The sequence below is a fragment of the Polynucleobacter bastaniensis genome (genome assembly GCF_018882205.1).
GTDB lineage: Bacteria > Pseudomonadota > Gammaproteobacteria > Burkholderiales > Burkholderiaceae > Polynucleobacter > Polynucleobacter bastaniensis.
In genome coordinates, this window is the sequence record NZ_JACVOU010000001.1 from 113957 (window position 1) to 169786 (window position 55830).

A 55830-nucleotide genomic window follows, 5' to 3' on the forward strand; every position below is an offset into this window, starting at 1 on the left:
AAAATAAGGACTCAAAACAAATCGGGGCTCAACGCCCCGATTTTTATTTCCCTACATCCAGTAAACAGCGATGTACAGACCAAGCCAAACGACGTCAACAAAGTGCCAATACCAAGCGGCACCCTCAAACGCAAAATGATTTTCAGCAGTAAAGTCGCCGCGGATCATACGACGAAGAACAATCGCCAACATCAAGCCGCCAAGGAATACGTGGAAGCCATGGAAACCAGTCAACATAAAGAAGGTTGAGCCATAAACGCCTGAAGTTAGCTTCAAGTTCAAGGCATGATATGCATGGTAGTACTCATACATCTGAAAGCCCAAGAAGATCATGCCAAGGCCAACGGTAGCAGCCAAGCCGTTGATCGCTTTCTTCATGTGGTTTTCACGCAGCGCATGATGAGCATAAGTTACGGTCACACCAGAAGACAAGAGCAATAGAGTATTAATGGTTGGAATAGGCCATGGACCCATAGTCGTAAATTTCTCTACTAAACCAGCAGGACCATCATTAGGCCAAACAGCCTGGAAATTCGGCCAAAGTAATTTGCTTTCCACATCACCCATCCATGGCATCGCAATATTGCGCGCGTAGAACAATGCAGAAAAGAAAGCGGCAAAGAACATGATCTCGGAGAAGATGAACCAGGCCATAGACCAACGATAAGAAATATCGACGTTCACGCCATTCTTACCGGAGTTGGATTCGGCAATAGTGTCTCCAAACCAGTTGTAGAGAACAAACAAAACCCAGAGTACGCCTACCGCAGTAACCGGGCCGCCCCAAGCAGCGTGGTTTACCCAACCAGACATACCAGCAGTGAAGGCGAGTAAACCCAGAGCAGCTGCAGCCGGATGACCTGATAGTCCAGGAACGAAATAGTAAGGGGTTGAATTGGATGACATCTGATTCTCTCTATTCAATCAAAAAATAATCAATGGGACACAACTGCTTTAACTATCAAAAGGAGTATGGCCATAAAAATCAAGGCGCCTAAAACTCCCGCAATAACAATGTGGACAAAACTTAATGAAGCTACATCTTCCTGCAAGCCTGATTTTTTACGCACTCCAAAAAAGGCCCACAGCACCGCGATCATAGATTGCATAAATGAACTTTTCTTACTCATGTTGCTGATTTTGATTTAGGTGTTGTTGAGCCAGCTGGCTGCTGGCCAACCCCCAATTCAAAGAAGGTATATGACAAGGTAATAGTTTTGACATCAGCAGGTAGGCCTGCATCAATGACAAATACCACCGGCATCTTCTTCATCTCATGCGCAGTCATAGTTTGCTGCTGAAAACAAAAACACTCTAATTTAGTAAAGAACTCCATAGCACTTTTTGGCGCATAACTTGGAATAGCTTGAGCTTCAACAGGGCGGTTTAAATTATTGGTGACCTCGTAAACGATCTCCGTCATTTCGCCTGGATGTACTTCCAAGTAGTTCTTCACAGGGCGAAACGTAAAAGGACCGCGGCTATTAGAGTCAAACTCAATAGTCACCTTACGAGAATAGTCGACCTGAGTATTACCAACCTTATTTGCACTGTAGGCACGGATACCATAGTCGTTCTTGCTGGTGACCACATTAATACCAGTCACCTCACACAAGGCTTTATACATTGGCACTAGTGCATAACCAAAACCAAACATCATGACTGAAGCTATTAATAACTTCAGCAAGATTTGGCGGTTAAGGGAGGCAATAGCAGACATGAGTATTCAAAGGGTTTTAACCCAATAAGCCTCGTTTAATCAGGATGCCCAGAAAGAACACTAGAGCAACAGTTAAAAGAATAAAGCCCAATCTGCGATTACTGGCAGATTGGGATTTGTGCGTCGCTACTTTAGATTCCTGCAGCATTTAGCTCTGCAGTAGTTGGAGGCGTTTCAAATGTATGGTGTGGTGCTGGTGACGGCACTGTCCACTCCAAACCTTTAGCACCATCCCATGGCTTCATTGAAGCTTTTTCGCCTTTGGCGTTATAGGCCGGCAACACAACAAACACCAAGAAGTAAACCTGAGATAAACCAAATCCGAGTGCGCCAATGGATGCGATCGTATTAAAGTCAGCAAACTGGGTTGGGTAGTCAGCGTAACGACGTGGCATACCCGCCAAGCCCAGGAAGTGCATTGGGAAGAAAGTGACATTAAAGAAAATCATGGAAGTCCAGAAGTGGATCTTGCCGCGAGTTTCATTGGCCGTGTAGCCAGTCCACTTTGGACACCAGTAGTAAAAACCAGCAAACATCGCAAATAAGGAACCGGCTACCAAAACATAGTGGAAGTGCGCAACAACGTAATAGGTATCTTGCAAGCCAATATCAATTGGCGCCAATGCCAAGATCAAGCCAGTAAATCCACCCATAGTAAATACAAATATAAATCCAACTGACCACAACATCGGGGTTTCAAAGGTCATGGAACCTTTCCACATGGTTGCTACCCAGTTGAAAATCTTTACTCCTGTTGGAACTGCAATCAACATCGTGGCATACATAAAGAACAGCTGGCCAGTTACCGGCATGCCAGTTGCAAACATATGGTGAGCCCAAACAATGAATGACAAGATCGCAATGGATGCAGTTGCGTAAACCATGGAGCTATAACCAAACAAAGTTTTTCTAGAGAAGGCGGGAATGATTTCGCTCACGATTCCGAATGCTGGAAGAATCATGATGTAAACCTCTGGATGCCCAAAGAACCAGAAAATGTGCTGGAACATAACTGGATCACCGCCACCAGCTGCATTGAAGAAAGAAGTGCCGAAGTGACGATCTGTCAAAACCATAGTGATCGCACCTGCCAGTACTGGCATAACGGCGATCAACAAGTATGCAGTGATCAACCATGTCCAACAGAACATAGGCATCTTCATCAAAGTCAAGCCAGGAGCGCGCATGTTCAAAATGGTCACGATGATGTTAATCGAACCCATGATTGAAGAAGCACCCAATAAGTGGAGTGCAAAGATGGCCATATCTAAACCTGGGCCCATCTGTGATGTCAGTGGAGCATATAAAGTCCAACCACCAGCAGGGGCACCACCAGGAGCTAAGAATGAACCAAACAATAAACAAGCAGCCACTGGCAAAATCCAGAAGCTAAAGTTATTCATGCGAGCAAAAGCCATATCGGATGCGCCGATTTGCAAAGGAATCATCCAGTTTGCAAAGCCAACGAAGGCCGGCATGATGGCGCCGAACACCATTACCAAACCGTGCATAGTGGTTAACTGGTTAAAGAACTCCGGGCGCAAAAATTGCAAACCTGGTTGGAACAACTCCAAACGAATACCAAGTGCCATCACACCACCAGCCAGTAAGCTGATAAACGAGAAGATCAGATACATCGTGCCGATATCTTTGTGGTTAGTTGCAAACAACCAACGGCGCCAGCCATGTGGCGTATGGTCATCATGCGCATGGTCGTGTGCGTGATCGTGGGTAGTTGAAATAGTGCTCATGGATTACTCCGGTTTAGTTTGATCTGTATAAATTCTTAAAAAATTACTTGCCAGCTCGCGCAGAGACAATATCTTGGGTCTGAATTACTTCGCCCGTTTTATTACCCCATGCATTACGGGTATAGGTCATTACTGCAGCAATATCGCCATCAGAAATCACGCCAGCCCACTTTGGCATTGCGCCCTTACCATTAATAAGAATGTTATATTGAGCTGCTTTTGGTCCAAGCACCATCTTGCTGCCATCTAGTGCTGGGAAGGCGCCAGCGCCTTTGCCGTTTGGCTGATGACATGCTGCGCAGTTAGATGCGTAAACCTTGGCGCCACGCTCTTTCTGCTCATCCATGGTGTACACCTTTGATGGGTCATCAGATGTTGCGCCCATTTCTTTTTTCTTCTCATCTACCCACTTGGTGTAATCCTCTTGGGAAACGACCCTCACTACGATCGGCATAAAAGCATGCTGTGCGCCACATAGCTCTGAACATTGACCACGGTAAGTACCGATTTTTTCTGCACGGAACCAAGTGTCACGAACAAAACCAGGGATAGCATCCTGCTTCACGCCAAATGCTGGAACCGCCCACGCATGGATCACATCATTTGCAGTAGTAATAATGCGAATCTTTTTGCCAACTGGCACTACCATCTCATTGTCCACTTCCATCAAATACGTATTTGATTTTGGCGCAAGATTGTTGATAGATTCACGGGAAGTAGCCAAGGTAGACAAGAAACTAATTCCTTCGCCCTCGCCTTTGATGTAGTCGTAACCCCACTTCCACTGATAACCAGTAGTCTTAATAGTGACATCAGAATTGGTAGTGTCTTTCATTGCTACGACTGTCTTAGTTGCCGGCAATGCCATACCAATAACAATAATCAAAGGAATGATTGTCCAAATAATTTCAACAGTAGTGCTTTCGTGGAAAGAAGCAGACTTAGCACCCAGAGATTTACGGTGCTTCAAGATGGAATAAAACATCACGCCAAATACGCCTACAAAAATGAGCGCGCAGATGACCAACATCATCCAATGCAACCAATGAATCTCTGCCATGATTTTTGTGGCTGGGGCAGTGAAATTCAGCTGATTTACTGCTGGACCACCCTGCATATCTTCAGCCGCACGTGCAAATGCAGTGCCAAAAGCTGCTACCAAATAGAGCGGTGCCCTAGTGACTTTTCCAAATAAATTCATCTTATTCTCTGTTTATTGTCATGAGCTTCTGTATAAAAACACCCTCAGAAAGCCCAAAAAAAACGGTATCAAGCAATTCAACTAGACGTAATTATAGGGTTAATTGGGCTCAAGAACAAACAGGGTCTACTATGCCTCGCTCAATCTTGGTAATGGTTTAAAAGATAGTGAACACTTACACTTAAGCAGGATCATTCCTAGTCTTGCGCCCTATTTGATTTAAACCAATATAAGCGACATCATCTTGCGCCTTGGCGAGGTTCTTACCCAAAGCCCAGGCGTGCCCATAAACCACCTCTAAGGTCAGTTTTTGAGGTAATTGAGTAGCTATGGTGCTATTTTGATAGTCGGAACCAAGCAAATTGAGTGCTCTTGCGTCTGACAGAAGGACGCTGTCAGAGTCATAGTCCAAACCCAAAAACTCCATATCCATTACTGGGTCAGAAAAACGCTCGCCCAGCAAAGCATCTCCCATATCGTGCATATCCCAAGGGCTAGCTAAGTTTTGAATGGGTAATTCTTGCGCCAAGATTTCAGCTCTGAGCTCTTTGGCAGTATCTGGACCCAGATAGCTAAATATGAGTAGCCCACCTTCTTTGAGTACTCGGCGGCACTCCTGCAAAAAATGCTTAGGGTCGGCTAAATCCTGAATCAAGAGAACGCTCACTACTAAATCTACAGAATTACTAGGAAGGTTAATGTGGCCTGTTTTCTTGTAGTTATCTAGGGAAATGAGGGATGCCGATTTCATCCTTGAATTCCAAAAACGAGTCGCCCTCAATTTAAATAAATTAAAACCCGATAGCTCGCATTCTGGCGCACTGTGAAAACGAATTCCTGGAAAGCGTTTTGTCAGAAAAGAACTATGAACTCCAGGAAAATCTGGAATCAGCAAAATGTCTTTTGGTTCTAATTTCACAATGTCTAATTTTTGCAACATGCGCGTTGCAATTTCATCCTGAAGCCATCTGATTGATTGGGTCATTGACTCAGTATACTCAGCGACCCATGCGTCCAATAGAGAATATTTTCCAAGCAATTTGTTCTCACCTACTACCGAGCGCGTGTATTGTTTGCGGCACATTTCAACGATGTGCTCTCTGCCTTGATTGCTTGGTCCAATTGGAATCAGATCAGTTATCTAATTACGAATGTTGTCAGCAATGCGGCCTTACTCTTGAAGTGAGTGAGCTGACAGAAAAACGCTGCCGAGAGTGCATCACTAATCCACCTTACTTTGATAAAACTCTCTGTCTCGATCGCTATGAGGGTAGATTGCAATCTGCATTGCATCTGCTTAAATATCAGCGACGTCTTGCTTGTGCTCATGGGCTGGCAGCAGCATGGAATCAACTGATGAGTCCGAGCTTACATAATGTACGAGCAGACTATTTACTACCTGTGCCACTGAGCCTAGAAAAATTGTCTTCTCGCGGCTTTAATCAAAGCTGGGAATTAGCCAGGCGGATTGATTGTGACAAGCACATCTATAAAAACCCACACATCTTAAAACGCCATCACCATACCGATCATCAGGCTAAGGAGAATCGCGCTAATCGTCAAATTGCTATTCAAAATATGTTCCATATCAACCCTCAGTTTCAAGGGCAACTAGAATCTGCTTCAGTCATTGTGTTTGACGATGTCATGACTAGTGGTGCAACCTTAAATGAAATCGCTCGCGTATTAAAGGACAATGGGGCATCTCATGTTATTAATTGGGTTCTTTTACGAACGCTGTACACAGTCACCCGAAGTTAATGCAAAGATCAACACATGTTTAATATCGTTTTATTCGAACCAGAAATTCCACCCAACACGGGCAATATCATTCGCCTGTGCGCAAACACGGGTGCAAAGCTTCATCTCATCGAGCCGCTTGGCTTCCCCATGGAGGATGCCAAACTGCGCAGGGCTGGCCTAGACTATCACGAGTTCGCTAAAGTAAAAGTTCATCAAAACTGGGCGCAATTTTTGGCTAATGCACAACCTCAGCCTGAGCGTCTTTTTGCCTTGACCACAAAAGGGTCTGGCAAGTTTCATGCTGGCAAATATTTACCCGAAGATTATTTTGTTTTTGGTTCAGAAACTAAAGGCATCACCGAAGAAGTGAGAAGCTCAATTCCGATCCCCAACCAAATGCGCTTAGCAATGCAAGATAGCAGTCGCAGCTTAAATCTCTCGAATACGGTGGCGATTGTAGTTTATGAAGCTTGGCGCCAAAACGGTTTACTCGGCGGAAGTTAAGTACTTAAACTTCGAGCTTGGGATTGCGCCCCATCAGTTTTTTAACTGCTTCATGTGGCGATAGTTTTCCAGCTAAGACTTCGCCCATCATGGTGGTAATGGGCATCTCAACACCCAAACGCGTAGCGAGAATGCTGACAGCAGAGGCACATAAGACACCCTCTGCAACATGTCCTAAGCTATCCAAAATTTCAGGTAATGGTTTTCCTGCTGCAAGCGCTAAGCCAACACGACGATTGCGAGAGAGGTCTCCAGTAGCCGTCAAAATCAAATCACCTACGCCAGTTAAGCCCATACAGGTCTCTGGTCTACCACCAGCCGCTTTTACTAAACGCATCATTTCTGCAAGGCCACGAGTTAATACCGCAGCGCGTGCATTTAAACCCAGATCTAAGCCATCACCAATACCAGCTGCAATCGCTAAAACGTTTTTAATAGCACCCCCTAGTTCGACACCAACCAAATCATCACTGGAGTAGATGCGCATATTGCCATGGTGAAAGGCGCCCTGAACAATGTGACACAAAGTGTTGGATTTGCTAGCGATAGTTAATGCGCAAGGCATGCCATCACCAACCTCTTGCGCAAAACTGGGTCCCGATAGAGCGCCATAAGAATGGACTAGACCATGGCTATGTAGTTGATCTTCGCGTGCCACTACTTGGTGCGGCAATAAGGTAGTGCTAGGCTCTAAGCCTTTACATAACCAAACAATATTGAGCGGATGTTTTGCGAGGTGCAATACCTGTGCCACTGTTTCTGATAAACCAGACATCGGAGTAGCAATAACTAAAAGATCATTTTCAGAAAGGCGTGCAATTGCCCGCTCAAAACTCACTTCTAATTGCAGGTCCTTAGGTAAGGCAACACCAGGCAAATAGCCTGTGTTTGCACCTGACTGCTGCATACCTTCAATTTGCTCAACGCTTCGAGACCAAAGACTAACGTCGCCTGGCTGAAGATAACGTGCAGCTTGCGCTGCCATAGCTGTGCCCCATGAACCAGCTCCAAGCAGCGTCACTTTCATGATCTGTGGGCTTTAAAAATTAGCTTAGTGAGGAAGAATGATTTTGCTTTCATCGGCTGAGCTACTTTCCGTTGCAGCTCCTTGCGCAGCCTGCATCAGGCGATGCTCGTACATGCCGTGGAAATTAATCTCATTCAAATGAATTGGCTGGAAACCAGCACGGCTAATAGTGTCGGCAATATTTGAGCGCAGATAAGGATACAAAATGGTTGGGCAAGCAATGCCTAACATGGGATCAATTTGCTCGGCAGGGATATTATTAAATTCAAAAATACCCGCTTGTTTTGCCTCAACCAAGAAGAGCGCTTTGCTCTCTACTTTGGCGGTTACTGTTGCAATCAAGGCAACCTCAAAAATTTCATCGCCTAGGCGGGTGACTGCAACGTCGACCTCAACTTCAACTTGAGGCTCAGCCGCAACCAATAAAATTTGCGGTGCATGCGGTTGCTCTAGAGATAAATCCTTGAGATAGATTCTTTGAATACGAAAACCAGGCTCTTTTGAAGTATCGGCTGCATCTGGAGCGGAAGTAGTTTGTTCAGTCATGGAAACTTTCTGAGTAAATTTTTAAGCTAGCAGTGGATCAAGTTGGCCGGCGCGATCTAAAGCAACTAGGTCGTCATAACCGCCAATATGAGTCTCACCAATGTAAATTTGTGGCACTGTACGACGACCAGTACGGGTCATCATGATCTCGCGCTGCGCAGGATCCCGATCAATCAGAATCTTCTCTAAATTAGCAACGCCCTTCTTGTGCAGAAGCTTTTCTGCCATAACGCAATAAGGGCAAACTTGAGTGCTGTACATCGTGACTGGGGGCATATCTAAGACTCGCTGAATTATTTAACTAATGGCAAGGCTGCGGCTTGCCAGCCTTGAACGCCGCCATCTAGGACTGCAACCTCTGGGAACCCCAACTTATTGAGTGCTGGGACCAGCTTGCGAGCATTCGCACCAGACTCACAAACCAAAATAATGGGATTGTTACGATCTAATTTGAGCTTATCTATTCCAGATGGAATTTGCTCAACCAAAATATGCTTTGAACCTGGTAGGTGGCCAATCTTAAAATCGGATGCTGGACGTAAGTCCAAAACTGCTGCTTTACGACGATTGATCCAAATAGTTGCTTCTGTAGGCGATAAGCCTTTTCCGCTAATAAGCGTAGATAATGTAGGGAAGAAGAGCGCTGCGCCCGTAACCAGCAGGAGGGCAATAAGCGCCAAATTATCAATTTGTGTAAGAAAGTTCATCACCGGATTATAGAATGGCTCTATGAAACAACTTGTCCTTATTCGTCATGGCGAATCCGCCTGGAACCTTGAAAACCGATTTACTGGCTGGGCGGACGTTGACTTAACCCCTAAAGGTACTGAACAGGCCCTTGCTGCAGGTGAAAATCTCCGTAAAGCTGGCTATGAGTTTGATGTGGCCTATACCTCAGTACTCAGAAGAGCGATCCGTACCCTGTGGCACGTTCAGGACGCTATGGACCTCATGTGGTTGCCAGTGGTACATAGCTGGAGACTGAACGAGCGTCACTATGGCGCCCTTACAGGCCTCAATAAAGCTGAAACTGCCCAACAATACGGAGATGCCCAAGTTCATATTTGGCGTCGCTCCTTCGATATACGGCCACCGCTCCTAGAAAAAGATGATGAGCGTAATCCGCAAAATGATCCGCGTTACGCAAAACTGAGTGATTCTGATATTCCCCTGGGGGAGTGCCTTAAAGACAACGTCGAGCGCGTATTACCCCTTTGGAATGAATCGATCGCCCCCGCCCTTAAAGCCGGCAAGCGGGTATTGCTCGTCGCACACGGTAATAGTATTCGCTCTTTAATTAAGTATCTCGACCAGGTTTCTGATAAAGACATCATGGAAATTAATGTTCCTAATGGCATCCCGCTGGTTTACGAGCTCGATGACAATCTCAAACCTACTCAGCATTTTTATTTGAATTAAGGTAAAACTGAAATATGCGCGTATTTTTCAAGAACTTTGCCCTAGTCTCTGTCGGCCTCATCGCCGGGGTTGCAGCCACCATCCAGCTTTCAGCTACAGCTCAACAGGGCACGACACTACCTTTAGATGAGCTGCGGACACTATCGAATGTCTTTGCGCAAATCAAGCGTGAGTATGTTGAGCCAATTGAAGATAAACAACTGCTAACCGATGCAGTCAAGGGCATGGTGAGCAGTCTTGATCCTCACTCCACCTATCTGGATAAAAAAGACTTCTCTGAAATGCAAGAACAAACCAGTGGCAAGTTTGCTGGTCTTGGTATTGAAATTACCTCAGAGGATGGCGTCGTCAAAGTACTCAATCCGATTGAAGATAGCCCTGCAGCACGTGCTGGCTTGCAAGCTGGTGACCTCATTACGCGCTTAGACGACAAACCAGTTCGTGGTATGTCGCTAGATAAGGCTGTGCGCACCATGCGTGGTACTCCAGGCACAAAAATTACCTTGACCGTCTTTCGTAAAAGCGAAGAGCGCAGCTTTCCGGTAACCATTACCCGCGCTGAAATTAAAGTTCAATCGGTCAAAGCCAAAATTTTGGATAACAACGTTGCTTGGGTCAGAGTGACGAGCTTTCAAGAGCGCACCATTCCCGATCTTGCCAAGAAATTAACTGAGCTTGCAAATCAAGATCCCAAAATGAAGGGTATCATTCTTGACCTCAGAAACAATGGCGGCGGCTTATTACAAGGCGCAGTCGGTGTTGCTGCTGCTTTCTTACCAGTAGATGCTGTCATCGTTTCGACTAAAGGTCAGACTGCCGACTCTAAGCAGGTGTTTAATGCAACACCGGCGATGTATCGCCTCAGTGAGCCTAGAGATCCCTTAGCTGGCGTACCAGCCATGTATAAAAAGCTACCAATGGTAGTTTTGGTAAATGCTTATTCAGCATCAGCCTCTGAGATTGTGGCTGGCGCATTGCAAGATTACAAACGTGCAACTATTATTGGTAAAACGACTTTCGGTAAAGGCTCTGTACAAACAGTTCGTCCGTTAACCAATGATTCAGCATTGAAAATCACTACGGCGTATTACTACACACCAAGTGGTAAATCAATTCAAGCGTATGGCATCAAACCTGATATCGCAGTAGATCAAAATAAAGATGGTGATCCCGATGATGTATTGATCACTCGCGAGATCGACAGCGAGAAGCATTTGCGCAACAAGCAATCTTCAGAAGAAAAGCTAGCCTCTGAACGAGAAAAACGTCGGCTAGAAGAGTTACAACGCATTGAAGAAAAAAATGCCAAGAAGACTCCTGAAGAGAAAGAGAAAGAAAAATCGAAGAAGCCCGTCGAGCTAGGCGGTGCAGATGACTTCATGCTTACTCAGGCAGTCGCATTTATCAATGGTGAGCCTGTGAAACGCTCCGCCTCTAAGCTAGAGTAAGTTCTCGCATTAAGAATATATATGAACGATGAGCAGCTGCTTCGCTACTCGCGGCACTTACTACTAGAAGAAATTGATGTTGCAGGCCAAGAAAAGTTGCTTGGCTCGCACGTCTTGGTTATTGGTGCCGGCGGATTAGGAAGTGCTGCCGCGCCTTACTTAGCTGCAGCTGGCGTCGGAAAAATCACGCTAATTGATCATGACCAAGTCGAGCTCACTAATTTGCAGCGCCAAATCATGCATACCCAGAATTCGATTGGCAAGACTAAAGTGGAGTCTGGAAGGCAATTTTTACAAAGCCTAAATTCCGCCCTCACGATTAACGCAATCGCAGCAAAGGCTTCAGAAGATTTACTCAATACACTCTTGCCGGAAGTGGATCTTGTTTTAGATTGCACGGATAACTTTGCTACCCGCCAGCTAGTCAATCAAGCCTGTTTTATTCACAAGATTCCACTGGTCTCTGGATCTGCACTCAAATTTGATGGTCAACTCAGTGTCTTTGATTTTCGTAAAGAAACCTCACCCTGCTATGCCTGCCTTTTTTCTCCGGAAGAACAATTTGAAGAAGTCAGTTGTGCCAGCATGGGCATCTTTTCCCCACTCGTTGGCATTATTGGCTCAATGCAAGCGGCGCAAGCTCTGCAGGTATTGATTGGCTTTGGTCAGCCTCTCGTTGGAAGAATGTTGTTGTGGAATGCCATGAATACTCAGATTGATGAGATTCGTGTTGCTCGTAATCCCGCCTGTAAAGTATGCAGCTCCCAACACCAGAAAAATTAAGAGAGCAAATATTCCAATGCTTTGGCCTGCTCTTCGGGCTCATATGCACGAAGAACCCTAGGGGCACGCGCTTTTAATAGCCCTACATTTGCTTTTAATATCTCACGCTTGACCAACAATAACTGACTGAAGTGCATTGAGAAATCCGTCAGACCGAGTGCAAGCAATAGCTTCGTAAATGCAGGATCGCCGGCCATCTCGCCACAAACAGCAACAGGCACATCAGCGCGCTTAGCTTGATCAATGATGTTGAATAGCAAATTCAAAATAGCTGGATGCAAAGGATCATATAGGTGTGCCACTGCATGATCTGCGCGATCAATTGCCAAGGTGTACTGAATTAAGTCGTTAGTACCAACTGAAAGAAAATCGAATCGATTGATAAATAGTGGCAGCATCAAGGCGGCTGCAGGGACTTCAATCATTGCGCCAACTTGAATATTGGGATTAAATGCCTGGCCACGCTGATGTAATTGCTGCTTAGCTTTTTCAATCAATCCAAATGTTTCATCGATTTCCTTGGCATGAGCCAGCATTGGAATCATGATGCGCGCCTGACCATGAGCCGATGCGCGTAAGATTGCTCTGAGTTGCGTTAAAAAGATTTCTGGTTCTGTCAAAGACCAACGAATCGCTCGCAAGCCAAGTGGTGAGGTACCTGTTTGAGAGGTATCACCACCTCCACCCAAGGCCTTATCAGCGCCAACGTCAATGGTTCTAATATTGACGGGTAGACCATGCATTAAATCAACTATGCGACGATATTCTTCATACTGCCGCTCTTCATCAGGTAAGGCTTGCTTGCGATCCATGAATAAAAATTCGGAGCGGAATAAGCCAACGCCTACGGCACCTAACTTCACTGCCTGAATAGCATCTTCGGGCAATTCAATATTGGCGGATAACTCAATCTCGACACGATCAGCTGTTTCTGTCTTGGAATGCTTTAACTGCTTAAGCTTACGGGCCTCTTTTAAGGCTTGAGCTTGTAGTTTTCGATACTCGGCAAGAAGTTGTTCATCGGGCGCAACCACGACAACCCCATGTTCTCCATCCAATATCAGCCAATCACCATGACGAATCATTTCACTGGCATGTCGTACACCCACTACTGCCGGAATTTCCATACTGCGCGCAACAATAGCGGTATGAGAGGTCTTACCACCAAGATCGGTTACAAACCCCGTAAAAGCGTGATCTTTAAAACGCAGCATGTCATGAGGAGCAATGTCGTGGGCAACAATAATCGACTCAACACCGATATCGCTTGCAGGCAAAAATTCAGCATCATTTAAAGGATCTTTTTGCTGAGCATTCAAGGCCTTAATAACGCGCTCTGCCACCTGACGAATATCGTTAGCACGCTCTTTTAAATAGGTATCCTCAATATCTGCAAATTGCTCTAAAAGGTCATTTAACTCAGTTGTTAAAGCCCATGCTGCATTTAACCGTTGGGTACGAATTAATTTAATGGGCTTTTCAGTTAAGGCAGGGTCAGCCAAGATCATGCCGTGAACATCTAAGAATGCAGCCATTTCTTGTGGCGCGTCTTTAGGTAGGCCTTGACGTAATTGCGTCAACTCCTGGCGCACCTGCTCAAAAGCATCTAATAATTTTTGAGCCTCATCTTCTTCGTTGCCAGCTTCAACTAAGTAATGACTAACCTCTAATGCAGCACGCGATATCAGTACGGCCTTCCCAATGGCAATGCCCTTGGAGACTGCTATTCCGTGCAAAGCAAAAGTCATCCTTATTCGCCCTCACCAAATCGATCATTGATCAATGCAGTTAAAGCCTGCATCGCCTCATCTTCTTTTTCCCCAACAGTTTCTAAAGTCACCGTACTTCCAATACCAGCGGCCAGCATCATGACACCCATAATGCTCTTGGCATTGATTTGGCGACCATTGCGAGACAAGAAGATTTCACAGGGAAACTCAGCAGCAAGCTGCGATAGCTTGGCTGATGCTCGAGCATGCAAACCCAACTTATTAATAATTTCGATTTCAGTAACCGGCATAACGAATCCTATTTTTCTGTAGTGGCTTGTGGGGCTTTAGTACCTAAACGCAAAATGCCATTTTGACCACCTTGAAGCGCTTTTTGAGCCAGCTCTTCTAGGCCCTCGCCACGATGGGAAATACATCGCATTAGCATGGGTAAATTGAGCCCCGCTAAAACAATAACAGGGGCATTCAAACCCGAAAGTGGGCCCAGAGCTTCAAGCTTAGACGCCACATTGGCTGGCGTAGCACCCATCACATCAGTCAAAATTAAAACGCCCAGACCCGTATTGACTCCGTAGGCTGCTTTTAAGACCCGATCGAAACTGACTTTGATATCTTCGTAGGGCGGAACGTCGACAGCCCTCACTCTCTCAGGCGCCACACCAAAAGCATGCTCAGCAAATCCAAGCATCGCACTTGCTACCGGGGTGTGGGCAACTATGACGATTCCAACCATGTTTATGCCATTGCCTTTTCAAGCGCCGTTAACCAAAATTTGGGTACATCAAATCCACTTTGCTCAGTAATTTCTACAAAACAGGTTGGACTAGTCACATTAATTTCTGTGACGTATGCCCCAATTAAATCTAATCCTACCAAGAATAAGCCTCGGGCATTCAAAATGGGAGCCAAGCGCTCCGCAACTTTTCTCTCAGCATCCGTTAGTGGCATTGCCACTCCCTTACCCCCTGCAGCTAAATTGCCTCGGATTTCACTACCCTGCGGAATGCGAGCTAATGAGAATGGAGCTACCTCACCACCGATCAGGAGCACCCGTTTATCGCCCTGCGCAATCTCTGGCAAGAATCTCTGCACCATCAAAGTACGTGCGCCATTTTCACCTAAGGTCTCAACAATGCTGGCAAGATTTAAAGCATCAGACCCAACACGAAATACACCCATACCACCCATACCATCTAGGGGCTTAATCACAATGTCTTGATGCTCTTGATGAAATACCTCAATCGCACTGAGTTCACGTGTTACTAAAGTTGGTGGAATAAGTTCCGGAAACTCAGTGATGGAGATCTTTTCGGAATGATCCCGAATAGCAGTTGGATTGTTGAATACTTTCGCGCCCTGTCGAACCGCAGCAGACAGTAGCCAGGTGGTATTGAGATACTCAATATCAAATGGTGGGTCAGTGCGCATCATGACTGCGTGAAAGCTATTTAATGGGCGATCTTCTACAGCGCCCAGTTCAAACCATGCGGTACCGCTTGGTTTGATGTCGAGAGACTGGCAGTCTGCCACGACAAAATCTTTTCTCCAAAGGATGTTGCGACTTTCGCAAAACCAAAGTTGATGCCCTGCTTCTTGCGCAACTCGCATCATTGCTAAGGTGGAATCTTTACTAACCTTAAAAGACTCCAAAGGATCCGCAATGAAAAGCAGGTTCATGTCAGTATCCGAATAAATTAAGCAGCTTCAGCATTAGGATCAGAGCGCTCTAGCTCTAAAGAGGCTGCCAGCAAGGCTAGACGAGCGACGACACCGTATAGATAAAACCGATTTGGCGGTGCGCTACCAGGCTTTGCACCTAAGTCTGGAATAGAGTTTTGTTCAAATGCCAAAGGAACAAAATGCATGCCTGGAGCATTCAAATTCTCATCAGGGCCGCGGTCAGTATGCACTCGATAGAAGCCACCAATCACGTAGCGATCGATCATGTACACCACTGGCTCTGCAACAGCTTCATTGACCTTCTCAAAGGTATAGACGCCTTCTTGAATCAAAACGTCACTTACCTCAAGACCTTCCTTTACAACACTCATCTTGTTGCGATCTTTGCGGTTCAGGTCTTTGAGCTGCGAAGGATCATTCACCACCATGATGCCCATACCATATGTTCCAGCATCCGCTTTGACAACAACGTAGGGTTTTTCTTTAATCCCGTACTCACGGTATTTCTTAGCAGTCTTCTTGAGAACTTTTTCGACAGCCGCTTGCAATTCTTCTTCGCCCTTGCGCTCATGAAAGTTCACATTAGAGCAACTTGCAAAATAAGGATTGATCATCCAGGGATCAATATCAACCACCTTCGCAAACTTCTTAGCAACCTCATCGTAAGCAGCGAAGTGTTTCGACTTACGGCGGACGTGCCACCCAGCATGCAAACCTGGCAAGAGATACTGCTCATGCAGGCTTTCTAAGATTGTAGGAATGCCTGCCGATAAATCATTGTTGAGCAAAATTGAGCAAGGATCAAAATCTTTTAAACCAAGACGTTGCTTCTTCAAGCCTAAACGAGATAAAGGCTCCATCAAAAGACGATTACCATCAGGCAAGTCAATCCAAGTTGGCTTTTTAATTTCATCAGACAAAGTGCCTAAACGCACATTAAGACCTGCTTGACGCAAGATCGAAGATAAACGCGCAATATTCTGTAAATAAAAAGTATTACGAGTGTGTCGCTCAGGTATCAATAGTAAATTTTTTGCCTCGGGGCAAATCTTCTCGATTGCCGCCATTGCTGCCTGAACTGCTAAAGGTAACATTTGCGGCGAGAGGTTGTTAAAACCACCTGGGAAGAGGTTGGTATCAACTGGCGCAAGCTTAAAGCCCGCATTACGTAGGTCAACTGAACAGCAGAACGGCGGAGTATGTTCTTGCCACTCAAGCCTGAACCAGCGCTCAATCGTTGGAGTTGCTTCTAATACCTTCGACTCAAGATCGAGAAGGGGGCCGTTTAGGGCAGTGATGAGATGTGGGACCATTTCACCATTGTAAGATTTTTTAAAAGAAAGACGCGGAATCCAAGGATTCCGCGCTTAAAAACCGGGCAGCTAACTAAAGCCGCCCAGTGAGGGGTAAAACAGCTGATTAAGACTCGTAAGCGGACTCACCGTGGGAACTGATATCCAAACCTTCGCGCTCTTCATCTTCCTTAACGCGCAGGCCAACCACGATATCAACCAATTTGAAGGCGATATAAGAAACCACGCCAGACCAAATTAGAGTAACGATGACGCCTTGGCTCTGAATCCACAATTGGCTAGCAATGGAGTAGTCAGGGGCTGCAGCATTCGCTACATAATCCCAAATACCTGTTCCACCTAAAGCTGGGTCTGCGAACACGCCAGTTAACAAAGCGCCCAAGATGCCGCCAACGCCGTGCACACCGAATACGTCCAAGCTGTCATCTGAACCCAATAGCTTCTTGAGACCAGAAACACCCCACAAGCAGATCACACCAGCAGCAGCACCAATTACGAGGGCACCCATTGGTCCAACAAAACCAGCAGCAGGAGTAATTGCAACTAAACCTGCTACGCAACCAGATGCACCACCCAACATAGAAGGCTTACCTTTGAGAACCCACTCAGCAACTGACCAGCTCAATACTGCTGCAGCGGTTGCCAATAATGTGTTTACGAAGGCCAAGGCTGCACTGCCGTTTGCTTCGAGAGCAGAGCCAGCATTGAAACCAAACCAACCGAACCACAAGAGTGAAGCACCAATCATCACAAACACTAGGTTGTGCGGCTTCATTGCCTCTTTGCCGTAACCCAAACGTTTGCCGATGACGAATGAACCTACCAAACCTGCGATCGCAGCATTGATATGAACAACGGTACCGCCAGCAAAGTCGAGAACACCCTTCTGCCACAACCAACCAGCGCGAGCTGTTATTGCTTCAAGTGATGCAGCGTCTTTGATGTCATCGGGACCAGGCCAGAACCAAACCATATGAGCGATTGGTAAGTAGCTGAAAGTAAACCACAGAACCATAAACAACACGATTGCAGAAAACTTAGCACGCTCAGCAAATGAACCAATGATCAAGCAGCAAGTAATAGTTGCAAACGCAGCTTGGAAGGCCATAAATACATACTCAGGAATCACAATGCCTTTACTAAATGTTGCGGCAACTGAATCTGGAGTCATACCAGCTAAGAACAAACGATCGAGTCCACCAATGAATGCACCACCTTCAGTAAATGCGAAGCTGTATCCATAGAGGGACCACAACACGGTGATCAACGCAAACACAAACATACACTGTACGAGTACAGAAAGAATATTTTTGCTACGTGTTAAACCGCCGTAGAACAAAGCCAAACCTGGCAATGTCATCAAGATTACTAGTGCGGTACATACTAATATCCAAGCTGTATCACCTTTGTTCGGAACTAATGCAGGAGCAGCAGCAACTGCAGCTGCAGCGGCAGCGGCAACAGGCTTAGCCTCATCAGCAAAAGCTGGCGAAGCTACCATGACACTGCTTGCTCCAAAAGCCAAAGCCATTGCGCTTGCAGCTAGGAGTCGTTTCATCCAAGTTAACATTTTGAACCTCTCTTTAAAGTGCTGACGCGCCGGTTTCACCGGTACGAATGCGAATGACGTGTTCAACTGGGGAGACAAAAATCTTGCCATCACCAATTTTTCCAGTACGGGCAGATTTTTCAATTGCTTCAATCGCTCGCTCCAAGATGCCATCTTCAACAGCAGCTTCAATTTTTACTTTCGGTAAAAAGTCGACTACATACTCAGCACCGCGATACAACTCGGTGTGACCTTTTTGACGGCCAAAGCCTTTAACTTCAGTGACGGTGATGCCCGAAACTCCCACTTCCGAGAGAGCTTCGCGCACTTCGTCAAGCTTGAAGGGCTTGATGATTGCGGTAATTAATTTCATGTGTTTCTCCGTTCAGAGGAAAGAATTAGAAAGTTTTTGTTAGTGAAACTACAGCACCAGATCGGCCAAGATTGTTTCCCGAAGGGCTGCTATAGGAATATCCGCCCCTAAAGGATGGGGCATTGGTTGTTACATAGGCAGCAGACCCAGATAAACCACCACCAAAATCTTTTGTCACTCCAAGTTTATAGTCAGTGTAAGAGTACAGATTGCTATTGCTTGAACCTCTAGCAACGCACCCACCAGTGTAGTAAGTTGCACAATTTGAGCCAGTTGAAATAGCATTACCAGCAACATATTGGTAGCCAACGTGTCCATTAAGAGACAAGCCCCAAATGCCGGTGTCATAGTTCATAGTTAGATCTGGATAATAAGATCCGGATGAATTCACCATACCAAATAAAGTAGAAACGGAATAGGAAACTTTTGCAAAACCGGATAAAGGTCCAAAAGTAAAGTTCTGGGCCGCATAGATTTCAGTTGTGTTTGGGTTGGCAGTTGCGCCACCGGTATTTGGAATTCCAGACGTTGGATAGTAGTACTGCAATACACCAAGATCTGAAGCAAATCCTTCGCCAATAAACTCTTTCTTAAAGCCTGCGTAGAAATCCATTTCTACTTGCGATGAAACTTGACCAAAACTGCTGGTTGTATTCCTCCCCGTATATCCGCCATTGTTCCCGTACATATCACTAATCCAGCTAATTGAGCTATTCCAGTTACCAATGTATAGGCCACTTTCATGTGCATAATCAAATCCGCCCTGAATAGCTGGCTTGAAATTTGACTGACTGATCCCTCGATAGCGATAGTCATTTACAACAGTTACGTTTGCAGTAATCGGGCTGGCTTCTGGAGCCTCTGGTGCAGCTGCAGGAGCTGACTGAGCAAACGCTGCGGTTGCGAATAAGCCAGAAGCTGCAAGAGCGATGGCTGTCTTTTGAATCGTTTTCATATGAAACTCCTTAGTGGACATAAAAAAGGGATGAGTTCTTTATTGCATGGTGTGATCATGACGGTTGGGAAGATCACGTATTTGTCACAATTCACCTAAATAAGGCTTATGCCCAACTTTGGTGCTTACATAAGCCCCATTTTCGTTCATTCTGGTGCATATGCGGCTTTTTTTAGTTGGTTTCGCCTGTTTTTAGACCAACAACATAAAATAGATTCTGTATCTTTTAAGCAAATTTCAATAGAACGGTGGGCAGTACTATGCAAAAACCAGGCGAAATCCTAGAACAAATCCAGCGCATTGCTAGTGATATGCAAAACAAGGTTGGGGATGCTATTCGCAATTCACCAGCGCAAGAGATTGAAAAGAATGTACGCGCCATGATGAATCAAGGTTTTCAGAAAATGGACTTAGTTACTCGCGAAGAGTTTGAGTTGCAATCTAAAGTATTGGCCAAGACTAGAGAAAAGTTAGAGGCTCTCGAAGCTAAAGTAGCCGCCCTAGAAAAGTCTTAAGCAGTATCTTGTTTCATCTGGAAATTATTCCGGATGAAACTCATCAAAGAAGTTTGAGTACGCCTCTTCAGAAAAAAATGTTTTGGCATTCACTCGCGCTGGTGCAATATGTAAAACTGAGATTTGATAAATCCAAACTCCATTATCTGATGCCATTCTGGTGATCCAACGAACCCGCATTGCTTGCTCTAACCTGCCAGAAGATTTAAATTCTAGAAAATAATCTTTAGTAGCTGCGCGCTGTTTATTTGCAGTCAGATAAAGAGCGTCAGCACTAACAGCACTTTTCAAGTTCACATTTGCATGACTAAATAAATTACCTTGCACCTGCTCCAATAAATTAGGCGCTAAGCTAGCTTGTTCTTTACTCAAACGAATCGCACTCACCGAATAAATATCATCATCAATCTTTACCGCTTCTAAAGTTTGTGGAATTTCTTGGTTTTGATATGGCAGTCGTCGCTCAATCTTTTCAGGCATACCCGGAAAGAGGGTGCTGTAAGCCTCTTGTGGAGACTGCACAGTCCGCCAATCTAATTTAGGACTACATGCAGAAAGTAAAAATGCAAGCGCCAGAACTACACAAAACTTTTGGAGCATGGCCTTAGATAACACCTGCACTGTGTGCTTGTTCGTCAGCATGGTAACTAGAGCGCACCATCGCGCCCACGGCAGCGTGTGAGAAGCCCATGGCATATGCCTCTTCCTCGAATTGCTTAAACACATCTGGATGAACATAGCGCTGCACTGGAAGGTGATGACCTGACGGCGCTAAGTACTGACCAATCGTCAACATATCGATATTGTGCTCACGCATATCACGCATCACCGCCAAGATCTCTTCATCCGTTTCGCCCAAGCCCACCATCAAACCACTCTTGGTTGGAATATGGGGAAAGCGTTCTTTAAAGTCTTTTAACAACTTTAACGAGTGTGCATAGTCTGCGCCAGGACGCGCCTGCTTATACAAACGCGGCACGGTTTCTAAATTGTGATTCATCACATCAGGTAGACCTTTTGGAGCATGCTCAGAAAAAATATCCAAAGCCTTATCTAAACGGCCACGGAAATCCGGCACTAAAACTTCAATACGTGTATTCGGGGAGAGATCGCGTGACTGAGAAATACAGTCCACATAATGCATTGCGCCACCGTCACGTAAATCATCGCGATCTACGCTAGTGATCACCACATAATTTAATTTCAGAGCAGCAATCGTACGCGCTAAATTACCCGGCTCTTTTGTATCTAATGGATCTGGTCTGCCATGGCCCACGTCACAAAATGGGCAACGACGTGTGCATTTATCACCCATGACCATGAAGGTAGCCGTGCCTTTACCAAAGCACTCACCAATATTAGGACAACTTGCTTCCTCGCAAACTGTGACTAACTCATTTTCTCGGAGAATCTTTTTAATCTCTGAGAAGCGGGAATTTCCGGAAGCGGCTTTTACTCGAATCCAATCGGGCTTTTTGAGCACTTGCTCCAAGGGGATAATCTTGATCGGAATACGTGCAGTCTTCTCGCTCGATTTCTGCTTACGGGAGGCATCGTAGTTGAGATCCTGGCGACTATTAATAGTGGCGGTGGTATCGAGTTCCGGCTTATTGGTGGTCATGATGAAATCAGTTGCTTTTGCAAATGCCCTAAAAGGGTTTGGCTAATAATGTCTATATTGTCCTTGATCCCAAGGGTTTGCATATCTATCGTCCTTAAGCCCTCATACCCACATGGGTGAATGCGGGCAAAAGCGGCTAAATCGGTAGATACATTGAGGGCAAGTCCATGATAAGAGCATCCCTTAGAGACCTTGAGTCCCAGGGCGGCAATCTTGGCACCTCGATACTCAATCTGTATTGAACTCTCCTGCGCAATATAAATACCAGGTGCGCCAGCATGTCTTTCTGCCTGAATACTAAAATCTGCCAAGGTATCTATCAAGGCCTGCTCGATTCGGGAGACAAGCTCTTTTACAAAAATACCTAGACGTCTTAGATCGAGCATTAAATACACCACGATTTGTCCAGGTCCGTGATACGTGATCTCACCACCACGATCAACCTGTACTAATGGAATGTCGTTGCTAGGGGAATGTAAATTTCCAGCATCTCCCGCTAAGCCCAAAGTAAAGACTGGTGGATGCTCAAGAATCCAAATTTCATCTGGGGTGTCACTATCTCGTCGTTGCGTGAAATCCCGCATCGCTTGATAGGTTGACTCGTAGTCAGCTAACCCTAGATGTTTTACCAAAAAGCTCATGCCAATAATTTAGAGGACAACACTAACCAAAGGGTGCGTAGATAAAGTGCGATACAACTCATCTAGCTGCTCTCGGCTAGTAGCAGTGATTGGCAATGTAATGCCTAGATAATTTCCATCTTTGGAAGGTCGCTGCTCAACCTTACTCTCATCAAAGGTAGGATCAAATTGACGAGCAATGTGCAAGATGGCAGGTAGGTATTCAGGATTAGCTTTACCCATTACCTTGATCGGAAACTCGGATGGGTATTCAATAAGAGATTTTTTATCTTCAGTCATATACTTTTATCTCTCTAAATTATCTATTTACTTTATTGATTGCGATGATCGGGCATACCCAACCAGGCGCTAGTAATGATGTTACGTATGCAATGTAAACGTCGATGGAAAAAATGATCAGCACCCGGCACCACTTGTACCGTTAACTCTTGGGGACGCGCCCAATCTAAAACATCGATCAAGGGAATGGTTTCATCCACTTCGCCATGAATCAAAATCGTATCAGCAGGCACAGCTGCTAAGACCCATTTGCCAGCCGCACTACCCACCATGACGAGCCGCTCAGCTGGGCGCCCCAGCTCTGCCAAGCGCTGTACCAAATGGGTTCCAACAAAACTACCAAATGAAAATCCAGAAACCACTAAAGGCAAAGTATTGGCAGTCTGTACCCATGCCTGTTGCGCAGTGGCCTCAAAATGACTCCAGCTAGAAGGAGAGCGCATCCAATCAGTGACATGTAGCAAGTCTTCCATTTCACCAACGCCGTCATCATGCACACCGGCAGTAGCGCCTACTCCGCGAAAATTAGGGCGCACGCTCACGTAACCCAATTGATTAAAAGCGCGTGCCATGGTTTGCGCCACTTTGTTATCCATCGTTCCACCCATCAGTGGGTGTGGATGCGCAACCAAAGCCAGACCTCTCACCAAAAAAGCAGGATTATTTTTTAATTCATCTGGCAGATCAATCGATATTTCTATTTGACCTACAACACCATCAATATGAATTATTTTGGTACGGCTATTCATGAAAGAACTTTCTGAAATCTTTTAAGCTAACTGCAGACGCTCTACAGGGCGCCCTTGTATTAAGTGCGACTGGATAATTTCTTCGATATCTTCAGTATCAATAAATGTGTACCAAATTCCCTCTGGATAAATCACCGCCACCGGGCCATCAGCACAACGATCTAAACACCCCGCTTTATTAATGCGGATATTTCCTGGGCCAGATAGGCCTAACTCTTTGATACGCTTTTTTGCGTAATCAAAAAGAGCAAAAGCATTATGACGATCACAACAATCTTCGCCGTTACTGCGCTGGTTTAGGCAGAAAAAAACATGGTGTTTAAAACTCATATGTCATCTCAATTAAGGTTTTAAATTAAAGGTGGTTATATTTCGGAGTACCCAAAATAATGCTAATGGCAACCATGCCACTGAAACCCATTGCATTAATTCATTAAAGTGTAATAGCCGACCTTGATACCAATGTCGTAATGTCAGAATGAAATACGGGTTATCTGGCAGGAGATTAATTACCAAGGTGGCAGCAACTAAACAGGCGATTGCAAGCCAAGCTTTGCTGGACGTAGAAAACTGGAGAGTGCATCTGAGCAATAAACTACCCAGCACCATTCCCCAAATAGCTCCTGCGGTGAGCCACAACAAACCAAATTCTGCCCCGAACTGCAGTGCAGTAAAGGCAATCTTCACTACAACAGTAAAGCAAAGCAGACTATTTAGGATGTTCCACTGGGGCGCTTTTGCACGCATCCCCAAAGATAGTAAGAGTCCGGTACCGAGCCAACATACAGCTGTAATGATGGATTCTTGAATGACATGATTGACCACCGTTGTACCCCAGTCAACGGAGGAAAAAATGGCATGTCCCCATACCCCCGTACCTAACCAAGAGCTCTGGGGATAGATCTGAGCCCAGGGAAACAGTAAAAATAAGGCGCAAGCAGCCCAGTTCACACCAAACCATTGGTCAAAGCGACGACGTATTACGCTCCCAGAGAGCCACTGGGGGCCTAATGGAATGGCTAACAAACCACCCATCAAACCGCCCAATACATTAGCCCACCAATCCATTTGACTCGGAATGCGAGTGGGCAACCAAGTTTGCAGCGACTCCACACTAAAAGCCAATCCTGCACTAAAGCTCAGGGCGATGCTTAGGGCAACAAAATTGCGCCATCGTGGGTAACTGGCAAACACCAGCAGAAACCCCAAGGGAATGTAGGCCAAGACATTGACTGACACATCAAAGAGCGTAATAAAGCGGGGTAAAGGGGCATCCAACCATGCCCATGGGGCGATCCCATTATCAAAACTAAAATCAAAGGGATTCAGGCTGACATAAGTGATTAAAAGCGCATAGCTCAAGCTAATGGCCCGAGCCAAAGGCATTGCCTGGAGAGGCCAAACAAACTTGCGAGGACGCTGATCTTCGTGTTGCATTCCCTTATTCTAGGTCAGCTAGCCTAGATCTTTCTACAATAGAAAAATGAGTCCGAATTGCATTCTTGAACGCGTTGCCACCACCAAGTCGACTAATGATGATTTATTGGCTCGTTGGCGTGCCGGTGAATTAATTGATCCCGTAGCTCGTATTGCCCACTATCAGACCTCCGGCAAGGGCAGGGCTGGCAGAGTTTGGCTTTCCAACCCCGGAGATACGCTGTGCTTCTCCTTGGCCTACCCATTCAATAAACGCCCTCATGAACTGAGCGGACTTAGTCTAGTCATTGGACTAGCAGTTATTGCCGGCATTGCTGGAACTTTAGGAATCAATGAAACCACTCTTCATCAACAAGGTCTTAGACTGAAGTGGCCCAACGATTTACTGCTGAACAATGCCAAGCTTGGCGGCATCCTCATTGAAGGTGGACAAAGCAATCCAAGCTCACCCACTTGGATGGTGATCGGCCTGGGCCTGAACTTACGAAATGCGGAAGTCATTTCACAAAACTTAGAAAATCAAACCTCTTTTACTGCTGCCGCTTTGGATCAACTGCTGCCTCATCACGCACCGATTCCCGATACGGAGTTCATTTGGCTCAAGCTGATTGAGGCATTTGAAAGACATTTGATCCAATTTGAACAGCATGGGTTTAGCTACTTTAAAAACTCCTGGTCGCACTGGGATGCCTTTAACGGTCAGCATGTTTCTATATCAGGCGCGGGCAAAGAACCTATCATTGGAGTCTCTTCCGGAGTGGATGACTCTGGCGCCCTGATTCTTCATGAGCATGACAAATCTATCGCCATTCATGCAGGCGATGTTTCTTTGCGAGTTCAATCATGAGTCTGTATTTGGTATTTGATCTTGGCAATACTCGACTCAAGTGGGCCGCAGTCGAATCTACACAAAACATTGCAGACCGCAATAAAAAACTGTGGGCACACTCTGGGTCGATCAGCACTAAATCTTTCCAGTCAACCGAACTACGGGCTGAGCTGTCTGACTATATTTCTAAAACCTTACCCAAGCCAGATGCTATTGCCTTTTGCTGCGTAGCAGGCGATGCTGCTATTGAAAATCTACGCAGCCTCTTTCCGCAATGGCAAGATCTTGAGTGGCAACAATTTACGGGCAGTAGTCCTTATGAAGGCTTAAGAACGCTCTACCAAGACCCCAGCAAATTGGGCGCAGATCGATGGGCTGCACTGATTGGCGCAAGAGCTCTTTCTAGTACCAACACGCTAGTGATCAACGCTGGGACGGCTACTACCATTGACTTGCTGGGTGGCAATGGCGTCCATTATGGTGGCTGGATCTTGCCAGGCTTAAGTCTGATGCAAGAAAGCCTACAACAAAATACAGCCCAACTTCCATTACCAGTTCGTGCTAGTAAGCCTGAAGCTCAAGCGAGCTTTGGCAGCACTACAGATGAGGCGATTATGGGCGGTTGTGATGCGGCGCAGATGGGTGCAATCCTGCGCGCAGCCTACTTAGCTAAAAGGATGAATCATCCAGTTGAGCGAATTTGGCTTGATGGGGGCAATGCCCAAATTTTGGCAAATGAAATTAAACAATTTCCAGAGTTGGCAGTGCTGCCAGTAGAGCCGATTGAAGGTTTGGTGCTACGTGGGCTTTGGGCTTGGCTCTTACAAAACTTGAAGGCCACCGAGTAAGTCAACTAGTGCGGATCTTGCCCAATAGCGTTGTTGTGGAGCGCTCGTATAAAAATGGGATCGCTACAGCTACACCACCCCAAGTTTTCACGAGGCGGGTCTCCTCCAGGGAATTGATTTCATAATCCCCACCCTTGACGTAAATATCGGGATGAATCTTGGCAATCAGATTCACTGGGGTCTGTTCTGTAAATAACACTACCAAGTCGACACTCTCAAGTGCTGCCAATAAAGCCTGGCGATCAGCCTCGGTATTAATAGGTCTGTCATCACCCTTACCCAGCATTTTGACCGAGGCATCTGAATTCACCCCCACTACCAGGCTAGCACCCAAGGCTCTGGCTTGAGCTAGATAGCTGGCATGCCCTCGATGCAGAATATCGAAGACGCCATTCGTAAAGACCAAGGGTCTGGGAAGCGCCGCAATCAGAGCCTCCAGCTCCGTTGGAGAGCAGACTTTAGACTCGAAAGAAGGTAGGGATAATGAGCTCATAGCGCCATATTAATGGCATTGGGCTAGATTCAACGATATTTGCCAGAATGTCTTAGACTTGGGCATCCCCGTCCCACTCAAAGGCTCAAGATGATTCGCTATATGCCACGCTACTTACTGGCACTACTTTTCTTGCTGACAGCAATGCCGTTTGCTAAGGCAGCTCCACCTGCCGGCAGCTGCAGCCCCCTTTTATCTCACACCTTTCCAAGATTGCAGGATGAGGCGCCTCAAAGCCTTTGCCAATACCAAGGTAAAGTCATTCTCGTTGTGAATACAGCCAGTTTTTGTGGCTTTACGAGCCAATACGAAGGTCTAGAGAAGTTGTATGCCAAATATAAAGACCGTGGCTTGGTTGTATTGGGATTTCCATCAAACGATTTTGGCCAACAAGAGCCAGGTAGCAATAAAGACATCGCTGACTTCTGTAAAAATACCTATGACGTGAAATTCCCCATGTTTGCTAAGAGCTCAGTTAGTGGTAGTAATCCAAACCCACTATTTAAAATGCTCATTGCTAAAACTGGAACAACACCGAAGTGGAATTTTTATAAGTACCTGATTGATCGAAATGGTAATGTAGTCGACTCGTTTGGCAGCATGACAAAACCAACAAGTAGCAGTATTACTGGTGAAATAGAGAAACTTCTTGGAGAAAAAATTTAGTGGGTAAGAAAAAAGTTGCCATCATTGGCGCTGGTATATCTGGCTTAGGATGTGCATATGCATTAAGGCAGCACCCAGATTTAGAGATCACCGTATTTGAAGGTGGCAGCCATATTGGCGGTCACAGCAATACTGTAGATCTCACACTAGAAACTCCTCATGGCCAGATAACCCATGGAGTTGATACTGGATTTTTGGTATTTAATCGAAAAACCTATCCTCGCTTAGTTCGTCTATTTGAAGAAATTGCCGTTCCGATTGCGCCATCAGAAATGTCCTTTTCAGTATCCATTGATGCGGGTAGAAAAACAGGTCACAGTAAAAAAATTGAATGGGCTGGTAACGATCTCAACTCCTTCTTTGGTCAAAGATCTAATTTATTCTCCTTGTCATTCTGGAGAATGGCTTACGACATCTTGCGCTTTAATCGTCTCGCCACTCGACTGGCAGAGGAACAAATCACTGCCAAACTTGAGTACTCAGAACCAGATGAGCGCATTAAAGATTTTTTAGATCGCAATTGTTTTAGCGCCAGCTTTAAAGAAAATTATTTCCTGCCAATGATTGGTGCTATCTGGTCATGCTCTGTTGAGCAGATGCTAGAGTTTCCGATTCAGACTATGGTCCGTTTCTGTCATAACCATGGTCTGCTACAAATCCAAAATCGCCCGCAATGGCTTACCGTTAAAGGCGGATCCCGAGAATACGTAAAGCTTTTAGTAGCAGCTCTAGAGAAACATCAAGTCAAATTTGTTCGTGAATCCGTTTCTCGAGTCAACGCGAGAAAATCGGAAGACTCTCTAGTTGAAGTGATTACACCCTCTGGGCTACACCAATTTGATGAAGTGGTAATGGCATGTCATAGCGATCAAGCCTTAGAGTTGGTGCATGGCATTGGGCAAGACGCGCGCACTATTTTGGCCTCGGTTCCTTACCAGAAGAATCGCGCAATTTTGCATACCGATATCAATTTCTTGCCCGCTACTGAACGCTGCTGGGCAGCTTGGAACTACACCGCAAAATCTGGTGCATCACTGACTGCTCAACAACACGTGAGTGTGAATTATTTAATCAACCGCCTACAACCCCTACCCAAAGCATTCGAGGGCACACAAATTATTGTGAGCCTGAATCCACTGACAGATCCTAATCCAAAATTGGTGCATAAAGAAATCCATTACTCGCATCCTGTTTTTGATATGCGCGCTGTGCAGGCACAAAAGGAGCTACCTTTAATTCAGGGGAACTCTTCAATCTGGTATTGCGGAGCATGGACAGGATTTGGCTTTCATGAAGACGGTTTGCGCTCAGGCGAATTGGTGGCAATGGATCTGATGGAGAGCATTTCTCATCTAGTTAACTCTAGGTCCATTAAAGATTCCCAGTAAATGAATTTGCCAACGATTAATTTTGGAGCGGTAAAGCATCGGCGCTTTCGTCCTGCTATTAATGCGTTTGGCTATGGTGTATTTACTTTATCTATTCCAATGCGTGCGCGCAGGAGTAATCCAACATTACTCAGTCAGCATGGGCTCAAAGATAAGCGATTTGGACTTTTTTCCTTTTTTGACCAAGACCATGGATTAGGCGATGAGAACAGCCTGTCCTGGATCGAATCGATCCTTAAAGAAAATCACGTTCATCATGATGATGGTGAAATTTGGTTGCATACTTTTCCGCGAGTTCTCGGCTATGTCTTTAATCCGGTCAGTTTTTGGATCTGCACCCAAGCCAACGGTCAAGTACGAGCGGTACTGGCTGAAGTAAATAATACCTTTGGCGAACGACACTGCTATCTACTCCATCATGACTCTGGTAAAGCGCTGCAATCCGGAGAGACGCTGGTGAGTGATAAGGTATTCCATGTCTCGCCCTTTTGTGATGTTCGAGGGGAGTACCACTTTCGCTTTTTGTTTCCTCAAGATAGCAATTCAAAGCGGAATATTGTTTGCCGGATTGAGCTGCACGAGGACGGTGCTCCATTAATCAATACCAGCATCAGCGGCCTTACTCAACCATTAACTAAAAGTGCCCTCTATCTTGCCTTTCTACGCTACCCCCTCATGAGTTTGGGTGTCATTGGCCGAATTCACTGGCAGGCATTGAAATTATGGCTAAAAGGTGTACCCTTTCACTCAAAACCTAAACCACCAGAACTTGAAGTTACTCGATGAATCGCCCCGGTCAAACACTGCTATCCCGCCTCACCTTCTCTCGCCCTGAAAGGCGAAAATCCAAACCTCAACAAGGTGATGCAAGCACAGCAGCCCTATTGGGTCTTTTGGCGAAATTGCGCAGTGGGCACCTAGTGCTCACCTTTCCTAATAATGAAGTAAGAGAATTTGGCAATAGCTCAGACCAACTACATGCAGAAATTCAAGTTTTAGATTGGTCTGTATTTAAGCAAGTGTTATCTCATGGTGATATCGGCTTTGCCGAAAGCTATATCCGAGGCGAATGGAATACTCCCGATCTCAAGGCCGTTCTAGAGCTAGCCATTCGTAATCGCACTATTTTAGATAAAGCAATTTATGGCAGCTGGTTTGGATCCATAGCCTATCGCCTGAGGCATTGGTTTAGAGACAACTCTAAATCTGGAAGCCGTAAAAATATTCATGCGCACTATGACCTAGGCAATGCCTTTTACACGCTTTGGCTAGACCCCACGATGAGCTACTCGAGTGCATGGTTTGCTGAGGGTGACAAGCAATCACTCATGGATGCCCAGCGCGCAAAAATCAAACGTATCTTAGACTCCATCCAGACTAAAGAGGACGATCAAATCTTAGAAATAGGCTGTGGTTGGGGCGGCTTCATGGAAGAAGCCTTACGTAATGGTAATCAAGTCACTGGCCTGACCTTGTCGACGGAACAAAAAGCGTTTGCAGACTCTCGACTTCAAAAGATCTCTACAGAAGTAAGCAATGCAAAGCAATTCGAAGTTCGGCTGCAAGACTATCGGGACTGTAAAGAGCAATTTGATGGCATTGCCTCTGTTGAAATGTTTGAAGCAGTTGGTGAGAACCATTGGACCGAATACTTTCAAACAATTGCAAAACGACTCAAAGCGGGTGGACGGGCTTGCATCCAAACTATCGTGATCGCAGATGATTTATTTGATCGCTACCGCCAGAGTACCGACTTTATTCAGCAATATGTTTTTCCAGGAGGCATGCTCCCCTCCCCTTCTAAATTTAAGGCTGCCGCAACTAATGCAGGTTTAGAGCTTGAGGCAGAGTTTGCCTTTGGTGCCGACTATGCCAAAACCTTATGTCTATGGCGCGATAGCTTTAATCATAAGATTGAAGAAATTTATCGACTTGGTTTCGATGAGGCATTTATTCGGCTCTGGAATTTCTATCTCATGTATTGCGCCGCAGGTTTTTCTGAAAAGAGTATTGATGTGGTGCAATACACCCTCAAACATAAAGATATTATTCACTCAAGTGATGCACTACGCCCATGAAACAAAAAGGAATAGATTCTTTTGTAGATCAACGGATTTGGGTCATTGGGGCATCTAGCGGTATTGGCGAGGCCTGCACAAACGCTTTTATTAAGGCTGGTGCAAAAGTCGCACTCTCTAGCCGTCGTACTGCGCGGCTAGATACTCTCGCACAATCTGCGGAGCCAGGACAGGCTCTAGTGCTTCCATTAGATGTTACCCATCAAGAGCAGCTCGACTCTGCCTACCGCAGCATCCTAGAAGCTTGGGGTGGCTTAGATCTACTGTTGTTTGTATCGGGTGTTTATACCCCATTACGTGCTGATAATTTTGAATTTGAGATTGCGCAGAAAACAATTGATGCCAATCTACTCGGTCCCATGCGGGCCGTTAGTATTGTGATGCCCGATATGCTCAAAGCGCATGCTGGTCATATTGCCATCGTAGGTAGCGTAGCGGGATATAGCGGACTACCTAAAGCTTTGGCGTATGGGCCAAGCAAAGCAGGGATTATTAATTTCTGTGAAACCCTGTATTACGACTTACTGCCACAGGGCGTGAGCGTACACATGATCTCACCGGGATTTGTTGCAACAGAGGCTACCGCACAGAATGATTTTGAGATGCCAGCGCTGATCACTGCCGATGAGGCCGCACAAGAAATTATCGCCGGACTTCAGGCTGGTGAGTTTGATATTCACTTCCCTAAGCGGTTTTCAGGATTCTTAAAATTCCTCAGAATCCTACCCTACCCACTTTACTTCTGGATTATCCGACGCTTCGTCAAAATCTAAGACCCTGGATTACTTGTACTTATCCTTGCGGATTTTTTGCTCCAAGTGATCCATTACAGCAATCGCTTTTGCCTTGGTTCCAGCAATGGATGGGGATGTAACGTAGCGACCCTGCATCACAATTGTTGGCACACCATCAATGCGATAAGCATCAGCCATCTGTCTTGCGGCACGAGCTTTTGATACGACGGCAAACGAGCGATAGGTAGCTAAGAAAGTATTACGATCGATGCCTTGTGAGGCAACCCAATCAGCGATCTCATTTTCTGTCATGAGGCGCTTGTTTTCTTTGTGCATGGCATACATGACTTTGTCATTCATCCCCTCGCCCTTACCCATAGACTCTAAGGCATAGAAGAGCTGGCTATGCGGCATGAAATCATCTCGGAAAGCAACGGGCACTTTACGGAATGTCACATCCTTAGCTTGGCGCTTAAGCCATGCATTGAGCTCTGGTTCAAAGTCATAACAATGCGGGCAGCCATACCAAAAGAACTCGATAACCTCGACCTTTCCTTTGGCCTCAACTGGCTGAGGGGTAGGCAGAATACGATAATCAAATCCCTCTTCAATCTTAGGGCTTTGTGCAGTCGCCAGACCTGAAAAAGAAAATGCCAAGCCAAGAATAGCGGCAGATAAAAAGGATCTTTTAGATTTAGATAATGTAATCATGATTTGCTAGATTTAATGACACTCGGTTTAATACCCATACTATTAAGCTTATCACGCACGGGGTTACTTTCTTCAACACTGTTGTATGGGCCAACACGCACACGCCAAAGTGTATTGCCCTCACTGCCAATCTCACTTAATTGAGATTGAATACCCTGAATCGCTAAACTCGCTTTTTGCGCATCTGCATCAGCACGCTTATTAAAAGCGCCTACTTGTAGAAAGTAAATAGCATCTGATTTTGCAGCAGGAGCTACATCTACTGGCTTTTTAGCATTAGCCAAATCAGCAATTGCATCTGGCGCACTCGCTGTGGGTGAAGTAGCCTTGCCTTGTAGTGGTTTGTTCAAATCTAGAGCCTCTGCTGGGGTAGTGACTTCCCCTTCCGCCGGCGCTGATCCCGACTTAATGGTTAAAGGAAGATTGGGAGCTCTAACTCCAGGGCGCTCTTGCGGTGTATTTTTCGAAAGGTAAAAGGCAATCACAAAAGCAACGCCGAGGCCAACACCAAGCCCTAAGATGAAGCCAAGAATAGTGCCGCCATACTCCGGACTCGAAGACCGAGTCTTTGGAGTGAAGCTGGTGTGTTGATTATTATTTTTCATCGTATCCCCATCCTTCTTTTTACTTCTTGAGCACTAGCAATTGGCATAGCTTACATCTTAGCGGGTGCTGATACACCTAATACTTTTAATCCATTTTCAAGCACTTGGCGCGTCGCCAACAGCAATGCAAGGCGTGCTAATTTCAATGCAGGGTCATCCACTAAAACACGATCCGCGTTATAGAAGGTATGAAAGTCGCCCGCTAAATCACGTAAATAAAAGGCTAAGGCATGTGGCGCCAAATTTGCAGCTGCATCAGTCAGCATTTCTGGATATTCAGCCAAGCGACGTAATAAATGATCCGAAGTTTTACTTTGCAGCAAGGAGAGATCCGCACCATTAAGGTCGGACACTTGTCCACCCCATTGGGTCAAAATTGAACAAATCCGCGCATGGGCATATTGCACATAGAACACGGGATTCTCATCATTCTGCTGTAATGCCAAATCAATATCGAAGACAAACTCTGTATCAGCCTTGCGAGAAATGAGGAAGAAACGTACGGCATCTCTTCCACGCTGTAATGCCAGCTCATGCTCATCAGCAGTCATCTCTGGTGTAACGCCACCGGACCACTCAACCAAGTCACGTACGGTCACATAAGAGCCTGCACGTTTAGAAATTTTGACTTCTTGGCCATGGCGCATTACTGTCACCATCTTGTGTAATACGTAATCGGGGTAGGTTTTCGGAATATCCCAAGCACGCTTCTGTGCCACGCCCTGCAAGCCCGAGCGAACACGGGCAATGGTGCCGTGGTGATCACTCCCTTGGACGTTGATCACTTTTTCAAAGCCACGATTCCATTTACTGGCGTGATAAGCAACATCAGGAACAAAGTAGGTAAAGCTCCCGTCAGACTTACGCATGACGCGATCTTTATCATCGCCATCATCTGTTGTCTTGAGCCAAAGTGCGCCCTCAGACTCATAGGTCTTCCCAATGCTCTGCAGCTCTTCAACAATTTTTGCAACACTACCATCGGTATATAAGGAAGACTCTAGGTAATAGCAATCAAACTTCACGCCAAATGTTTTTAAGTCAATATCTTGTTCATTACGTAAATACGCGACGGCAAATTGGCGAATGGCTTCAAGATCATCTTTATATTCAGATGAATCCTTAAAAGCAGTCGCAATCTCCGCAATATATTCACCGTTATAGGCACTCTCTGGCCAGGTAGCATCACCGGGCTTGAGTCCATTTAGGCGAGCCTGCACTGAAAGCGCTAAGTTTGCAATCTGCACTCCCGCATCGTTGTAATAAAACTCGCGGTGTACTTTGATGCCCTGAGTTGCTAATAAGTTAGCCAAGGCATCACCCAGTGCCGCTTGACGACCATGACCCACATGTAGCGGGCCAGTAGGATTAGCAGATACAAACTCAATCATAGCGCTAGCAACTGGGGCTGCATCTGGCGCAAGCTGGCCGAACTGAGATCCTGCTGTGAGGACCTCTTCCACAACAGCAGTTTTAGCGGTATTACTAAGGCGAAAATTAATAAAGCCAGGTCCTGCAATTTCGCAGGAGGCAATGAGGTCGCTATAAGCAGGTTGCTGTTCTAAGCGCTCAACCAGCGCTTGCGCTAATTCCCTGGGATTTAACTTCCAAGCCTTAGAAATCTGAAGCGCAATATTGCAAGCGACATCCCCATGGTCTACCGCTTTAGGGCGCTCTAGGCGAGGCGCAGGGGCATCGCCCAAACCATGCTCTTGGGCAAGACCCTGAAGGGCAGCACTGAGCATTTTAATTAAACGATTTTTATTAGTTAACAACATAGATAAGTGAGTTTATCAGGTGGTAAGCTACTGAAATGATCTATCAATTTCGCTCCAAAGCGGGCCCTGACGTCATCATGCTGGCTGACCTCACCCAGAGAATCTTTGAAATTTTGAGCCGCCCATTAGAGCCCAGAGGAATTTTGACGGTGGAGCAACTACCAAGCCTCATCATCTCCCTAGAAACCGCCATCCTCAAAGACTTGGAAGAGCGCTCTAAAAGTAATGCGACGGATCAAGAAAATAGTGAAAAACCGAAACTTACCGATAGGCTAGGACAGCGTGCCTATCCTTTCCTAGAGCTGATGAAGCAGGCTAAGGCCAAAGATGAACCAGTGATGTGGGGCGTGTAAAGGCTGCACACACTCCACCCCAGTCAAATTTAGTCTATCGAACTTGCTAATTGGCGACGAATGTCTTCAACGGACTCATTACGGCGCTTAGCAAGATCCTCAATCTGATCTGCTGACAACTTACCCACATTGAAATAACGTGCATCTGGATGTGCCAGATAAAAACCGCTGACACTGGAAGCTGGGTTCATGGCCATCGATTCGGTCAAGGTCATGCCAATATCCTCCGAGCCAATGACACGCAATAAATCTTTTTTTACTTCATGCGCAGGGCAAGCTGGATATCCTGGCGCTGGACGAATACCACGATATTCTTCATTAATCATTTGATCGTTCGTTAATACCTCATCAGTCGCATAAGCCCAGAGATCGGTACGAACACGGTGATGCATCAACTCTGCAAACGCCTCCGCCAAACGATCGGCTAAAGATTGCAACATGATTGCACTGTAGTCATCATGCTTTGCATGGAACTCAGCCACTTTTTTCTCAACCCCATGGCCAGTCGTCACAGCAAAGCAGCCCAGATAGTCGGCCACATGTGAATCTTTCGGCGCTACATAATCCGCTAAGCAACGATTAGGTCGACGAGCGCCATCAACTACCGGACGCTCAGCCTGCTGACGCAAGTTATGCCAAACAAACAAGGGATGCTCGCGAGATTCATCGCTATACAAAACAATGTCATCACCTATCGTATTTGCTGGATAGAAAGCCACTACAGCATCGGCCTGCAACCACTGACCTTTGATTAATTTATCTAAGAGCGCCTGGCCGTCTTCAAATACTTTACGAGCCTCTACGCCAACGATTTCATCATCCAAGATTGCTGGAAACTTACCAGCCAAATCCCAAGTCTGAAAAAATGGTGTCCAGTCAATGTATTTAGCGATATCACTTAAAGCAAAATTCTTGAAAACACGACGCCCAATAAACTTCGGCTTCTCAGGCACATAATGTGCCCAATCAATCAGCTCGCGATTCTTACGCGCAGCTTCTAATGAAATAGTTGGAGACGCTTTTTTATTGGCATGCTGCTCACGAATACGTACGTAGTCATCGCGCAGATCCTGAATAAATTTCTTGGCGCTTTCATCTGATAGCAAACTTGAAGCTACTGATACAGAGCGGGAAGCATCAGGCACATAGACCACCGGCCCATCGTAATGCGGTGCAATCTTAACTGCGGTATGCACACGAGAAGTGGTAGCGCCACCAATCATGAGCGGAATTTGACGCTCACGGAAATAATCGTCACGCTGCATCTCTTGCGCAACGTAAGTCATCTCTTCTAAGGATGGGGTGATCAAACCAGATAGACCAACAATATCTGCTTTTTCTTCTTTGGCACGCTTCAGAATTTCTGAGCAGGGCACCATCACACCCATATTGGCAACTTCAAAGTTATTACATTGCAGCACTACCGTCACAATGTTTTTGCCAATATCGTGCACATCACCTTTCACGGTGGCCATCACAATCTTGCCTTTGGCTTTTGCTTCGCCACCAGAGGCAATGTGCTGACGCTTCTCTTCCTCAATGTAAGGAATCAAAATGGCTACCGCTTGCTTCATCACACGAGCGCTCTTAACCACTTGAGGTAAAAACATCTTACCGGCGCCAAATAAGTCACCAACGACATTCATACCATCCATCAGAGGACCTTCGATAACCTCAATCGGACGGCCACCTCCACCCATAATTTGAGCGCGCAGCTCTTCAGTGTCACCTTCAATAAAGGTAGTGATTCCATGTACTAAGGCATGGGTTAAACGCTCACGCACCGAGCCTTCACGCCACACCAGGTTTTCTACTTGCTTTGCGCCGCCACCTTTAAATTGGTCAGCAATATCTAGCAAGCGCTCAGTTGGAGTCTTGCCGTCTTTTTCTTTAAAGCGATTGAGGACTACATCCTCAACACGCTCACGTAATTCAGGATCTAAGTCTGCGTAGACGCCAAGCTGTCCCGCATTAACAATACCCATATCCATGCCAGCCTGAATGGCGTGATATAGGAACACGGTATGAATGGCTTCACGTACGCGATCGTTACCGCGGAATGAAAAGCTGACATTAGAAACGCCGCCACTGATTTTCGCGCCCGGCAGATTTTCTTTAATCCAGCGTGTAGCATTAATGAAATCTACTGCATAGTTATCGTGCTCTTCAATACCAGTGGCAATTGCAAAGATATTAGGATCAAAAATAATGTCTTCTGCTGGAAAGCCAAGCTCATTAACGAGAATTTGATAACAACGCTGACAAATTTCTGTCTTACGCTTGAATGTGTCTGCTTGACCTACCTCGTCAAATGCCATTACTACAGATGCAGCACCGTAACGACGAATCAAGCGGGCTTGTTTTCTGAAGGACTCTTCACCTTCTTTGAGTGAAATCGAGTTCACAATCGGCTTTCCCTGAATGCACTTCAGGCCCGCCTCAATTACGCTCCATTTAGAGGAGTCAATCATGATCGGCACGCGCGCAATGTCTGGCTCTGAAGCAATCAAATTCAAGAAGCGCGTCATCGCCGCTTCAGAATCCAACATCGCTTCATCCATATTGATATCAATGACTTGAGCGCCATTTTCAACTTGCTGCCTAGCAACTACTAAAGCCTCATCAAATTGATTATTTAAAATCATGCGCGCAAATGCTTTGGAGCCCGTTACATTAGTACGCTCACCAATGTTCACAAAGCGGACATCAGCTGTAACGTTAAAAGGCTCTAAGCCTGAAAGCTTCATCGGCGGCATTGCTTTTACGGTCTTACTCATGCTGGCAGCTCCGCACTCTCGCGATAAAAAAGTCGGGGCTTACGCTGCGAAACTGCATTAGCAATCGCGCGAATATGATCTGGCGTAGTTCCACAGCAGCCACCTACTAGATTGACTAAACCATCTTTTGCAAAACCATCAACCAAGCTAGAAGTAATATCCGGAGTTTCATCAAAGCCCGTGTCACTCATTGGGTTGGGCAGACCGGCATTGGGATAACAAGATACTGCAACATCACAGATGCGGGATAGTTCAGCAATATAAGGGCGCATCAATGCAGCACCTAAGGCGCAGTTCAAGCCAAAGGTGAGTGGTTTAATGTGGCGCAGGCTGTTCCAAAATGCTTCCACTGTTTGGCCGGATAAAATTCGGCCAGAAGCATCCGTCACCGTGCCTGAAATCATCACTGGCAAACGTTCACCTGTTTCTTCAAAGAACTCATCCAATGCAAACAATGCAGCCTTGGCATTAAGTGTGTCAAAAATAGTTTCAACTAAAAATAAATCAACACCACCCTCAAAAAGACCTTCAATCTGCTCTCGATAGGAAGCTCGCAATGCATCAAACGTCACATTACGCGCACCAGGATCATTTACATCAGGAGAAATACTTGCGGTCTTTGGTGTGGGTCCAATTGCACCCGCTGCAAAACGTGGCTTATCAGGCGTAGAGTATTTTTCACAGGCAGCGCGAGCCAATTGAGCAGAGATCACATTCATCTCACGGGCCAAATCAGCCATCTTGTAATCCTCTTGCGCAACTGATGTAGCGCCAAAGGTATTCGTCTCAATAATGTCAGCACCCGCGTCTAAATACTGTTCATGAATCTTGCTGATAATCTGGGGCTGGGTCAGTACCAAGAGCTCGTTATTACCTTTGATATCACCCGGATGACTCTCAAAGCGTTTGCTGCTTGGTAATCCACGGTAATCCCCCTCACTCAGCTTGTATTGCTGAATCATGGTGCCCATAGCACCATCCAAAATCAGAATGCGCTGCTTTAGTAGCTCAGGAAGTGCCTGACCGCGGGTGTAAGGCTGGGATAAACCATTAGATTGCATTGCGTAACCGGGATTAATCTCTAGAATCCTCTATTGTATTGGCAATAAGCCACTTTTATCTGACCCGGAGCTGCCCCTATGTTTGGAACCATCCCTGAATTCAATCAAAGCCTTGAAATGATGAAAACCATGTGGGGTCAGGGAGCGGGCGGGCAAATGCCAGGTCAATTCCCCTTTACCACAGATGCCTCTAAGGCTGCCGGGGGCTTTGGCTCAGCATTTCCAGGGCTAGATACTGACGAACTTGAAAAGCGCATCAAAGACCTGAAAAGTGTTGAAAACTGGCTTAATCTCAACCTCAACATTTTGAAGTCCACTATTCAGGGGCTAGAAGTGCAGCATGCCACTATGATGGCGCTCAAATCTTTTGGGGATGCCGTTTCAGCAAGCGCCACTGCTGCCACTAGTGAAACTGCTAAAGACTCTGGAACGAAAGCCTCTAAACCACGCAAAACCGCAACACGCCGTCGTCGCAAAGCTGGCGACTCAACCTTCCTCGACGAAGTAGGTAATTCAGGTGAGCAATAGCCTCGCCCATAGCAAATGTCATTTGGTGAATATCTAGTTCACGTCTAAATAAAACTGGCACTATCTCACGAGCAGTTGCTGGTTTTTCACATGCTCCCAGCGTTTCCGCCAAGCGCTCATCATGGTGTGCTTTTAACTGGCCAATCCGCGGCTTCATTCCTGTGAAGGGTTTGCCATGAGATGGCAGGACTAGGGTGTCATCGGGTAAGGGTAAATATCGATCCAAGGAGCTCAAATACAGGCCCAAGGGATCCGCATCTGGATCCGCATCATAAACGCTGACATTGGTGGAAATACGCGGCAACAACATATCTCCAGAAATCAATACCCCTAAATCTTGACAAAATAATGAGGCATGCTCAGGCGCATGACCAAACCCCATAATCACTTGCCACTCATGCCCGCCAATCAAAATCATTTCGCCATCAATGATGCGGCGATATTGCCTTGGCACACCCGGAACCATATTGCTGTAGTAATTCGAGCGAGCACGAATTTTTTCTAAATCTTCTGGTGCAATGAGTCCATGTTTTTGAAAGTGGTCAGCCGATCCACCACCACCAGCACGCGCACCAACCGCAGCCCCACCCTCTTTATGGCTGAGCCATTGCGCAGTTAAATAATCGGTCATAGAAATCCAGAGCGGCGCCTGCCATTTCTCACAGAGCCATTGAGACAGACCCACATGGTCTGGATGCATATGAGTCACTATCACCCTCAATACTGGCAGGCCTTCTAGTTGCGTTGCAAAGATCTGATCCCAGGCTACTCTTGTCTCATCATTAGCAATGCCGCAATCTACAATGGTCCAGCCTTGAACGCCCTCAAACTCATCCCTTAGCAACCATAGATTGATGTGATCCAAAGCAAACGGTAAGCGCATCCGCAGCCAACGTACACCAGGTGCAAGCTCGATTGAGCTGCCCACTTCCGGTAAAACATCCGCTAAGGGATAATGGATAGAGTTCAGATCGCTGGATTGGTTTTTAGTATTCATCTATTTCTAATTTAGGCTTGCTTTGACAACTGTTCCATCACCTTGTATCAACTGGTGTGACATCAACCCCGACAATGGTTTTTGCCGCGGTTGCTATCGCACACTTCATGAGATTGCTGATTGGTCTGAATTGTCTAACTCAAACAAGCTTGAGATTTTAGAAAAACTACAAGCACGCAAACCTCAAGCTCCACAATAAGTACTGTGGATTACCAAACACTCATTTATTTACATCCACGATTAAACGACCGCGCACATTGCCAGCCATCAGCTCTGCGGCGTACTTTATAGACTCTTCTAAATTAATTTCGTGATAGATCTCTTCCAAAGTTTTAATATCAACCAACTTACTTAACTGCTCGTAAGCAGCAATGCGTTTTGCTTTTGCTACTGTCACACTATTGATGCCATACAAAGTTACGCCACGCAAAATGAATGGCGCAACAGTCGATGGAAAATCCATACCTTGGGCAAGACCACAGGCGGCAACTGCACCATCACTCTTAGTTTGAGCACAGGCGTTGGCCAATGTATGGCTACCAACGCTATCGACTACTGCAGCCCAACGCTCTTTTGCCAAAGGCTTGCCAGGGGCTGACAGTGCTGCACGATCAATCACTTCACTAGCACCTAATTTCTTTAAATAATCAGCTTCGGACATCCTTCCTGTGCTGGCTACAACAGTAAACCCAAGTTTACTCAGCAAAGTAATCGCAAAGCTACCAACTCCACCTGCGGCACCAGTCACCAATACTTCTCCATCGCTAGGCTTTAGGCCATGCTTTTGTAAAGCCATCACGCATAGCATTGCGGTGTAGCCAGCAGTGCCAATTGCTAGGGCCTGCTTAGCAGTAAAACCCTGCGGCAAAGGGATGAGCCATTCAGACTTCACACGTGCTTGCTGCGCTAAACCACCCCAATGACCCTCGCCAACACCCCAGCCATTGAGCAGCACCATGTCGCCAACTTTAAATTCTGGGCTAGCACTCTCTAAAATCTCTCCCGCAAAATCAATCCCGGGTACCATCGGAAAGCTACGCACCACTGCACCTTTGCCAGTAATTGCCAAGCCATCTTTGTAGTTCAGCGTGGAGTAGAGCACCTTAACCCTGACATCACCCTCAGGCAAGCTGGCCTCATCAACCTGGGCAAGTTCAGCCCGATAACCTTGATCATCTTTATTTACCAAAATAGCCTTAAACATGTCTCTTCCTTTTAAAAGCGCTGCATTCTCCACAGCAAATACGTAATAGGTTTATCCTAACGAGCATTGCTGATTATGGAGGTTTCCATGAAAAAAATTCTACTCTTAACTACAACTTGTGGTCTAGCACTGATTGGCTGCTCATCGAGCCAAATTAATATGTCTATGGGCAATATGCGCTTAATCACCTCCAGCGCAACGCCACAAGAGGTGATGGATTTTGCCAGCACAACTTGTAAGAATGACTTTTACCAAGGCGCTAGCTTCCTTTCTAAGGCCGGCAAGGAATATCGCTTTAAATGTGTAAAAGCTGAAGAGAACGAAATTCTGACCCCCATTCCAGGCACTACTATTCCGACTGTAAGCAAGTAAGTACCTCAACAAGCAAGCATGATGACCCAATTTACTTCCCAAGAGCTCCGTAAGGGATTCTCTTCCTTTGCAACCGGGGTCACAGTGATTACTTGCCTAGATGCGGAACAGCATGCTCATGGCATCACTATCAGCTCTTTTAATACCGTTTCCTTAGAGCCACCGCTGATTTTGTGGAGCCTGAAAAAGCATTCCCGCTTGATGCCTAATTTTGAAGTGGGTCATAAACAATTAATTCATGTACTGGAGCGCTCACAAGAGGCTATGGCGATGCACTTTGCCACCGTGAAAGAAGATCAATTCACCAGCGTCCCCCATAAAATTGCAGCAAGTGGACTTACTCAAATTGAAGGATGCGCTGCGTACTTTGAATGTGAGACCGTATCCGTGCACACTGGCGGCGACCATAACATCATTGTCGCCAAAGTCCTCAACCTAAAGCACGCCCCTGAAAGTCATCCACTCATATTTGCACATAGCAAGTTTATGGGTCTAGATTCATCACTTTAAAAATACTCGAATAGGAATTGAAATGATGCGTTTATGGGGAAGAAAAAGTTCTATCAATGTGCAAAAAGTATTGTGGTGCTTTGCAGAACTGGGGCTAGAAGAAGGCAAAGATTTTGAGCGGATTGACGCTGGCCTTCATTTCGGGAAAAACCGTACGCCCGAATTTTTAGCGCTCAATCCGAATGGCCTAGTGCCAACCTTAGAAGACGGCAATCTTGTGCTGTGGGAATCCAATACGATCTTGCGCTATCTTCGCAGCCAATACGATCCGACAAACCATTTTCCGGCTGACATTGCCGCCCAGTATCAATCTGAGAAGTGGATGGATTGGCAGGTAGGGACTATGTGGCCAGCATTACGTATCGCCTTTTTAGGGCTAACTCGTACGCCTGAAAACGAGCGTAACAAGGAAGCTATTCGTAAGGCTTATCAAGATAGCAATGCGCTATTTTCCTTACTAGATCAGCAGCTGGCAAACCAGCACTATTGCTCTGGAGGCGCATTTAATATTGGGGATATTCCGCTAGCACTTTGCGTAAGCCGTTGGATTTTATTGAATCAAAATTTTCCAGATCAAACTGGGCCCCGTCCTTCTTTACACAATATTGATGCATGGATGCAGCGCATCGAAACGGGAACTAAGTACAGCGTAGTTGCAGAAAAAGAACTAAATATTGTGAAGTAAAGCAATAGCTCAACTAGAAAAGGGTGAACTTGATTCACCCTTTTTCTTTGCTTAATTCAAGAATGTATTACTGCTGCTTAAATTTCTTCTGATGGTGATCTGCGCCAATAAATAAGTACATCGCCGGCACTACAAAGAGTGTAAACAGCGTACCAATTGATAAGCCAGTAAAGATCACAATACCCATCGATTGACGGCCAGCAGCGCCTGCACCAGAAGCAATTACTAGAGGTACCACGCCTAATACCATCGCGGCAGTCGTCATTAGGATCGGGCGTAAACGTACGCTACTAGCCTCTACGATAGCGTCCAACTTACTACGACCAGCCTCTTGTAACTCATTAGCAAATTCCACAATCAAAATACCGTGCTTACTAATCAGCCCCATCAATGTAACCAGTCCAACTTGGGTATACACATTCAAGGTTGTGAATCCCAAATTAATGAAGATCAGCGCTCCGAATAAAGCGAGTGGTACTGAAACTAAAATGACGATGGGGTCGCGGAAGCTCTCAAACTGGGCGGCCAAGACCAAGAACACAATTAAGATCGCAAAGAACATAGTCACCAAGAAACCGCCAGACTCTGCCATGAACTGACGAGACGGACCGGCGTAATCCATGGTGTAACCGTTCGGCGCAACCTCTTTCAAAGTTTGACGCATAAACTCCAGTAAATCTGCTTGAGAAATAAATGGCGTACTCACACCAAATATCGTCGCCGAGTTGAGTTGCTGAAAGTGATTAATTGACTGCGGCACTACTCTTTGTTTAATAGTTGCGATGGTACGAGCCTGAATCATCTGTCCGCTAGGCGTGCGTATGTAGTAGTCAAGGATTTGATCCGGGTTTAAACGGTCTACCTGCTTCACTTGCGGGATAACGCGATAAGAACGTCCAGCAACTGAGAAGTAGTTAACATAGCCACCACCCAAAGCAGCAGATAGCGCACTACCAACTTGCTGCTGGGTCATACCCAGTGCAGCTACTTTTTCACGATCGATCTCTAAAACATCTTGAGGTTTATCAATCTTCAAATCAGAATCTACGAAAAAGAAGTTGCCACTACGACGAGCCTTATCCAAAACCGCTTGGGATACCTCATTTAATAATTCGTAAGACTCGGTAGTGTTAATCACTACCTGAACCGGCAAGCCCTGTGCGCCAGGCAAAGCTGGGAACTGGAAAGCGGCTACGCGAGCACCAGCAATCGAATTCCACTTACTCTGCATATCCTCTTGAAACTTAGTAGCATTTCGACTGCGTTGACCCCAATCCTTAAGCAAAACACCGCCAAAGCTGCTTGTTGGACTGGTGATCTGAAACATCTGCTCATACTCAGGCTCCGCAGCTGATATTTGATAAATCTGATCAGCATAAGTCTGCATCTGATTGACTGTACTGTTTGGCGGTCCCGAGGCCTGCATCAACACAATGCCCTGGTCTTCTGTTGGCGCTAATTCAGAACGTGCAGTGGAGTAAAGATAAGCCACCCCACCTAGCAAAATTACACCCATCACAATAATGACCTGCCAAGTACTCAAAAGCTCACGCAAAGTAGTTTGATAGCTGTGGTGCACTTTTTCAAAAATATGGTCAATCTTTTGAACAAACGCTGAAGCCTCTTGTTCTTCAGTAAAGATACGTGAACACATCATCGGAGAAAGCGTCAAGGCAATCAATCCAGATACTGCCACCGCACTTGCTAAGGTAAAGGCAAACTCGGTAAAGAGCGCACCTGTTAAACCACCCTGAAATCCAATCGGAATATACACAGCGATCAGCACAATGGTCATGGCTAAAATAGGTCCGCCCAACTCACGCGCAGCAATTAAGGAGGCCTCTAATGGAGACTTACCTTCCTTCATGTGGCGGTCCACATTCTCGACCACAATAATGGCATCGTCGACTACCAGGCCAATTGCTAAGACTAGAGCAAGTAGTGTCAACAAATTAATGGAATAACCCAAGACCTGCATTAAGAAGAATGTGCCAATCAAAGAAAGTGGCATCGCAATCACAGGCACTGCTACTGCGCGTGCACTACCTAAGAAAAGATAGATCACTACCGTCACAATTAACAGCGCTTCTAACAATGTAGCCACCACTTCATCAATCGAGGTGGTAATGAACTTAGTAGAGTCGTACACCACCTTACCGGACATGCCGGTTGGCAACTGCTTCTGAATCTCTGGTACTGCGGCACGAACCCGCGCCGCCACATCGAGCAAGTTGGCCTGTGGTGCCACCTTGATCGCGATGAATACCGACCTCTTGCCGCTAAATGCGACGTTAGTGTTGTAATCTTCGGAGCCCATAGTCACGCTAGCTACTTGGTCCAAATACACAATATTGATGCCGTCTTTTTTGATTACTAACTTACGGAACTCATCAAGCGTGTGCAAATCAGTGCCCGCCACCAAGTCCACTGCGACCATATCGCCTTTAGTGCTACCCACTGCTGATAAGTAGTTATTAGCTGCCATGGCGCTATAGACATCATCCGCGCCCACGCCAAGGCCAGCCATCTTCTCGCGATCAAGCCAAGCACGCAGAGCAAACTTTCTACCACCGGTAATTTCAGCATTCTGAACGCCGTCTATAGAGTCTAGCTTAGGCTTGACTACCCGCAAAAGGTAATCAGTAATCGCGTTGTTTGGAATATCTTCACTATAAAAACCCATGTACATAGCTGCAGTCGATTGACCAATTTGCACAGTCAGTACAGGCTGCTGGGCTTGCGGTGGTAGCTGATTCTTAACCGAGCTAATTTGGGTCTGGATCTGCGTCAATGCCGCATTGGAGTCGTAGTTCAGTTTGAGGGTGGCAGTAATGGTTGAGAGGCCACTCACGCTCATCGAAGACAAATAGTCGATACCTTGAGACTGAGCAATCGCCGTCTCTAATGGCTGTGTAATAAACCCTGCAATCGTCTCTGGATCAGCGCCATAGTAGGCCGTTGTAATCGTCACAATGGCATTTTGGGTTTGCGGGTATTGATTTACTGGCAAGGATCCCACTGCCTTCAAACCAAATACCAGGACGAGTGCACTCACCACCAGTGAGAGCACCGGCCTACGAATAAATATGTCAGTCCAATTCATTTAGGACTTATTCCTGTGGCTGTGGGTTAGGTGAATTAGCTGGTAACACCTTGTTATTCACTATCAATGGCGTTCCATTCTTCAACTTAAGCTGTCCGCTAGTAACCACTATGGCACCCTCATCAACCCCTTTAAGAATCGCTACCTGGTCTCCGCGTGTCGGCCCAGTAGTCACAAAGACTTGTTGAGCCTCCAGTGCTGGTTTGCCCTGCTTATCTTTCTTTCCGGTTGGCTTAGCAATAAAGACTGTTGAGCCATATGGGTTATAGGTCACGGCCGTCTGGGGCAAAGTCAACATCTTCACCTGCTCACCTAACTTGATATTCACATTAGCAAACATACCCGGCAAGATCTTTTTATCTGGGTTGGCTAACTGAGCCTCAATCTGAATATTACGCGTATTCGTATCGACCTTCGGGCTAATCGCAGTAATCTTGCCAGTAAAGCTTGCGCCTTTAAATGCGTCAGTTGTCACCACAATTTCTTGCCCAACCTGAATTTGTTCGGCATTACTTTGTGGGAGATTGAAATCCACAAAAATAGGATCTAAGGTTTGAAGAGTAAGTAACTTATCACCTGGGTTCACAAACTGACCAGGATTAATCATCACAATACCAACGCGTCCACTGAAAGGGGCTTTTAAATTTTTCTTAGCCACCAAAGCCGTTTGCTGCTCTACCTGCGCCTGCTTGGAGGCGGCATCAGCCCTACTGGTATCAAACACATTCTTACTAATAGCCTGAATTTCTAACTGCTGCCTATCGCGTTCATTAATTACCTTGGCCAAATCTGCCATGGCTTGCAACGATTTCAACTGAGCCACATCAGAGGCATCATTCAACTTAATCACCAACTCACCCTCTTTAACATCCATACCAGATTTAATGGGCACGTTTTGAACTAAGCCACCAATTTCAGTGCTGAGCTCTACACCTCTAAATGCACGCACATTACCAACGCTAGACAACTTAGGTTGCCATGCCGTCGTTTCCACAACCATTGTAGAAACCGATGCTGGTGGCAAGCCCATGCCCCCAATGAAATACTTAATCATGGCGGTCTTGAGTTGATTAAATCCAAAAATCAAACCTAATAACAAAAATACACCGCACAACATAATGGTCATACGACGACCCAAAGGAGTCATAGACTGCAATTTAGCGTTAATCTTGCTGCGCATAAAACGTTCGCACAAACGCAGCCAAAATCCTTTTATCTTTTCCAAAAGAGCAATGAGCCTCTCGCGAAGTTTCCACTCTACCGCCTTAGCAAGCATCCACGCCCATAAGGCAAGCGCTACTGCAGTTGCTTTGGTTTTAATTGTTTCCAGAAGTTTCATTTTGATCTTTGTTCGCTATGGCTTTTGGTTGAAAGGCTGGGCCGGTACGATTCCACCAACCGCCGCCCAATGCTGCAAATAATGCTGCCGTGTCAGAGAATCGAGTCGCTTGCGCAGAAACCGATTTGACTTTAGCAATTTGATATTGATTTTGGTAATAGAGGACAGCCAAGTAGCTAGCAGTACCTAGCTTGTATTGCTGCTGCACCAAATCCAAAGTTTCATAAGCATAGCGTTCAGCGTCTGATGCAGACTTCAATGCTTGAGCGCCTGTTTCTAGAGCACGTAAGGAATCGGCCACTTCTTGAAAAGCCTTAAGAACAGTCGCTTGATATTGAAAAACTGCTTGTTCGTAGTTGGCCATCGCACCACGGCGTTGAGCTAATAACTGCCCACCCTGAAAGAGTGGCTGAAAGATACCGCCAGCAATAGACCATAGAGTGGCATTCGGCCCAAACAAGGCTGAGCTTGTTAATGCTGCGGAGCCAATAGCACCAGTGATATTAAATTGTGGCAATAAATTCGCAGTAGCAACACCCACCAAAGCATTGGTGGCCTTGAGTTGCGCCTCTGCTGCACGCACATCTGGTCGCTGACGTACTAAGCTCGATGGCACTGAGAGCGGCAGCTTCTCTGGTAAATGCAAAGACTTCAAGTCAAAATTGGTGATGCTGGCATTACTAGGTAAGTCACCCACCAACACTGCCAGCTGATTACGCGCAAATGAAAGATTGCGTTCGTAGGTAAATAAATCGACTTGCGAGTTAGAGACCAAGGTTCTTTGTGAGGTCACATCCACCCGAGAGACTGTACCAATTGATAATTGCTTTTCGGTAACTTCGGCTAAATTTGTTTGTGCTTTTAAAATTTCTTCTGTAGCTTGCATCTGCGCTCGCAAAGCCGCCTCTCGTACCGCACCGGTAACAATATTGGCCGTCAAAGAAAGATAGGCGCCTTCTAGCTGAAACTGTGCAATTTCCTCTTTTGCTCTAGCGCTTTCAACTGCGCGGCGTGCGCCACCAAAGACATCTAATTTATATGTGACATTTACAGAAGCGTTATAGAGGTTGTAAGTGTCAGATCCAAAAGGCAAGCCATAAATTGCGGCGGGTTGTAATTGCCGAGTAGCACCGCCATTTAAACCGACGGCTGGAAAATACTGTCCACCAATTTGGGCATTGACATTTTCCTGGCTCGCGCGAAGCGCAGCATCAGCAGCGCCTAAATTGGGGTTTTGCTGAAGAGCCTTTTTGATGAGGACATCTAATTCAGGAGACTTAAATAACTCCCACCACTGAGCCTCAATATCGGCACCTTCAATAAACTCTTGAGCCGTGCCCCCTGGAACTCCTGGCGCCGTAGCTAGTGTCTGAGAAAGGGTAGTTTCGGTATACCTAGATGTATTCGGAGCTTCAGGTTGCTTGAAGTCTGGACCTACCGCGCATGCAGAAAGAAATCCCGCAAAAATAAGCGGAAGCAAACGCAAGCAAGAGAATTCTTTGAAGCCGAGCATGAACTGTGACAAACATCCTTTTCTATAGCAGATATTTGAACACACTTTTCTAAATGAGTCTGTGTAACACCTTGATTTAAATAATAAATTTTGTACACAGCTAAACACAGAAGTCAAACGGATTTTTTTACCCCTGGCATCTTTTTAGTGGGCAATTCTTCCAAAACTTCCGCTATTGAAATCCTGCATAGCCTGAGCTATCTCTTCTTTGGTATTCATCACAAATGGGCCATAGCCAACGATAGGCTCATTAATAGGTTCGCCACTTAACAGCAAAGCAATCGAGTCTTCAAGTACATTAATTTGAATATCTTGGCCTTGATTGCTAAACATCAACATCTGAGCATCTTTGGCCACTACTCCCTCACCCACCTCAATAGCACCCTTAAGTACAACTAGAGATGCATTCCAACCCTCAGGCACCGGAAGTCTTGTCGAACCCTTCCTCAACTTCAGGTCAATCACATGCATAGGGGTGAATGTACGAGCAGGGCCTTGATGGCCATCCAACTCTCCAGCGATGATGCGGGCTTGCCCCGACCCATCCTTCAAATCAATTGTAGGAATCTGTTTATCTAGAATGGCCTGATAACCTGGCTTGGTCATCTTCAGTTTTGCAGGTAGATTGACCCACAACTGCACCATATTCAGAGTGCCGCCGTTTTTAGCAAAGTCTTCAGAATGAAACTCTTCATGCAAGATGCCAGAGCCGGCAGTCATCCACTGCACGTCGCCAGGGCCAATGATGCCGCCCTGACCAGTGGAATCCTTATGCGCTACTTCGCCCTCATAAACGACCGTGACAGTTTCAAAACCACGATGGGGATGCGAGCCTACCCCCTTACGTTCAGTGGTTGAGGCAAACTCCGCTGGACCCGCATAGTCCAGCATTAAGAATGGACTCATCTGCCTTCCCAGATCTTGATAGAAAAACAAGGTACGGACAGGAAAGCCATCGCCAACCCAGTGACCCTGATCATTGCCTTGAATGCCGATTACTTTTTTCATACTCTTGGGATTACTCCACCGTAACGCTCTTTGCGAGGTTACGCGGCTTATCGACATCGGTGCCTAGGGCGCAAGCGGTGTGATACGCCAGAAGTTGTAGCGGAACTATATGCAAGATTGGTGAAAGATTGCCGTAGTGTTCAGGCAAACGAATCACATTAATGCCTTCACTACTGGTGATCTCGGTATCTTGATCAGCAAAGACATAGAGCTTCCCACCGCGAGCTTTAACTTCCTGCATATTCGACTTGAGCTTTTCTAATAAGTCGTCTTTGGGGGCTACAGTAACCACTGGCATCTTCTCGGTAACGAGTGCAAGTGGTCCATGCTTTAACTCACCTGCTGGATAGGCTTCAGCATGAATATACGAAATTTCTTTTAACTTGAGAGCACCTTCAAGAGCAATTGGATAATGCATGCCACGCCCTAGGAATAAAGCGTTTTCACACTTAGCAAATGCTGTGCTCCAAGCGATGATCTGAGGCTCAAGGGCTAAGACCGCATGCAATGCTTTTGGTAAATGGCGCAAGTCACGTGAGAGTTCTTTCTCTCGCTCGGGGCTTACTTTTCCTGCCCGCTTAGCCAATGAAACAGCCAGTAGATAAAGGGCAACTAGCTGAGTTGTAAATGCTTTAGTAGAAGCTACGCCAATCTCGGTACCAGCCTTGGTCAAGAAGCTCCAATTGGTTTCGCGAACCATAGCACTAGAGGCCACGTTACAAATCGCAAGAGTATATTGATGTCCCAGCGCTTGCGCATGGCGCAAAGCTGCCAGAGTATCGGCAGTCTCACCAGACTGGGAGACCACCACAATTAAAGTATTGGGATTGGGTACGGTTGTGCGATAGCGATATTCACTAGCAATCTCAACCTGTGTCGGAATACCCGCCAAATCTTCTAACCAATACTTGGCCACGCAGGCAGAGTAGTAGCTAGTACCGCAAGCCAAGATCAAAATTTGATCAAACTTTTTCCACTGCTCGGGGTCGGCATTAAAGAGTTCTGGGCCAAAGCTAGCAATATTGGCAAGCGTGTCACCAATAGCTCTAGGTTGCTCAAAAATCTCTTTCTGCATGTAGTGCTGATAAGGCCCTAGATCCACAGAGTCGGCTTGCGCAGGCATCGGCTTTTGTTCTCGCTGCGCTATCTTTCCTGCCTGATCGATGATCTCAACGCTCTCTGCTTTGAGAACAGCAACATCGCCCTCTTCCAAATACATCATGGATTGCGCTCGACCAGCAAGCGCTAAAGCATCAGAAGCGAGGAAGTTTTCTTTCTCACCAAGAGCAACGACCAAAGGTGAGCCTACTCGCGCGCCCACCAAAACATCTGGACGATCTTGTGCAATCACAGCAATCGCATAAGCACCATGAAGTCGTGGCAATACGGAGCGGACTGAAGCAACTAAATCTACTTGCTTACTGGATACATAAGCTTGATGAATTAAATGCGCAATCACTTCAGTATCCGTTTCTGAAGTAAATGTATAGCCTGCAGATTTCAGCTCATTGCGCAGTGATTCGTAGTTTTCAATAATACCGTTGTGAACAACAGCAATCAATCCACCAGAAATATGGGGATGTGCATTTTGTGTATCAGGCTTACCGTGAGTTGCCCAGCGAGTATGCGCAATACCTAGAGTGCCATGAAATTCTTTACCCTGCTCTGCTAACTCAGAGACCCGCGCAGTAGTACGTGCACGCTCAATCGGATGCTTGGCATCATCACCATTAATGACAGCAAAACCACAAGAATCATAGCCGCGGTACTCAAGGCGACGTAGGCCTTCAATTAAGACTTCAACAATATTCTTACGTGATGCTGCGCCAACAATTCCGCACATTATTTTTTAACCTTCACGGATTTTTTGGTGGCTACTTTCTTTACTGGACGCTGCCACTGCAAAGAAATTTGCTTAGCTCGTGATACTGTCAACTGATTCGGAGGTGCATCTTTAGTCAGGGTTGTACCAGCACCTAGGGTAGCGCCACGGCCTACGCGCACTGGGGCAACCAGCTGAGTATCAGAGCCAATGAAGACATCGTCCTCAATAATCGTTTGGTGTTTATTCACGCCATCGTAGTTACAAGTAATCGTACCTGCGCCAATATTGACTCTCGAGCCAACAATGGAGTCACCCACATAAGCTAAATGGTTGGCCTTACTGTTTGCAGCAATCTTGCTGTTCTTCACTTCTACAAAGTTGCCAATATGTACATCATTAGACAAATCCGCACCAGGACGCAAACGAGCATAGGGTCCAATTAGCGAATTTGAACCAACTTGCGCACCATCAATATGACTGTACGGGTGAATGGTGACATTCTTACCAATCACACTATTGCGAACAATGCAGTACGGACCTAATTTTGTGCCCGCAGCCAAGGTAACACTACCCTCAAATACACAACCAACATCAATAAAGACATCCGTGCCGCACTCTAGCGTTCCGCGGATATCGATGCGCGCTGGATCTGCCAAAGAAACGCCAGCATCCATTAATATATTCGCCTGATTAAGTTGATGAACTCGCTCTAGTGCGGCCAACTGATCGCGACTGTTAACGCCAACAGTTTCATATTCAGCATCAGCTTGTGCAGTACGAATAGGTACGCCATCTTTGACTGCCATTGCAATCACATCAGTTAAATAGTATTCACCTTGGGCATTGCTTGCACGCAAAGACTTCAACCACTTCTTGAGTGAGTTTGTTGGCACTACCATGATGCCGGTATTGATTTCTTGAAGGCGTTTTTGCGCAGGTGTCGCATCTTTTTCTTCAACGATCTCTATTACCGAGCCATCGACATCTCGCACGATGCGACCGTAGCCTGTTGGATTGCTCAGGTTTTGGGTTAGCAGCGCTAATGCAGAATCTTGACCACGGATACCATCAGCCAAATTGGCTAATTTTGAGAGCGTCTTTTTACTTGTGAGAGGCACATCACCATACAGAACCAAAGTAGGTTCATTCACGTCCAGCTTAGGCAAGGCTTGCAATAAAGCATGACCCGTTCCTTTTTGCTCAGCTTGTAAGGCAGTAGCTACTTTGCCAAAACGAGAATCTTGCTCGCTAGCAGTTTGGAGGAATTGCTTAACATCAGCAGCGCCATGCCCAACAACGACAATGGGGCTAGTTTTAGTGCTTTTACCTTGCAGGTCTAGAGCCGTATTCAAAACGTGCTGGAGAAGGGGTTTGCCGGCCAAGGTTTGAAGAACCTTGGGTAAGGCGGACTTCATCCGCTTTCCCTGCCCAGCAGCCAAAATAACGATGTTCATAAAGAAGGATTATAAGACCCCTGAATCAGGGTTCCACAGGCTATTTCATCAATTTCTGTCTCGTCAATTGCCTTATCTCCGGCAGATCTTGCGGCAATGCCCGACAGTTCTGTAGAAATCTCTAAATTCTTAAAGTCAAACGCCTCACCATCCATCAAATGGGAGGGCACGATGTGGTGCATTGAGCGAAAGAGATTCTCAACACGCCCAGGGTGCTTTTTCTCCCAATCGCGCAACATCTCTTTCATGGCGCCACGCTGCAAATTGGGCTGACTGCCGCACAGATTGCACGGAATAATCGGGAAGTTCATGTCTACTGCATAACGCTCAAGTAACTTTTCAGGAACGTAAGCTAGAGGGCGAATGACAATATGCTTACCGTCATCTGATCGCAACTTTGGCGGCATACCTTTAAGCTTGCCAGCAAAGAACATATTGAGCATTAGTGTCTCTAAGATGTCATCACGATGGTGGCCTAAGGCAATCTTAGTGGCGCCTAACTCATCTGCTACGCGATACAAAATGCCACGACGTAATCGAGAGCAAAGTCCACACGTAGTTTTCCCCTCTGGAATAACACGCTTGACGATGCTATAGGTATCTTGATTTTCAATGTGATACTCGACACCTAAAGCTTTTAAATAATTCGGCAAAATCTCCGCCGGAAAGCCTGGCTGCTTTTGATCTAAGTTGACAGCAACCATTCCAAAATTAATTGGTGCGCGCTCACGCAGCTTCAACAAAATATCGAGCATGGCATAACTATCTTTGCCGCCCGATAAACACACCATCACTTTATCGCCATCTTCGATCATTCCAAAGTCGCCAATCGCTTGACCAACTAAACGACATAGCTTTTTTTCCAGCTTGTTTTCTTCTAAGACGACTTTACGAATATCACTCATGGCTACTAAATTTTTTCTTTAATTTCTTTAAGCCTGCTTCATCCGAAACACCTCAACACCAACAGAATGGCAATCAGGATAGACATCGGGCTTAGCTGTACTGACGCGAGCAGCAATGACCTTGGGATGCAAGAGCATTGCAGCAACGATGTCATCGCAAAAAGTTTCCTGTAAGTGAATATGGCCTTGGGAAGACAGCGACTTAATGGTTTCACGCATAAAGTCATAGTCAACTACTTCTTCCAATAAATCCTTAGAAGGGGTATTGATATTCAGCGGAATATAGAGGTCTACATTCAGAATAACGCGCTGTTCAGCCTTTTTCTCAAAATCATGGACACCAATATTGATATAGATTTCATAGTCACGTAGAAATAAGCGGCGGCAATCAGCCAGTGCTGGATTAGAAAGAATGGTATTCATAAATTGTGTATTGATTCTTTCTTTATTAACTATTTTTTATTCTGTATTAAATTCTTAATTGGTTTTAAACATCACATCGCGTAATGATGGCAATAGATGCTGTCCGCCATCCACGTATAAGGTGGTGCCCGTGATCGCATTAGAGCTCGCTAAAAATACAGCTGCTTTTGAAATATCACTGGGTGTTGATGATTTTCCTAATGGCGTCATCTGGTGTGCTTTCGCAAAACCTGCTTCGGTTTGATCGCCCGAAGTCAGGGTAATACCAGGGGCTAAACCAATCATGCGTAAGTGCGGAGCAAAATCTACCGCCAGCACTTCAACTGAAGTGAGAAGCGCTGCTTTAGATAATGTGTAAGACAAATAATCTGGATTGAGATTAATTAATTTTTGATCGAGCAACTGAATTACAGAAGGAGTTAATAAATTACTACCGCTTGCTTGCTTTGCCCGACTCTTTTGATATGCAAACATCAACTGAGATAACAAGATGGGTGCAGCTAGATTGACCTGCATATGGTCTTGTAAAATCTGACTACTGAGCGGAGTATCGGAATTGGCACGATCATATTCAAAGATCGAGGCGCTATTAACCAGGCATTGCAAGTTACTGAACTCAGCAAGCACTGCGATGAATAGAGCATTGATTTCCGTCTCAT

The 55830-nt window shown here is 45.9% G+C and carries 62 protein-coding genes (1 of these 62 running past the window's edge); 19 read left to right on the forward strand and 43 right to left on the reverse strand.

Annotated features, from left to right (window positions below; translation table 11 throughout):
* Positions 1–51: 51 nt before the first annotated feature.
* The 7 genes from ICN22_RS00585 to ICN22_RS00615 form a co-directional block, all read right to left on the reverse strand.
* Positions 52–906, reverse strand: a complete 855-nt coding sequence (locus ICN22_RS00585; RefSeq protein WP_216168401.1) for a cytochrome c oxidase subunit 3 — start codon at positions 904–906, stop codon at positions 52–54.
* Positions 907–935: 29 nt separating this feature from the next.
* Positions 936–1130, reverse strand: coding sequence for a DUF2970 domain-containing protein (locus tag ICN22_RS00590; RefSeq protein WP_216168402.1), 195 nt, complete (start codon positions 1128–1130; stop codon positions 936–938).
* Positions 1127–1720, reverse strand: a complete 594-nt coding sequence (locus tag ICN22_RS00595; protein WP_216168403.1) for a cytochrome c oxidase assembly protein — start codon at positions 1718–1720, stop codon at positions 1127–1129. The genes ICN22_RS00590 and ICN22_RS00595 overlap by 4 nt, the downstream gene beginning before the upstream one ends.
* 16 nt (positions 1721–1736) lie before the next feature.
* The gene (locus ICN22_RS00600; RefSeq protein WP_216168404.1) at positions 1737–1868 is read right to left on the reverse strand and encodes a cytochrome oxidase small assembly protein; all 132 of its coding nucleotides are present in this window, start codon (positions 1866–1868) and stop codon (positions 1737–1739) included.
* Entirely contained in the window at positions 1852–3471 is a 1620-nt protein-coding gene (ctaD, locus tag ICN22_RS00605) for a cytochrome c oxidase subunit I (RefSeq protein WP_216168405.1), read from the reverse strand. Before ctaD ends, ICN22_RS00600 begins: the two co-directional genes overlap by 17 nt.
* Before the next feature lie 43 nt (positions 3472–3514).
* Entirely contained in the window at positions 3515–4588 is a 1074-nt protein-coding gene (coxB, locus tag ICN22_RS00610) for a cytochrome c oxidase subunit II (RefSeq protein WP_255533806.1), read from the reverse strand.
* 265 nt (positions 4589–4853) lie between these two features.
* Entirely contained in the window at positions 4854–5657 is an 804-nt protein-coding gene (locus tag ICN22_RS00615; protein WP_255533767.1) for a class I SAM-dependent methyltransferase, read from the reverse strand.
* A gap of 137 nt (positions 5658–5794) precedes the next feature.
* Here ICN22_RS00615 and ICN22_RS00620 point away from each other — a divergent pair, with 137 nt between their 5' ends.
* Together ICN22_RS00620 and trmL are read left to right on the forward strand one after the other, a co-directional pair.
* Positions 5795–6433, forward strand: a complete 639-nt coding sequence (locus ICN22_RS00620; protein ID WP_255533768.1) for a ComF family protein — start codon at positions 5795–5797, stop codon at positions 6431–6433.
* 15 nt (positions 6434–6448) lie between these two features.
* Positions 6449–6919, forward strand: coding sequence for a tRNA (uridine(34)/cytosine(34)/5-carboxymethylaminomethyluridine(34)-2'-O)-methyltransferase TrmL (trmL, locus tag ICN22_RS00625; RefSeq protein WP_216168408.1), 471 nt, complete (start codon positions 6449–6451; stop codon positions 6917–6919).
* Positions 6920–6923: 4 nt separating this feature from the next.
* On the opposite strand, the gene ICN22_RS00630 is transcribed toward trmL, so the two are convergent.
* From ICN22_RS00630 to ICN22_RS00645, 4 genes are read right to left on the reverse strand one after another with little or no spacing between them, the layout of a single operon-like run.
* Positions 6924–7946, reverse strand: coding sequence for an NAD(P)H-dependent glycerol-3-phosphate dehydrogenase (locus ICN22_RS00630; protein WP_216168409.1), 1023 nt, complete (start codon positions 7944–7946; stop codon positions 6924–6926).
* 24 nt (positions 7947–7970) lie between these two features.
* Positions 7971–8492, reverse strand: a complete 522-nt coding sequence (gene secB / locus ICN22_RS00635; protein WP_216168410.1) for a protein-export chaperone SecB — start codon at positions 8490–8492, stop codon at positions 7971–7973.
* Positions 8493–8513: 21 nt separating this feature from the next.
* Positions 8514–8768 (reverse strand): glutaredoxin 3, encoded by a 255-nt coding sequence (grxC, locus tag ICN22_RS00640; protein ID WP_216168411.1) that lies wholly within the window; start codon positions 8766–8768, stop codon positions 8514–8516.
* A 17-nt stretch (positions 8769–8785) separates the two neighbouring features.
* Positions 8786–9199, reverse strand: a complete 414-nt coding sequence (locus ICN22_RS00645; protein ID WP_216168412.1) for a rhodanese-like domain-containing protein — start codon at positions 9197–9199, stop codon at positions 8786–8788.
* 22 nt (positions 9200–9221) lie between these two features.
* Between ICN22_RS00645 and gpmA the strand changes: the two genes are divergently transcribed.
* From gpmA to ICN22_RS00660, 3 genes are read left to right on the forward strand one after another with little or no spacing between them, the layout of a single operon-like run.
* Positions 9222–9911 (forward strand): 2,3-diphosphoglycerate-dependent phosphoglycerate mutase, encoded by a 690-nt coding sequence (gpmA, locus tag ICN22_RS00650; RefSeq protein ID WP_216168413.1) that lies wholly within the window; start codon positions 9222–9224, stop codon positions 9909–9911.
* Between the two features lie 14 nt (positions 9912–9925).
* The gene (locus ICN22_RS00655) at positions 9926–11359 is read left to right on the forward strand and encodes a S41 family peptidase (protein WP_216168414.1); all 1434 of its coding nucleotides are present in this window, start codon (positions 9926–9928) and stop codon (positions 11357–11359) included.
* A 21-nt stretch (positions 11360–11380) separates the two neighbouring features.
* A complete protein-coding gene (locus ICN22_RS00660) occupies positions 11381–12142 on the forward strand; it encodes a HesA/MoeB/ThiF family protein (RefSeq protein WP_216168415.1) in 762 nt (253 codons plus the stop codon).
* On the opposite strand, the gene ptsP is transcribed toward ICN22_RS00660, so the two are convergent.
* The 8 genes from ptsP to ICN22_RS00700 form a co-directional block, all read right to left on the reverse strand.
* Positions 12139–13890, reverse strand: a complete 1752-nt coding sequence (ptsP, locus tag ICN22_RS00665) for a phosphoenolpyruvate--protein phosphotransferase (protein ID WP_216168416.1) — start codon at positions 13888–13890, stop codon at positions 12139–12141. The genes ICN22_RS00660 and ptsP overlap by 4 nt on opposite strands.
* 2 nt (positions 13891–13892) lie before the next feature.
* A complete protein-coding gene (locus ICN22_RS00670; RefSeq protein ID WP_046330913.1) occupies positions 13893–14162 on the reverse strand; it encodes an HPr family phosphocarrier protein in 270 nt (89 codons plus the stop codon).
* Between the two features lie 8 nt (positions 14163–14170).
* The gene (locus ICN22_RS00675; RefSeq protein WP_216168417.1) at positions 14171–14605 is read right to left on the reverse strand and encodes a PTS sugar transporter subunit IIA; all 435 of its coding nucleotides are present in this window, start codon (positions 14603–14605) and stop codon (positions 14171–14173) included.
* Positions 14606–14607: 2 nt separating this feature from the next.
* Entirely contained in the window at positions 14608–15549 is a 942-nt protein-coding gene (gene gshB, locus ICN22_RS00680; protein ID WP_216168418.1) for a glutathione synthase, read from the reverse strand.
* Between the two features lie 17 nt (positions 15550–15566).
* The gene (gene gshA, locus ICN22_RS00685) at positions 15567–16865 is read right to left on the reverse strand and encodes a glutamate--cysteine ligase (protein WP_216168419.1); all 1299 of its coding nucleotides are present in this window, start codon (positions 16863–16865) and stop codon (positions 15567–15569) included.
* 106 nt (positions 16866–16971) lie between these two features.
* Positions 16972–18435 carry an ammonium transporter gene (locus ICN22_RS00690; protein WP_216168420.1) on the reverse strand — a complete coding sequence of 488 codons (1464 nt, stop codon included), beginning with the start codon at positions 18433–18435 and terminating at the stop codon, positions 16972–16974.
* 13 nt (positions 18436–18448) lie between these two features.
* A complete protein-coding gene (locus ICN22_RS00695) occupies positions 18449–18787 on the reverse strand; it encodes a P-II family nitrogen regulator (RefSeq protein ID WP_011903792.1) in 339 nt (112 codons plus the stop codon).
* Positions 18788–18812: 25 nt separating this feature from the next.
* Positions 18813–19742 carry a TorF family putative porin gene (locus ICN22_RS00700; protein ID WP_216168421.1) on the reverse strand — a complete coding sequence of 310 codons (930 nt, stop codon included), beginning with the start codon at positions 19740–19742 and terminating at the stop codon, positions 18813–18815.
* A 260-nt stretch (positions 19743–20002) separates the two neighbouring features.
* Between ICN22_RS00700 and ICN22_RS00705 the strand changes: the two genes are divergently transcribed.
* Positions 20003–20257: an accessory factor UbiK family protein gene (locus ICN22_RS00705; protein WP_215325890.1), complete on the forward strand. Its 255-nt coding sequence runs from the start codon at positions 20003–20005 to the stop codon at positions 20255–20257.
* Between the two features lie 24 nt (positions 20258–20281).
* On the opposite strand, the gene ICN22_RS00710 is transcribed toward ICN22_RS00705, so the two are convergent.
* Genes ICN22_RS00710 through ICN22_RS00740 form a run of 7 tightly spaced genes read right to left on the reverse strand, consistent with a single transcriptional unit; the run spans position 20282 to position 24984 of the window.
* Positions 20282–20953, reverse strand: a complete 672-nt coding sequence (locus ICN22_RS00710) for a hypothetical protein (protein WP_255533769.1) — start codon at positions 20951–20953, stop codon at positions 20282–20284.
* On the reverse strand, positions 20862–21878 hold the full coding sequence (lipA, locus tag ICN22_RS00715; RefSeq protein WP_216863441.1) for a lipoyl synthase: 1017 nt from the start codon (positions 21876–21878) through the stop codon (positions 20862–20864). Before lipA ends, ICN22_RS00710 begins: the two co-directional genes overlap by 92 nt.
* Positions 21875–22519: a lipoyl(octanoyl) transferase LipB gene (lipB, locus tag ICN22_RS00720; RefSeq protein WP_216168423.1), complete on the reverse strand. Its 645-nt coding sequence runs from the start codon at positions 22517–22519 to the stop codon at positions 21875–21877. The genes lipA and lipB overlap by 4 nt, the downstream gene beginning before the upstream one ends.
* Positions 22520–22528: 9 nt before the next feature.
* A complete protein-coding gene (locus ICN22_RS00725; RefSeq protein WP_215305480.1) occupies positions 22529–22798 on the reverse strand; it encodes a YbeD family protein in 270 nt (89 codons plus the stop codon).
* A 32-nt stretch (positions 22799–22830) separates the two neighbouring features.
* Positions 22831–23547, reverse strand: coding sequence for an alpha/beta hydrolase (locus ICN22_RS00730; protein WP_216168424.1), 717 nt, complete (start codon positions 23545–23547; stop codon positions 22831–22833).
* Positions 23548–23568: 21 nt separating this feature from the next.
* Positions 23569–23877, reverse strand: a complete 309-nt coding sequence (locus ICN22_RS00735; RefSeq protein WP_216168425.1) for a (2Fe-2S) ferredoxin domain-containing protein — start codon at positions 23875–23877, stop codon at positions 23569–23571.
* Positions 23878–23889: 12 nt separating this feature from the next.
* Entirely contained in the window at positions 23890–24984 is a 1095-nt protein-coding gene (locus tag ICN22_RS00740; protein WP_216168426.1) for a VanZ family protein, read from the reverse strand.
* Positions 24985–25030: 46 nt separating this feature from the next.
* Here ICN22_RS00740 and ICN22_RS00745 point away from each other — a divergent pair, with 46 nt between their 5' ends.
* The gene (locus ICN22_RS00745; protein ID WP_216168427.1) at positions 25031–25831 is read left to right on the forward strand and encodes a biotin--[acetyl-CoA-carboxylase] ligase; all 801 of its coding nucleotides are present in this window, start codon (positions 25031–25033) and stop codon (positions 25829–25831) included.
* A complete protein-coding gene (locus tag ICN22_RS00750; RefSeq protein ID WP_216168428.1) occupies positions 25828–26661 on the forward strand; it encodes a type III pantothenate kinase in 834 nt (277 codons plus the stop codon). Before ICN22_RS00745 ends, ICN22_RS00750 begins: the two co-directional genes overlap by 4 nt.
* Before the next feature lies 1 nt (position 26662).
* Here ICN22_RS00750 and rfaE2 read toward each other — a convergent pair whose 3' ends face one another.
* Positions 26663–27154 carry a D-glycero-beta-D-manno-heptose 1-phosphate adenylyltransferase gene (gene rfaE2, locus ICN22_RS00755; protein WP_216168429.1) on the reverse strand — a complete coding sequence of 164 codons (492 nt, stop codon included), beginning with the start codon at positions 27152–27154 and terminating at the stop codon, positions 26663–26665.
* A gap of 102 nt (positions 27155–27256) precedes the next feature.
* Between rfaE2 and ICN22_RS00760 the strand changes: the two genes are divergently transcribed.
* From ICN22_RS00760 to ICN22_RS00780, 5 genes are read left to right on the forward strand one after another with little or no spacing between them, the layout of a single operon-like run.
* Positions 27257–27820, forward strand: a complete 564-nt coding sequence (locus tag ICN22_RS00760) for a glutathione peroxidase (RefSeq protein WP_255533807.1) — start codon at positions 27257–27259, stop codon at positions 27818–27820.
* Entirely contained in the window at positions 27820–29208 is a 1389-nt protein-coding gene (locus ICN22_RS00765; RefSeq protein ID WP_216168431.1) for an NAD(P)/FAD-dependent oxidoreductase, read from the forward strand. The genes ICN22_RS00760 and ICN22_RS00765 overlap by 1 nt, the downstream gene beginning before the upstream one ends.
* Positions 29209–29994: a DUF1365 domain-containing protein gene (locus tag ICN22_RS00770; protein ID WP_216168432.1), complete on the forward strand. Its 786-nt coding sequence runs from the start codon at positions 29209–29211 to the stop codon at positions 29992–29994.
* Positions 29991–31286 carry an SAM-dependent methyltransferase gene (locus ICN22_RS00775; protein WP_216168433.1) on the forward strand — a complete coding sequence of 432 codons (1296 nt, stop codon included), beginning with the start codon at positions 29991–29993 and terminating at the stop codon, positions 31284–31286. The genes ICN22_RS00770 and ICN22_RS00775 overlap by 4 nt, the downstream gene beginning before the upstream one ends.
* The gene (locus tag ICN22_RS00780; protein ID WP_216168434.1) at positions 31283–32059 is read left to right on the forward strand and encodes an SDR family NAD(P)-dependent oxidoreductase; all 777 of its coding nucleotides are present in this window, start codon (positions 31283–31285) and stop codon (positions 32057–32059) included. Before ICN22_RS00775 ends, ICN22_RS00780 begins: the two co-directional genes overlap by 4 nt.
* A gap of 9 nt (positions 32060–32068) precedes the next feature.
* Here ICN22_RS00780 and ICN22_RS00785 read toward each other — a convergent pair whose 3' ends face one another.
* From ICN22_RS00785 to argS, 3 genes are read right to left on the reverse strand one after another with little or no spacing between them, the layout of a single operon-like run.
* Positions 32069–32731 (reverse strand): thiol:disulfide interchange protein DsbA/DsbL, encoded by a 663-nt coding sequence (locus tag ICN22_RS00785; protein ID WP_216168435.1) that lies wholly within the window; start codon positions 32729–32731, stop codon positions 32069–32071.
* Positions 32728–33336 (reverse strand): SPOR domain-containing protein, encoded by a 609-nt coding sequence (locus ICN22_RS00790; protein WP_216168436.1) that lies wholly within the window; start codon positions 33334–33336, stop codon positions 32728–32730. The genes ICN22_RS00785 and ICN22_RS00790 overlap by 4 nt, the downstream gene beginning before the upstream one ends.
* Positions 33337–33386: 50 nt before the next feature.
* Positions 33387–35114: an arginine--tRNA ligase gene (argS, locus tag ICN22_RS00795; protein WP_216168437.1), complete on the reverse strand. Its 1728-nt coding sequence runs from the start codon at positions 35112–35114 to the stop codon at positions 33387–33389.
* A gap of 35 nt (positions 35115–35149) precedes the next feature.
* On the opposite strand from argS, the gene ICN22_RS00800 reads away from it, so the two are divergent.
* The gene (locus tag ICN22_RS00800; RefSeq protein WP_216168438.1) at positions 35150–35467 is read left to right on the forward strand and encodes a DUF1840 domain-containing protein; all 318 of its coding nucleotides are present in this window, start codon (positions 35150–35152) and stop codon (positions 35465–35467) included.
* A gap of 29 nt (positions 35468–35496) precedes the next feature.
* Here ICN22_RS00800 and metH read toward each other — a convergent pair whose 3' ends face one another.
* Together metH and ICN22_RS00810 are read right to left on the reverse strand one after the other, a co-directional pair.
* The gene (gene metH, locus ICN22_RS00805; RefSeq protein WP_216168439.1) at positions 35497–38244 is read right to left on the reverse strand and encodes a methionine synthase; all 2748 of its coding nucleotides are present in this window, start codon (positions 38242–38244) and stop codon (positions 35497–35499) included.
* On the reverse strand, positions 38241–39305 hold the full coding sequence (locus tag ICN22_RS00810; RefSeq protein WP_216168440.1) for a homocysteine S-methyltransferase family protein: 1065 nt from the start codon (positions 39303–39305) through the stop codon (positions 38241–38243). The genes metH and ICN22_RS00810 overlap by 4 nt, the downstream gene beginning before the upstream one ends.
* A 78-nt stretch (positions 39306–39383) precedes the next feature.
* Between ICN22_RS00810 and ICN22_RS00815 the strand changes: the two genes are divergently transcribed.
* Entirely contained in the window at positions 39384–39833 is a 450-nt protein-coding gene (locus ICN22_RS00815) for a PhaM family polyhydroxyalkanoate granule multifunctional regulatory protein (protein WP_216168441.1), read from the forward strand.
* On the opposite strand, the gene ICN22_RS00820 is transcribed toward ICN22_RS00815, so the two are convergent.
* Positions 39745–40830: an MBL fold metallo-hydrolase gene (locus ICN22_RS00820; RefSeq protein WP_216168442.1), complete on the reverse strand. Its 1086-nt coding sequence runs from the start codon at positions 40828–40830 to the stop codon at positions 39745–39747. The genes ICN22_RS00815 and ICN22_RS00820 overlap by 89 nt on opposite strands.
* A 22-nt stretch (positions 40831–40852) precedes the next feature.
* Here ICN22_RS00820 and ICN22_RS00825 point away from each other — a divergent pair, with 22 nt between their 5' ends.
* On the forward strand, positions 40853–41029 hold the full coding sequence (locus ICN22_RS00825; protein ID WP_216168443.1) for a DUF1289 domain-containing protein: 177 nt from the start codon (positions 40853–40855) through the stop codon (positions 41027–41029).
* A 21-nt stretch (positions 41030–41050) separates the two neighbouring features.
* On the opposite strand, the gene acuI is transcribed toward ICN22_RS00825, so the two are convergent.
* Positions 41051–42034 (reverse strand): acrylyl-CoA reductase (NADPH), encoded by a 984-nt coding sequence (gene acuI, locus ICN22_RS00830; RefSeq protein ID WP_216168444.1) that lies wholly within the window; start codon positions 42032–42034, stop codon positions 41051–41053.
* A gap of 87 nt (positions 42035–42121) precedes the next feature.
* On the opposite strand from acuI, the gene ICN22_RS00835 reads away from it, so the two are divergent.
* The 3 genes from ICN22_RS00835 to ICN22_RS00845 are packed head-to-tail and all read left to right on the forward strand — an operon-like array spanning position 42122 to position 43601.
* Positions 42122–42406, forward strand: a complete 285-nt coding sequence (locus ICN22_RS00835; RefSeq protein ID WP_216168445.1) for a hypothetical protein — start codon at positions 42122–42124, stop codon at positions 42404–42406.
* An 18-nt stretch (positions 42407–42424) separates the two neighbouring features.
* Entirely contained in the window at positions 42425–42916 is a 492-nt protein-coding gene (locus tag ICN22_RS00840) for a flavin reductase family protein (protein ID WP_255533772.1), read from the forward strand.
* A 22-nt stretch (positions 42917–42938) separates the two neighbouring features.
* The gene (locus tag ICN22_RS00845) at positions 42939–43601 is read left to right on the forward strand and encodes a glutathione S-transferase family protein (RefSeq protein ID WP_216168446.1); all 663 of its coding nucleotides are present in this window, start codon (positions 42939–42941) and stop codon (positions 43599–43601) included.
* Positions 43602–43668: 67 nt separating this feature from the next.
* On the opposite strand, the gene ICN22_RS00850 is transcribed toward ICN22_RS00845, so the two are convergent.
* The 9 genes from ICN22_RS00850 to ICN22_RS00890 form a co-directional block, all read right to left on the reverse strand.
* Entirely contained in the window at positions 43669–46704 is a 3036-nt protein-coding gene (locus ICN22_RS00850; protein WP_216168447.1) for an efflux RND transporter permease subunit, read from the reverse strand.
* Positions 46705–46711: 7 nt separating this feature from the next.
* On the reverse strand, positions 46712–47851 hold the full coding sequence (locus ICN22_RS00855) for an efflux RND transporter periplasmic adaptor subunit (RefSeq protein ID WP_369411558.1): 1140 nt from the start codon (positions 47849–47851) through the stop codon (positions 46712–46714).
* Positions 47852–48020: 169 nt separating this feature from the next.
* Entirely contained in the window at positions 48021–49556 is a 1536-nt protein-coding gene (locus ICN22_RS00860; RefSeq protein ID WP_216168448.1) for an efflux transporter outer membrane subunit, read from the reverse strand.
* 144 nt (positions 49557–49700) lie between these two features.
* Positions 49701–50564 (reverse strand): pirin family protein, encoded by an 864-nt coding sequence (locus ICN22_RS00865; protein WP_216168449.1) that lies wholly within the window; start codon positions 50562–50564, stop codon positions 49701–49703.
* Between the two features lie 10 nt (positions 50565–50574).
* Positions 50575–52407, reverse strand: coding sequence for a glutamine--fructose-6-phosphate transaminase (isomerizing) (gene glmS / locus ICN22_RS00870; RefSeq protein ID WP_216168450.1), 1833 nt, complete (start codon positions 52405–52407; stop codon positions 50575–50577).
* Positions 52407–53843 carry a bifunctional UDP-N-acetylglucosamine diphosphorylase/glucosamine-1-phosphate N-acetyltransferase GlmU gene (gene glmU / locus ICN22_RS00875; RefSeq protein WP_216168451.1) on the reverse strand — a complete coding sequence of 479 codons (1437 nt, stop codon included), beginning with the start codon at positions 53841–53843 and terminating at the stop codon, positions 52407–52409. Before glmU ends, glmS begins: the two co-directional genes overlap by 1 nt.
* A complete protein-coding gene (ttcA, locus tag ICN22_RS00880) occupies positions 53840–54748 on the reverse strand; it encodes a tRNA 2-thiocytidine(32) synthetase TtcA (RefSeq protein ID WP_216168452.1) in 909 nt (302 codons plus the stop codon). Before ttcA ends, glmU begins: the two co-directional genes overlap by 4 nt.
* 27 nt (positions 54749–54775) lie before the next feature.
* Positions 54776–55171, reverse strand: a complete 396-nt coding sequence (locus ICN22_RS00885; RefSeq protein WP_216168453.1) for a dihydroneopterin aldolase — start codon at positions 55169–55171, stop codon at positions 54776–54778.
* A gap of 54 nt (positions 55172–55225) precedes the next feature.
* A protein-coding gene (locus ICN22_RS00890; protein ID WP_216168454.1) for an SDR family oxidoreductase crosses the window boundary here: on the reverse strand, positions 55226–55830 show its 3' portion. The gene runs 211 nt beyond the window's last position; the window shows 605 of its 816 coding nt (coding positions 212–816); its start codon lies off the right edge, out of view — the gene reads right to left on this strand; it ends in the stop codon at positions 55226–55228.

What these genes read in the sequence shown, in the direction of transcription:
- ICN22_RS00585 (WP_216168401.1), bottom strand. Translation starts at nt 906, where the DNA reads ATGTCATCCAATTCAACCCCTTACTATTTCGTTCCTGGACTATCAGGT.
- ICN22_RS00590 (WP_216168402.1), bottom strand. Translation starts at nt 1,130, where the DNA reads ATGAGTAAGAAAAGTTCATTTATGCAATCTATGATCGCGGTGCTGTGG.
- ICN22_RS00595 (WP_216168403.1), bottom strand. Translation starts at nt 1,720, where the DNA reads ATGTCTGCTATTGCCTCCCTTAACCGCCAAATCTTGCTGAAGTTATTA.
- ICN22_RS00600 (WP_216168404.1), bottom strand. Translation starts at nt 1,868, where the DNA reads ATGCTGCAGGAATCTAAAGTAGCGACGCACAAATCCCAATCTGCCAGT.
- ctaD (WP_216168405.1), bottom strand. Translation starts at nt 3,471, where the DNA reads ATGAGCACTATTTCAACTACCCACGATCACGCACACGACCATGCGCAT.
- coxB (WP_255533806.1), bottom strand. Translation starts at nt 4,588, where the DNA reads ATGCAGGGTGGTCCAGCAGTAAATCAGCTGAATTTCACTGCCCCAGCC.
- ICN22_RS00615 (WP_255533767.1), bottom strand. Translation starts at nt 5,657, where the DNA reads ATGACCCAATCAATCAGATGGCTTCAGGATGAAATTGCAACGCGCATG.
- trmL (WP_216168408.1), top strand. Translation starts at nt 6,449, where the DNA reads ATGTTTAATATCGTTTTATTCGAACCAGAAATTCCACCCAACACGGGC.
- ICN22_RS00630 (WP_216168409.1), bottom strand. Translation starts at nt 7,946, where the DNA reads ATGAAAGTGACGCTGCTTGGAGCTGGTTCATGGGGCACAGCTATGGCA.
- secB (WP_216168410.1), bottom strand. Translation starts at nt 8,492, where the DNA reads ATGACTGAACAAACTACTTCCGCTCCAGATGCAGCCGATACTTCAAAA.
- grxC (WP_216168411.1), bottom strand. Translation starts at nt 8,768, where the DNA reads ATGCCCCCAGTCACGATGTACAGCACTCAAGTTTGCCCTTATTGCGTT.
- ICN22_RS00645 (WP_216168412.1), bottom strand. Translation starts at nt 9,199, where the DNA reads ATGAACTTTCTTACACAAATTGATAATTTGGCGCTTATTGCCCTCCTG.
- gpmA (WP_216168413.1), top strand. Translation starts at nt 9,222, where the DNA reads ATGAAACAACTTGTCCTTATTCGTCATGGCGAATCCGCCTGGAACCTT.
- ICN22_RS00655 (WP_216168414.1), top strand. Translation starts at nt 9,926, where the DNA reads ATGCGCGTATTTTTCAAGAACTTTGCCCTAGTCTCTGTCGGCCTCATC.
- ICN22_RS00660 (WP_216168415.1), top strand. Translation starts at nt 11,381, where the DNA reads ATGAACGATGAGCAGCTGCTTCGCTACTCGCGGCACTTACTACTAGAA.
- ptsP (WP_216168416.1), bottom strand. Translation starts at nt 13,890, where the DNA reads ATGACTTTTGCTTTGCACGGAATAGCAGTCTCCAAGGGCATTGCCATT.
- ICN22_RS00670 (WP_046330913.1), bottom strand. Translation starts at nt 14,162, where the DNA reads ATGCCGGTTACTGAAATCGAAATTATTAATAAGTTGGGTTTGCATGCT.
- ICN22_RS00675 (WP_216168417.1), bottom strand. Translation starts at nt 14,605, where the DNA reads ATGGTTGGAATCGTCATAGTTGCCCACACCCCGGTAGCAAGTGCGATG.
- gshB (WP_216168418.1), bottom strand. Translation starts at nt 15,549, where the DNA reads ATGAACCTGCTTTTCATTGCGGATCCTTTGGAGTCTTTTAAGGTTAGT.
- gshA (WP_216168419.1), bottom strand. Translation starts at nt 16,865, where the DNA reads ATGGTCCCACATCTCATCACTGCCCTAAACGGCCCCCTTCTCGATCTT.
- ICN22_RS00690 (WP_216168420.1), bottom strand. Translation starts at nt 18,435, where the DNA reads ATGTTAACTTGGATGAAACGACTCCTAGCTGCAAGCGCAATGGCTTTG.
- ICN22_RS00695 (WP_011903792.1), bottom strand. Translation starts at nt 18,787, where the DNA reads ATGAAATTAATTACCGCAATCATCAAGCCCTTCAAGCTTGACGAAGTG.
- ICN22_RS00700 (WP_216168421.1), bottom strand. Translation starts at nt 19,742, where the DNA reads ATGAAAACGATTCAAAAGACAGCCATCGCTCTTGCAGCTTCTGGCTTA.
- ICN22_RS00705 (WP_215325890.1), top strand. Translation starts at nt 20,003, where the DNA reads ATGCAAAAACCAGGCGAAATCCTAGAACAAATCCAGCGCATTGCTAGT.
- ICN22_RS00710 (WP_255533769.1), bottom strand. Translation starts at nt 20,953, where the DNA reads ATGCCATGGGCTTCTCACACGCTGCCGTGGGCGCGATGGTGCGCTCTA.
- lipA (WP_216863441.1), bottom strand. Translation starts at nt 21,878, where the DNA reads ATGACCACCAATAAGCCGGAACTCGATACCACCGCCACTATTAATAGT.
- lipB (WP_216168423.1), bottom strand. Translation starts at nt 22,519, where the DNA reads ATGAGCTTTTTGGTAAAACATCTAGGGTTAGCTGACTACGAGTCAACC.
- ICN22_RS00725 (WP_215305480.1), bottom strand. Translation starts at nt 22,798, where the DNA reads ATGACTGAAGATAAAAAATCTCTTATTGAATACCCATCCGAGTTTCCG.
- ICN22_RS00730 (WP_216168424.1), bottom strand. Translation starts at nt 23,547, where the DNA reads ATGAATAGCCGTACCAAAATAATTCATATTGATGGTGTTGTAGGTCAA.
- ICN22_RS00735 (WP_216168425.1), bottom strand. Translation starts at nt 23,877, where the DNA reads ATGAGTTTTAAACACCATGTTTTTTTCTGCCTAAACCAGCGCAGTAAC.
- ICN22_RS00740 (WP_216168426.1), bottom strand. Translation starts at nt 24,984, where the DNA reads ATGCAACACGAAGATCAGCGTCCTCGCAAGTTTGTTTGGCCTCTCCAG.
- ICN22_RS00745 (WP_216168427.1), top strand. Translation starts at nt 25,031, where the DNA reads ATGAGTCCGAATTGCATTCTTGAACGCGTTGCCACCACCAAGTCGACT.
- ICN22_RS00750 (WP_216168428.1), top strand. Translation starts at nt 25,828, where the DNA reads ATGAGTCTGTATTTGGTATTTGATCTTGGCAATACTCGACTCAAGTGG.
- rfaE2 (WP_216168429.1), bottom strand. Translation starts at nt 27,154, where the DNA reads ATGAGCTCATTATCCCTACCTTCTTTCGAGTCTAAAGTCTGCTCTCCA.
- ICN22_RS00760 (WP_255533807.1), top strand. Translation starts at nt 27,257, where the DNA reads ATGCCACGCTACTTACTGGCACTACTTTTCTTGCTGACAGCAATGCCG.
- ICN22_RS00770 (WP_216168432.1), top strand. Translation starts at nt 29,209, where the DNA reads ATGAATTTGCCAACGATTAATTTTGGAGCGGTAAAGCATCGGCGCTTT.
- ICN22_RS00775 (WP_216168433.1), top strand. Translation starts at nt 29,991, where the DNA reads ATGAATCGCCCCGGTCAAACACTGCTATCCCGCCTCACCTTCTCTCGC.
- ICN22_RS00780 (WP_216168434.1), top strand. Translation starts at nt 31,283, where the DNA reads ATGAAACAAAAAGGAATAGATTCTTTTGTAGATCAACGGATTTGGGTC.
- ICN22_RS00785 (WP_216168435.1), bottom strand. Translation starts at nt 32,731, where the DNA reads ATGATTACATTATCTAAATCTAAAAGATCCTTTTTATCTGCCGCTATT.
- ICN22_RS00790 (WP_216168436.1), bottom strand. Translation starts at nt 33,336, where the DNA reads ATGAAAAATAATAATCAACACACCAGCTTCACTCCAAAGACTCGGTCT.
- argS (WP_216168437.1), bottom strand. Translation starts at nt 35,114, where the DNA reads ATGTTGTTAACTAATAAAAATCGTTTAATTAAAATGCTCAGTGCTGCC.
- ICN22_RS00800 (WP_216168438.1), top strand. Translation starts at nt 35,150, where the DNA reads ATGATCTATCAATTTCGCTCCAAAGCGGGCCCTGACGTCATCATGCTG.
- metH (WP_216168439.1), bottom strand. Translation starts at nt 38,244, where the DNA reads ATGAGTAAGACCGTAAAAGCAATGCCGCCGATGAAGCTTTCAGGCTTA.
- ICN22_RS00810 (WP_216168440.1), bottom strand. Translation starts at nt 39,305, where the DNA reads ATGCAATCTAATGGTTTATCCCAGCCTTACACCCGCGGTCAGGCACTT.
- ICN22_RS00815 (WP_216168441.1), top strand. Translation starts at nt 39,384, where the DNA reads ATGTTTGGAACCATCCCTGAATTCAATCAAAGCCTTGAAATGATGAAA.
- ICN22_RS00820 (WP_216168442.1), bottom strand. Translation starts at nt 40,830, where the DNA reads ATGAATACTAAAAACCAATCCAGCGATCTGAACTCTATCCATTATCCC.
- acuI (WP_216168444.1), bottom strand. Translation starts at nt 42,034, where the DNA reads ATGTTTAAGGCTATTTTGGTAAATAAAGATGATCAAGGTTATCGGGCT.
- ICN22_RS00835 (WP_216168445.1), top strand. Translation starts at nt 42,122, where the DNA reads ATGAAAAAAATTCTACTCTTAACTACAACTTGTGGTCTAGCACTGATT.
- ICN22_RS00840 (WP_255533772.1), top strand. Translation starts at nt 42,425, where the DNA reads ATGATGACCCAATTTACTTCCCAAGAGCTCCGTAAGGGATTCTCTTCC.
- ICN22_RS00845 (WP_216168446.1), top strand. Translation starts at nt 42,939, where the DNA reads ATGATGCGTTTATGGGGAAGAAAAAGTTCTATCAATGTGCAAAAAGTA.
- ICN22_RS00850 (WP_216168447.1), bottom strand. Translation starts at nt 46,704, where the DNA reads ATGAATTGGACTGACATATTTATTCGTAGGCCGGTGCTCTCACTGGTG.
- ICN22_RS00855 (WP_369411558.1), bottom strand. Translation starts at nt 47,851, where the DNA reads ATGACTCCTTTGGGTCGTCGTATGACCATTATGTTGTGCGGTGTATTT.
- ICN22_RS00860 (WP_216168448.1), bottom strand. Translation starts at nt 49,556, where the DNA reads ATGCTCGGCTTCAAAGAATTCTCTTGCTTGCGTTTGCTTCCGCTTATT.
- ICN22_RS00865 (WP_216168449.1), bottom strand. Translation starts at nt 50,564, where the DNA reads ATGAAAAAAGTAATCGGCATTCAAGGCAATGATCAGGGTCACTGGGTT.
- glmS (WP_216168450.1), bottom strand. Translation starts at nt 52,407, where the DNA reads ATGTGCGGAATTGTTGGCGCAGCATCACGTAAGAATATTGTTGAAGTC.
- glmU (WP_216168451.1), bottom strand. Translation starts at nt 53,843, where the DNA reads ATGAACATCGTTATTTTGGCTGCTGGGCAGGGAAAGCGGATGAAGTCC.
- ttcA (WP_216168452.1), bottom strand. Translation starts at nt 54,748, where the DNA reads ATGAGTGATATTCGTAAAGTCGTCTTAGAAGAAAACAAGCTGGAAAAA.
- ICN22_RS00885 (WP_216168453.1), bottom strand. Translation starts at nt 55,171, where the DNA reads ATGAATACCATTCTTTCTAATCCAGCACTGGCTGATTGCCGCCGCTTA.